The 57,671-nt window shown below is 72.0% G+C and carries 44 protein-coding genes, 1 tRNA gene and 2 rRNA genes (2 of these 47 running past the window's edge); 20 read left to right on the top strand and 27 right to left on the bottom strand.

Features of this window, described 5'->3' with window-relative positions; genetic code table 11:
• The 4 genes from ABZO31_RS25050 to miaA form a co-directional block, all read right to left on the bottom strand.
• A protein-coding gene (locus ABZO31_RS25050; protein ID WP_406863519.1) for a RelA/SpoT family protein crosses the window boundary here: on the bottom strand, window positions 1-832 show its 5' portion. The gene continues 1,271 nt to the left of window position 1, outside the view; 832 of the gene's 2,103 nt are visible here — the first part of the coding sequence; its start codon is at window positions 830-832; the stop codon falls past the left edge of the window.
• A 226-nt stretch (window positions 833-1,058) separates the two neighbouring features.
• Window positions 1,059-1,946, bottom strand: coding sequence for a diaminopimelate epimerase (gene dapF, locus ABZO31_RS25045; protein WP_406863518.1), 888 nt, complete (start codon window positions 1,944-1,946; stop codon window positions 1,059-1,061).
• A gap of 67 nt (window positions 1,947-2,013) precedes the next feature.
• Window positions 2,014-2,508 carry a hypothetical protein gene (locus tag ABZO31_RS25040; RefSeq protein WP_406865470.1) on the bottom strand — a complete coding sequence of 165 codons (495 nt, stop codon included), beginning with the start codon at window positions 2,506-2,508 and terminating at the stop codon, window positions 2,014-2,016.
• Window positions 2,509-2,616: 108 nt separating this feature from the next.
• A complete protein-coding gene (gene miaA / locus ABZO31_RS25035) occupies window positions 2,617-3,555 on the bottom strand; it encodes a tRNA (adenosine(37)-N6)-dimethylallyltransferase MiaA (protein ID WP_406863517.1) in 939 nt (312 codons plus the stop codon).
• Window positions 3,556-3,658: 103 nt separating this feature from the next.
• Here miaA and ABZO31_RS25030 point away from each other — a divergent pair, with 103 nt between their 5' ends.
• Window positions 3,659-3,904 (top strand): antitoxin, encoded by a 246-nt coding sequence (locus ABZO31_RS25030; protein WP_406865469.1) that lies wholly within the window; start codon window positions 3,659-3,661, stop codon window positions 3,902-3,904.
• A 50-nt stretch (window positions 3,905-3,954) separates the two neighbouring features.
• Here the strand turns inward: ABZO31_RS25030 and ABZO31_RS25025 are convergent, their stop codons facing one another.
• Entirely contained in the window at window positions 3,955-4,662 is a 708-nt protein-coding gene (locus tag ABZO31_RS25025) for a class III extradiol dioxygenase subunit B-like domain-containing protein (RefSeq protein WP_406863516.1), read from the bottom strand.
• Window positions 4,663-4,728: 66 nt separating this feature from the next.
• Window positions 4,729-6,258 carry a tRNA (N6-isopentenyl adenosine(37)-C2)-methylthiotransferase MiaB gene (miaB, locus tag ABZO31_RS25020; protein WP_406863515.1) on the bottom strand — a complete coding sequence of 510 codons (1,530 nt, stop codon included), beginning with the start codon at window positions 6,256-6,258 and terminating at the stop codon, window positions 4,729-4,731.
• A gap of 230 nt (window positions 6,259-6,488) precedes the next feature.
• Between miaB and ABZO31_RS25015 the strand changes: the two genes are divergently transcribed.
• Window positions 6,489-7,487, top strand: coding sequence for a TAXI family TRAP transporter solute-binding subunit (locus tag ABZO31_RS25015; protein ID WP_406863514.1), 999 nt, complete (start codon window positions 6,489-6,491; stop codon window positions 7,485-7,487).
• Here the strand turns inward: ABZO31_RS25015 and ABZO31_RS25010 are convergent.
• Entirely contained in the window at window positions 7,466-8,881 is a 1,416-nt protein-coding gene (locus ABZO31_RS25010) for a sensor histidine kinase (RefSeq protein ID WP_406863513.1), read from the bottom strand. The two genes, ABZO31_RS25015 and ABZO31_RS25010, sit on opposite strands and share 22 nt — an antisense overlap.
• A gap of 6 nt (window positions 8,882-8,887) precedes the next feature.
• A complete protein-coding gene (locus tag ABZO31_RS25005; RefSeq protein WP_406863512.1) occupies window positions 8,888-9,592 on the bottom strand; it encodes a response regulator transcription factor in 705 nt (234 codons plus the stop codon).
• A 353-nt stretch (window positions 9,593-9,945) separates the two neighbouring features.
• Between ABZO31_RS25005 and ABZO31_RS25000 the strand changes: the two genes are divergently transcribed.
• From ABZO31_RS25000 to ABZO31_RS24970, 7 genes are all read left to right on the top strand, one after another.
• The gene (locus ABZO31_RS25000) at window positions 9,946-10,731 is read left to right on the top strand and encodes an amino acid ABC transporter ATP-binding protein (RefSeq protein WP_406863511.1); all 786 of its coding nucleotides are present in this window, start codon (window positions 9,946-9,948) and stop codon (window positions 10,729-10,731) included.
• Between the two features lie 50 nt (window positions 10,732-10,781).
• Entirely contained in the window at window positions 10,782-11,705 is a 924-nt protein-coding gene (locus ABZO31_RS24995; RefSeq protein ID WP_406863510.1) for a glutamate ABC transporter substrate-binding protein, read from the top strand.
• A gap of 102 nt (window positions 11,706-11,807) precedes the next feature.
• Complete coding sequence (locus tag ABZO31_RS24990; protein WP_406863509.1) at window positions 11,808-12,455, top strand: amino acid ABC transporter permease; 648 nt, start codon at window positions 11,808-11,810, stop codon at window positions 12,453-12,455.
• Complete coding sequence (locus ABZO31_RS24985; protein ID WP_406863508.1) at window positions 12,452-13,378, top strand: amino acid ABC transporter permease; 927 nt, start codon at window positions 12,452-12,454, stop codon at window positions 13,376-13,378. The genes ABZO31_RS24990 and ABZO31_RS24985 overlap by 4 nt, the downstream gene beginning before the upstream one ends.
• A 163-nt stretch (window positions 13,379-13,541) precedes the next feature.
• Complete coding sequence (locus ABZO31_RS24980; protein ID WP_406863507.1) at window positions 13,542-15,242, top strand: FAD-dependent monooxygenase; 1,701 nt, start codon at window positions 13,542-13,544, stop codon at window positions 15,240-15,242.
• A 217-nt stretch (window positions 15,243-15,459) separates the two neighbouring features.
• Window positions 15,460-15,996 carry a cysteine dioxygenase gene (locus ABZO31_RS24975; RefSeq protein ID WP_406865468.1) on the top strand — a complete coding sequence of 179 codons (537 nt, stop codon included), beginning with the start codon at window positions 15,460-15,462 and terminating at the stop codon, window positions 15,994-15,996.
• The gene (locus tag ABZO31_RS24970) at window positions 15,987-16,391 is read left to right on the top strand and encodes a rhodanese-like domain-containing protein (protein WP_406865467.1); all 405 of its coding nucleotides are present in this window, start codon (window positions 15,987-15,989) and stop codon (window positions 16,389-16,391) included. The genes ABZO31_RS24975 and ABZO31_RS24970 overlap by 10 nt, the downstream gene beginning before the upstream one ends.
• A 59-nt stretch (window positions 16,392-16,450) precedes the next feature.
• On the opposite strand, the gene recX is transcribed toward ABZO31_RS24970, so the two are convergent.
• Entirely contained in the window at window positions 16,451-17,020 is a 570-nt protein-coding gene (gene recX / locus ABZO31_RS24965) for a recombination regulator RecX (protein ID WP_406863506.1), read from the bottom strand.
• Window positions 17,021-17,024: 4 nt separating this feature from the next.
• Window positions 17,025-18,161, bottom strand: coding sequence for a recombinase RecA (gene recA / locus ABZO31_RS24960; RefSeq protein ID WP_406863505.1), 1,137 nt, complete (start codon window positions 18,159-18,161; stop codon window positions 17,025-17,027).
• 667 nt (window positions 18,162-18,828) lie between these two features.
• Here recA and ABZO31_RS24955 point away from each other — a divergent pair.
• From ABZO31_RS24955 to ABZO31_RS24930, 6 genes are all read left to right on the top strand, one after another.
• Window positions 18,829-20,775, top strand: coding sequence for a calcium-binding protein (locus ABZO31_RS24955; protein ID WP_406863504.1), 1,947 nt, complete (start codon window positions 18,829-18,831; stop codon window positions 20,773-20,775).
• An 81-nt stretch (window positions 20,776-20,856) separates the two neighbouring features.
• Entirely contained in the window at window positions 20,857-22,062 is a 1,206-nt protein-coding gene (locus tag ABZO31_RS24950) for a sensor histidine kinase (protein WP_406863503.1), read from the top strand.
• Window positions 22,059-22,724 (top strand): response regulator transcription factor, encoded by a 666-nt coding sequence (locus tag ABZO31_RS24945; protein ID WP_406863502.1) that lies wholly within the window; start codon window positions 22,059-22,061, stop codon window positions 22,722-22,724. The genes ABZO31_RS24950 and ABZO31_RS24945 overlap by 4 nt, the downstream gene beginning before the upstream one ends.
• A 187-nt stretch (window positions 22,725-22,911) precedes the next feature.
• Complete coding sequence (locus ABZO31_RS24940; protein ID WP_406863501.1) at window positions 22,912-24,195, top strand: cytochrome ubiquinol oxidase subunit I; 1,284 nt, start codon at window positions 22,912-22,914, stop codon at window positions 24,193-24,195.
• Between the two features lie 12 nt (window positions 24,196-24,207).
• The gene (locus tag ABZO31_RS24935; protein ID WP_406863500.1) at window positions 24,208-24,987 is read left to right on the top strand and encodes a cytochrome d ubiquinol oxidase subunit II; all 780 of its coding nucleotides are present in this window, start codon (window positions 24,208-24,210) and stop codon (window positions 24,985-24,987) included.
• A gap of 26 nt (window positions 24,988-25,013) precedes the next feature.
• Window positions 25,014-27,170, top strand: coding sequence for an MMPL family transporter (locus ABZO31_RS24930; RefSeq protein WP_406863499.1), 2,157 nt, complete (start codon window positions 25,014-25,016; stop codon window positions 27,168-27,170).
• A gap of 22 nt (window positions 27,171-27,192) precedes the next feature.
• Here the strand turns inward: ABZO31_RS24930 and ABZO31_RS24925 are convergent, their stop codons facing one another.
• Together ABZO31_RS24925 and ABZO31_RS24920 are read right to left on the bottom strand one after the other, a co-directional pair.
• Window positions 27,193-28,356, bottom strand: a complete 1,164-nt coding sequence (locus ABZO31_RS24925) for an AI-2E family transporter (protein WP_406865466.1) — start codon at window positions 28,354-28,356, stop codon at window positions 27,193-27,195.
• A 297-nt stretch (window positions 28,357-28,653) separates the two neighbouring features.
• Window positions 28,654-28,848, bottom strand: coding sequence for a DUF3046 domain-containing protein (locus tag ABZO31_RS24920; protein WP_406863498.1), 195 nt, complete (start codon window positions 28,846-28,848; stop codon window positions 28,654-28,656).
• Window positions 28,849-28,928: 80 nt separating this feature from the next.
• Between ABZO31_RS24920 and ABZO31_RS24915 the strand changes: the two genes are divergently transcribed.
• Window positions 28,929-29,882 carry a hypothetical protein gene (locus tag ABZO31_RS24915; protein ID WP_406863497.1) on the top strand — a complete coding sequence of 318 codons (954 nt, stop codon included), beginning with the start codon at window positions 28,929-28,931 and terminating at the stop codon, window positions 29,880-29,882.
• A 44-nt stretch (window positions 29,883-29,926) separates the two neighbouring features.
• Here ABZO31_RS24915 and ABZO31_RS24910 read toward each other — a convergent pair whose 3' ends face one another.
• From ABZO31_RS24910 to ABZO31_RS24900, 3 genes are read right to left on the bottom strand one after another with little or no spacing between them, the layout of a single operon-like run.
• Complete coding sequence (locus ABZO31_RS24910; protein WP_406863496.1) at window positions 29,927-30,244, bottom strand: AzlD domain-containing protein; 318 nt, start codon at window positions 30,242-30,244, stop codon at window positions 29,927-29,929.
• On the bottom strand, window positions 30,241-31,080 hold the full coding sequence (locus ABZO31_RS24905) for an AzlC family ABC transporter permease (protein ID WP_406863495.1): 840 nt from the start codon (window positions 31,078-31,080) through the stop codon (window positions 30,241-30,243). Before ABZO31_RS24905 ends, ABZO31_RS24910 begins: the two co-directional genes overlap by 4 nt.
• Before the next feature lie 51 nt (window positions 31,081-31,131).
• The gene (locus ABZO31_RS24900) at window positions 31,132-31,962 is read right to left on the bottom strand and encodes an AraC family transcriptional regulator (RefSeq protein ID WP_406865464.1); all 831 of its coding nucleotides are present in this window, start codon (window positions 31,960-31,962) and stop codon (window positions 31,132-31,134) included.
• Between the two features lie 109 nt (window positions 31,963-32,071).
• Between ABZO31_RS24900 and ABZO31_RS24895 the strand changes: the two genes are divergently transcribed.
• From ABZO31_RS24895 to ABZO31_RS24885, 3 genes are read left to right on the top strand one after another with little or no spacing between them, the layout of a single operon-like run.
• The gene (locus ABZO31_RS24895; RefSeq protein ID WP_406863494.1) at window positions 32,072-36,697 is read left to right on the top strand and encodes an ATP-dependent helicase; all 4,626 of its coding nucleotides are present in this window, start codon (window positions 32,072-32,074) and stop codon (window positions 36,695-36,697) included.
• A gap of 35 nt (window positions 36,698-36,732) precedes the next feature.
• Window positions 36,733-37,542 (top strand): Fpg/Nei family DNA glycosylase, encoded by an 810-nt coding sequence (locus ABZO31_RS24890; RefSeq protein ID WP_406863493.1) that lies wholly within the window; start codon window positions 36,733-36,735, stop codon window positions 37,540-37,542.
• A gap of 36 nt (window positions 37,543-37,578) precedes the next feature.
• Window positions 37,579-38,343: an SDR family NAD(P)-dependent oxidoreductase gene (locus ABZO31_RS24885; RefSeq protein ID WP_406863492.1), complete on the top strand. Its 765-nt coding sequence runs from the start codon at window positions 37,579-37,581 to the stop codon at window positions 38,341-38,343.
• Here ABZO31_RS24885 and ABZO31_RS24880 read toward each other — a convergent pair.
• The 9 genes from ABZO31_RS24880 to ABZO31_RS24840 form a co-directional block, all read right to left on the bottom strand.
• Window positions 38,291-38,560: a hypothetical protein gene (locus ABZO31_RS24880; RefSeq protein WP_406863491.1), complete on the bottom strand. Its 270-nt coding sequence runs from the start codon at window positions 38,558-38,560 to the stop codon at window positions 38,291-38,293. The genes ABZO31_RS24885 and ABZO31_RS24880 overlap by 53 nt on opposite strands.
• Before the next feature lie 214 nt (window positions 38,561-38,774).
• A complete protein-coding gene (locus tag ABZO31_RS24875; protein ID WP_318102754.1) occupies window positions 38,775-39,158 on the bottom strand; it encodes a helix-turn-helix domain-containing protein in 384 nt (127 codons plus the stop codon).
• A 109-nt stretch (window positions 39,159-39,267) separates the two neighbouring features.
• Window positions 39,268-39,777 carry a CinA family protein gene (locus ABZO31_RS24870; RefSeq protein WP_406863490.1) on the bottom strand — a complete coding sequence of 170 codons (510 nt, stop codon included), beginning with the start codon at window positions 39,775-39,777 and terminating at the stop codon, window positions 39,268-39,270.
• Window positions 39,774-40,451 carry a CDP-diacylglycerol--glycerol-3-phosphate 3-phosphatidyltransferase gene (gene pgsA, locus ABZO31_RS24865; RefSeq protein ID WP_406863489.1) on the bottom strand — a complete coding sequence of 226 codons (678 nt, stop codon included), beginning with the start codon at window positions 40,449-40,451 and terminating at the stop codon, window positions 39,774-39,776. Before pgsA ends, ABZO31_RS24870 begins: the two co-directional genes overlap by 4 nt.
• Window positions 40,448-41,935 carry a 30S ribosomal protein S12 methylthiotransferase RimO gene (gene rimO, locus ABZO31_RS24860; RefSeq protein WP_406863488.1) on the bottom strand — a complete coding sequence of 496 codons (1,488 nt, stop codon included), beginning with the start codon at window positions 41,933-41,935 and terminating at the stop codon, window positions 40,448-40,450. Before rimO ends, pgsA begins: the two co-directional genes overlap by 4 nt.
• Window positions 41,936-42,030: 95 nt before the next feature.
• A complete protein-coding gene (locus ABZO31_RS24855) occupies window positions 42,031-42,795 on the bottom strand; it encodes a helix-turn-helix domain-containing protein (RefSeq protein ID WP_406865463.1) in 765 nt (254 codons plus the stop codon).
• A 316-nt stretch (window positions 42,796-43,111) separates the two neighbouring features.
• Window positions 43,112-45,889 carry a DNA translocase FtsK gene (locus ABZO31_RS24850; protein ID WP_406863487.1) on the bottom strand — a complete coding sequence of 926 codons (2,778 nt, stop codon included), beginning with the start codon at window positions 45,887-45,889 and terminating at the stop codon, window positions 43,112-43,114.
• A 126-nt stretch (window positions 45,890-46,015) separates the two neighbouring features.
• Window positions 46,016-46,684 carry a response regulator gene (locus ABZO31_RS24845; protein WP_406863486.1) on the bottom strand — a complete coding sequence of 223 codons (669 nt, stop codon included), beginning with the start codon at window positions 46,682-46,684 and terminating at the stop codon, window positions 46,016-46,018.
• Between the two features lie 279 nt (window positions 46,685-46,963).
• Entirely contained in the window at window positions 46,964-52,444 is a 5,481-nt protein-coding gene (locus tag ABZO31_RS24840; protein ID WP_406863485.1) for a HAMP domain-containing protein, read from the bottom strand.
• Between the two features lie 285 nt (window positions 52,445-52,729).
• Between ABZO31_RS24840 and ABZO31_RS24835 the strand changes: the two genes are divergently transcribed.
• Window positions 52,730-55,384 carry a SpoIIE family protein phosphatase gene (locus tag ABZO31_RS24835; RefSeq protein WP_406863484.1) on the top strand — a complete coding sequence of 885 codons (2,655 nt, stop codon included), beginning with the start codon at window positions 52,730-52,732 and terminating at the stop codon, window positions 55,382-55,384.
• 123 nt (window positions 55,385-55,507) lie between these two features.
• On the opposite strand, the gene ABZO31_RS24830 is transcribed toward ABZO31_RS24835, so the two are convergent.
• The 3 genes from ABZO31_RS24830 to ABZO31_RS24820 form a co-directional block, all read right to left on the bottom strand.
• Window positions 55,508-55,580 (bottom strand) — tRNA-Thr (locus ABZO31_RS24830).
• 5 nt (window positions 55,581-55,585) lie between these two features.
• A 5S ribosomal RNA gene (gene rrf / locus ABZO31_RS24825) occupies window positions 55,586-55,702 on the bottom strand.
• Between the two features lie 82 nt (window positions 55,703-55,784).
• Window positions 55,785-57,671, bottom strand: a 23S ribosomal RNA gene (locus ABZO31_RS24820) (it continues 1,229 nt past the right edge of the window).

Genomic DNA, 57,671 nt, shown 5'->3' with positions numbered 1-57,671 from the left:
AGACGAAGTGCCGGGGCCTGACCAGGACTTCGGCGGTGACCCCGGCCTCCCTCAGCACGGTGGTGACCTGGTCGGCGGTGGTGGCGAGGGCGTCGCAGGCGCGGCTGTTGTCGGCGATGAGGGCGCGGGTGGCCTCGTACTCCTCGGGGTGGAGGATGGCGAAGACCAGGTCCTCCAGTTCGGTCTTGAGCGCCTGGACGCCGAGCCGCTCGGCGAGCGGGATGAGGACGTCGCGGGTGACCTTGGCGATGCGGGCCTGCTTCTCGGGGCGCATCACGCCGAGGGTGCGCATGTTGTGCAGGCGGTCGGCGAGTTTGATCGACATCACGCGGACGTCGTTGCCGGTGGCGACGAGCATCTTGCGGAAGGTCTCGGGCTCGGCGGCGGCCCCGTAGTCGACCTTCTCCAGCTTGGTGACGCCGTCGACGAGATAGCAGACCTCGTCGCCGAACTCCTCGCGGACCTGATCCAGCGTCACATCCGTGTCTTCGACGGTGTCGTGGAGCAGGGCGGCGGTCAACGTGGTGGTCTCCGCGCCGAGTTCGGCGAGGATCAGGGTGACGGCGAGCGGGTGCGTGATGTACGGCTCGCCGCTCTTGCGGAACTGGCCGCGGTGCGAGATCTCGGCGAGCACGTACGCCCGGTGGAGCACGGCCAGGTCGGCGTCGGGATGGTGGGCGCGGTGGGCCTCGGCGACGTGCCCGATGGCGTCCGGCAGCCGGTCCCGGGCGGCGGGTCCGAGCAGTGCGGCACGGCCCAGCCTGCGGAGGTCGAGCCGCGGGCGGGCGCGGCGGCGGCTGGGGGCGTCAGGGTTGGTGGCCTCTGCGCTCATGGGGCACCTCCGGCGGCGTCGACCGGCGGTGGGCGGGCAGGGTGTGCCCGTGGGGCCGGTGCTTGATGCTACCGACCCCACCACGTGGCGCAGTCCCGCTCTCGCCGAGCGTGAAACGGATCACCCATTCGAGGGATGGAGCGCGGGGGCGCCGTTTGTTTCCTGTGCGATTCGGAGGCGCGGGCGCCCGAGCGCTCAGGGCCCGGGCCGCGGTGCGCCTGTGGGCTCAGGCCCGGGCGCCGAGCCAGGACGGGTCGACGACGCCCTCGGCGACGATCACCGCGGGGCCGGTCATGTCGACCCGGCCGTCGGGGTGTTCGGTGATGGTCAGCGACCCGCCGAGCACGTCGACGGTGTACGTGACGGGCGTCCCGGTCTCCGCGGGGTCGACGCCGTCCCGGCGGGCGGCGGCAACGGCCACGGCGCACGCGCCGGTCCCGCAGGAGCGGGTCTCGGCGGCGCCGCGCTCGTGGACCCGCATGGCGACATGGCGGGGGCCGCGGTCGACGACGAACTCGATGTTCACACCGTCCGGGTAGACGGAGGCGGGCTCGTACGGGGGCTCCTCGCGCAGCTCTCCGGCGTGGTCGAGGGAGTCGACGAACGCGACGGCGTGCGGGTTGCCCATGTTCACGTTGCGGGCGGGCCAGCTGCGGCCGTCGACGGTGACGGTGGCGCTCTCCTCGGGGAGCACGGCGCGCCCCATGGCGACGGTGACGGAGCCGTCCTTGTCGAGGTGGATGCGCTTGACGCCGGAGCGGGTGGCGACGGCGACCTCGCCGGCGGCGACATGGCCGGCGTGCTCGAGGTAGCGGGCGAAGACGCGGATCCCGTTGCCGCACATCTCGGCGACGGAGCCGTCCGCGTTGCGGTAGTCCATGAACCACTCGGCGTCGCCGGCCTGGTCCTTGGCCTCGGGGTGGGCCGCGCTGCGCACCACGTGCAGCAGTCCGTCGCCGCCGATGCCGGCCCGGCGGTCGCAGAGCCGGGCGACGTCCGCGGCGTCGAGCGACACGGCGTTGTCCGGGTCGGGGACGATCACGAAGTCGTTCTCGGTGCCGTGTCCCTTGAGGAAGGCGAGCGGGGCGTTCTGGGTGCTGGTCACGTGATCCATCGTACGGGTGAGGTACGACGCCCGGCCGGACGCGTGCGCTCACCGCAGCCTGGCCACCTGCGTGCGCTCAGCGCAGCCGGGCCACCCGCCACACCGCCAGGGCCACCAGGACGACGCTGATGCCCACGTACAGGGCGAGGACCCGCCAGTCGGGGCGCTCGCCGGAGCCGCGGGCGGGCAGGCCGGGCCAGGTGTGGCCGACCTTCCGGGCGGCCATCATGCCCCAGCCGGCGGCGCAGCAGCTGATGAGCAGGCCGAGCATGGCGACGACCGGGCCGCCCTCGCCGGAGCCGAAGGCCAGCGGGAAGGCGAACATCAGGGAGCCGAGTGCGGCGAGCCCGACGATGGGGGCGAGCTGCCAGATCCGCAGACGGCGCTGGGGGCGGATCTCGACCTCGACCTCGTCGGGGGCCTCGACCGCGGAGCCCTCCGCGTCGTCCGGGCCGTCCGGGCTCAGGCCCGGTGCGTCGGCGTCACGGGCACCGCCGCGGATCGCGCCCAGGGCGCCCTCCCGGGCGTCCTGTGCCTCGTCCTGTTCTCTGTCGCGAGGGCCGGCCTCCATCGCCACGCGCCCTCCCAACTCGGACTCCACTTGGTCGATCGATGCTCGATGATGGCACGCCCCGGACCCCCGAATTGACGGGCAGTGCGTCCCGATGCCATCACGTGATCAGGCTGTAACCGCTCGTTCGACCAACGTCAGCGCCCGGTGCGGGAGTTCCCCGCGGTCCTCGGCCGCGCCGCTGAGCCAGTGCACGCGCGTGTCGCGGCGGAACCAGGAGTCCTGACGGCGCGCGAAGCGCTTGGTGGCGCGTACGGTCTCGGCGCGCGCCTCCTCCTCGGTGCACTCCCCCGCGAGCGCCGCGAGGACCTGCTGGTAGCCGAGGGCGCGGGAGGCGGTGCGCCCCTCGCGCAGTCCGGCGGCCTCCAGGGCGCGCACCTCGTCGACGAGCCCGGCCTCCCACATCCGGTCGACGCGCACGGTGATCCGCTCGTCGAGCTCGGGGCGGCCGACGTCGACGCCGATCTGCACGGTGTCGTAGACCGAGTCGGGGCCCGGCAGGTTGGCCGTGAACGGCTTGCCGGTGATCTCGATGACCTCCAGGGCGCGGACGATCCGGCGGCCGTTGCTCGGCAGGATCGCGCGGGCGGCCTCGGGGTCGGCGGCGGCCAGCCGGGCGTGCAGCACACCCGGGCCGCACTCCTCCAGCTCGGCCTCCAGACGGGCGCGGACGGCCGGGTCGGTGCCGGGGAACTCCAGGGCGTCGATGGCGCCGCGCACGTACAGGCCGGAGCCGCCGACCAGGACCGGGGTGCGCCCGGCGGCGAGCAGCCGGTCGATCTCGGCGCGGGCGAGCCGCTGGTACTCGGCGACGCTGGCGGCCTCGGTGACGTCCCAGATGTCGAGGAGGTGGTGCGGGATTCCGCCGCGTTCCTCCTCGGTCAGTTTGGCGGTACCGATGTCCATCCCGCGGTAGAGCTGCATGGAGTCCGCGTTGACGACCTCGCCGCCGAGCTGCCGGGCGAGGTGGACGCCCAGATCGGACTTGCCGGCCGCGGTGGGGCCGACGACGGCGATGACCCGCGGGGCGGGAGCTGCGCTTCTCACCGCCCCAGTCTCCCAAACCTCCGACGTCGCATTCTCCGCCCGCACGAGTACGCTGTGTATTCAGCACGATTTGGGCGTTTTCGATACCGAGGACGGTGACCCGATGGGCTTCATGGACTCGCTGAAGGCCAAGCTCGGCCCGGCTCAGGACAAGGTGTCCGACCTGGCCAAGAAGCACGAGAAGAAGATCGACGAGAACCTCGACAAGGCCGCCCGGATGGTCGACGAGAAGACCAAGGGCAAGTACAGCACCAAGATCCACTCCGGTACGGGCAAGGCCAAGGGCACCGTCGGTCGGATCGCCCACAAGGAGCGCGATGGCGACGACAACCCGCCACCGGCCTCCTAGCCGCGGCTCCGGGCCGTGTCAGCTCCAGGCCGGTCCGGGCCCAGGCGGCCTCAGCTCCAGGCCGCCACGAAGTAGCCCACGCCGTACGGCGCGTCCTCGTGGAGCAGCCGGCCGTCCAGGCCCGCGCCCTCGGCCGCGCCGGCGAGCACCTGCCAGGGCGCGCGGCCGGCCGCCTGCAGCTCCCGCGCCAGGTCCACGTCCAGGCCGAGCAGCGCCGCGGTGTCCGCGGCGGCGAGCGCCCCGGCCACGACCGCGTCGAAGGGCGCCGCGCGGTCGTCCAGGTAGCCGGGGGCCTTGAGCGTGCGGCAGGCGCTGCCGTCGCCCATCACCAGGAGCGCCACCCGCTCGGCGGAGCCGGCCAGCTCCCGGCCGTCGGCGGCGCAGGACGCGGCGTCGCGCCGCTCGCCCACGCCCAGACCGGTCAGGGGCGCGGCGGCCCACTGCTCCCGGTCGAGCAGCCAGCCCGCGACGGCCAGGGAGGCGGGCAGTTCTCGCTCCGCCCGCGGACCCTCGCCGAGCCGTACGGAGAGGTCGACGCCGAAGCCCGCGAAGGAGCCGGCCGACCCCTGCGGGAACGCGGTCCGCTCCGCGCCGCCGGCCGGCCCGACCACGTACAGCCGGTCGGGGCGGGACGCGGCGAGCACGCCGACGGCGTCCGCGCAGGCGGTCCGGGCGGCGTCCAGCTCGGGTGCGGCCCCGGACGCGACCTCGGGGACGAGCAGGGGCGGGCAGGGGCACACGGCGGCGGCGACAAGCATGATCCGCAGCCTACTGCGCGAGAGCGGCCCCGGCCGGGCTGGCCGGGGCCACTCAGGACGTACCGGTCAGTGGCTGCCGCAGGCGGGCGCGGAGGCGGCCGGGAGCGGCTCGGGGACGCCGATCTTCGGCAGGCCGAGCAGCACGCCGGCGGGCTTCGCCGCGGCGGCCTCGGTGCGCTTCTGCCAGGCGTCGCCGGCGCGGGTGCGGCGGACCGCGACGACCTGGCCCTCGGCCAGCAGGTGGTGCGGGGCCGCGTAGGTGATCTCGACGGTCACCACGTCGCCGGGGCGCACCTCCTCGTCCGGCTTGGTGAAGTGGACCAGGCGGTTGTCGGGGGCGCGGCCGGAGAGGCGGTGGGTGGCGCCGTCCTTGCGGCCCTCGCCCTCGGCGACCATGACCTCCAGCGTGCGGCCGACCTGCTTCTTGTTCTCGTCCCAGGAGATCTCCTCCTGGAGGGCGACCAGGCGCTCGTAGCGGGCCTGCACGACCTCCTTCGGGACCTGGTTCTCCATCTCGGCGGCCGGGGTGCCGGGGCGCTTGGAGTACTGGAAGGTGAAGGCGTTCGCGAAGCGGGCCTCGCGGACCACGTGCATGGTCTGCTCGAAGTCCTCCTCGGTCTCGCCGGGGAAGCCCACGATGATGTCGGTGGAGATGGCCGCGTGCGGGATGGCGGCGCGGACCTTCTCGATGATCCCGAGGAAGCGCTCCTGCCGGTACGAGCGGCGCATCGCCTTGAGGACCGGGTCGGAGCCGGACTGCAGCGGCATGTGCAGCTGCGGCATCACGTTCGGGGTCTCGGCCATGGCCGCGATCACGTCGTCGGTGAAGTCGCGGGGGTGCGGGGAGGTGAAGCGGACGCGCTCCAGGCCCTCGATGTCGCCGCAGGCGCGCAGCAGCTTGCTGAAGGCCTCGCGGTCGCCGAGGTCGGAGCCGTAGGCGTTGACGTTCTGGCCGAGCAGGGTGATCTCGGAGACGCCCTCGCCGACCAGCGCCTCGATCTCGGCGAGGATGTCGCCGGGACGGCGGTCCTCCTCCTTGCCGCGCAGCGCCGGGACGATACAGAAGGTGCAGGTGTTGTTGCAGCCCACGGAGATGGAGACCCAGGCCGCGTAGGCGGACTCGCGGCGGGTCGGCAGCGTGGAGGGGAACGCCTCGAGCGACTCGGCGATCTCGACCTGCGCCTCCTCCTGGACGCGGGCGCGCTCCAGGAGCACCGGCAGCTTGCCGATGTTGTGGGTGCCGAAGACCACGTCGACCCAGGGGGCCCGCTTGACGATGGTGTCGCGGTCCTTCTGCGCCAGGCAGCCGCCGACGGCGATCTGCATGCCGGGGCGGGCGGCCTTCTTCGGCGCGAGGTGGCCGAGGTTGCCGTACAGCTTGTTGTCGGCGTTCTCGCGGACGGCGCACGTGTTGAAGACCACGACGTCGGCCTCGCCGTCGGCGCCCTCGGGGGCGCGGACGTAGCCGGCGTCCTCAAGCAGACCGGAGAGCCGCTCGGAGTCGTGGACGTTCATCTGGCACCCGTAGGTGCGGATCTCGTAACTCTTGGTGCCGTGAACGTTCACTGCCGGGCTCCGGTCGCTGCTGAGGGTCATGGCTCAAGGGTAGGTGGTCCCGGCGGCTGCCAGACCCGAGGTTCGGCGCCCCGGGCGGCATGAGCAGGCCGGCCACCTCACCGCTCGCGCCCACCTGCCGCCGCCCCGGGCGATCGCCGAGGAACCCGGACCGGCGGGTTGCGCCGGGACTCGGCCAAGCGTGACGCATGCCACTGAGCGGGCTCGGTCCGGTCTGGCCGTCACCGGGAGTGAGATGGCAGGATCGCGGCATGTCCCGCGCACTGTCCCGTTTCGCCCGCCGTCGTGCCGTCCAGGTGTCGGCGGTGCTCGCGGTGGTGTGCGGGCTGCTCGCGTGGTGGCTGCTGCCGCCGGGCAGCCCCGAGCCCAGCGGGCGGGTCACGTTCAGTACGGGCGTGCCCTCGGGTGTGTACCAGCGGTACGGGAAGCTGCTCCAGGGGGCGCTGGCCCGGGATCTGCCGGACGTGTCGATAACGCTGCGCGACAGTGAGGGCTCGCAGCAGAACCTCGCGCGGCTCGCCGCCGGCGAGGCCGACTTCACCATCGCGACGGCGGACGCCGTGGCGCAGTACCAGCACGCCGGGCTGCCCGGCACGAACCGCCTGCGCGGGCTCGCCCGGCTCTACGACGACTACGTCCAGCTGGTCGTGCCGAAGTCGTCGAAGGTGACGTCCGTGGCGGATCTGAAGGGGCTGCGGGTCGGGGTCGGGCAGGAGGGCTCCGGTGTCCGGCTGATCGCCGACCGGGTGCTGTCGGCGGGCGGGCTGCGTCCGGACCGGGACGTCCGGCCGGTCTCGGCCGGCATCGACACCATGCCCGGGCTCCTGGAGCGCGGCGAACTCGACGCCTTCTTCTGGTCGGGCGGTCTGCCCACCCAGGCCGTGCAGGAGCTGTCCGAGCGGCATCCGGTGCGGCTGGTGCCGCTGGCCGCCCGGCTGATCGCCGCGCTGCACGACGAGGGGGGCGCGGCCACCCGGTACTACCGCTCGGCGCTGATCCCGGCGGACGCCTACGCCCGCGCGCAGGAAGGTCCGGTGGAGACGCTGGCGGTGACGAACCTGCTGGTCACCACGGATCTCACGGACCCGGCGATGGCGGAGGGCCTCACCCGGACGGTGATCAGGAGCCGCGACCGGATCGGCAGCCAGGTCCACCCGGCGCAGCTCGTGGACCTGCGGACGGCCATCTACACCGACCCGCTGCCGCTGCACGAGGGCGCGAAGAACTACTACCGGTCCGTGAAGCCCTGATCCACGGGCGGCGCGGTGCGCGGGACCGTGACGGTCACCCGTAGCCCGTGCGGCTCGTTGTGCGCGTACGCGATGGTGCCGCCGCCCGGCGCGAGCAGGGCGCGGGTGATGGACAGGCCGAGGCCGGAGCCCTTGACGTTCTGGTGCCGGCCGCTGCGCCAGAAGCGGTCCCCGACGCGGGTGAGCTCCTCGTCGGTCAGGCCCGGTCCCCGGTCGCTGACGACGACGGTCGTGACCGCGCCCTCGGCGGCGGTGCGGACCGTGGCCTCCTCCCCGCGCGGGGTGAACTTCAGGGCGTTGTCGATCACCGCGTCCAGCGCGCTGGACAGCGCCACCGGGTCGGCCCAGGCCGTCACCGCGCCGCCCTGGAGGACCAGCCGGACGCCCTTCTCGTCGGCCAGCGGCCGCCAGGCCGCCACCCGCTCGGCGGCCAGTTCGCCGATGTCGGTGATCCGCAGGTCGGCGGCGACGTGTTCGGCCAGCGCCAGGTCGAGCAGGTCGTCGAGGACCTGCGCGAGCCGCTTGCCCTCGGTGCGGACGGAGGCGATCTCCTCGTTGCCCTCGGGCAGTTCCAGGGCCAGCAGCTCGATCCGCAGCAGCAGCGCGGCGAGCGGGTTGCGCAACTGGTGGGAGGCGTCGGCGACGAAGGCCCGCTGCTGCTCCAGGACGTCCTCGACGTTGTCGGCCATCTCGTTGAACGACTTGGCGAGGCGCCGCAGTTCGGGCGGTCCGCCGGCGGCGGCGACCCGCGAGTTCAGCCTGCCGGTGGCGATGTCGTGGGTGGCCGCGTCCAGCACCCGTACCGGCCGCAGCACCCAGCCGGTGAGCCGGAAGGCCGCGCCGACGGCGACCAGCATGGCCGCCACCTCGCCGGCCGCGATCAGCAGCCAGCCGTGCAGGATCCGCGAACGCAGCTGCCCGGTGGGCGAGTCGGTGACGACGACGGCGATGACGTCGCCGTCCCGGACGACGGGTGAGGCGATGGAGAGCCGGGCCTGCGACTGCCAGGGCCAAACCTGCGGCGGGTCGTGGCTGCGGCGGCCGAGCAGCGCCTCCTGGAAGGCGCGCCGGCCCTCCCCCTCGGCCGGGACGGACCAGCCCTCCGGGGCCACCGCCATGGCGCGGTTGTCGCGGTAGAAAACGCCGGCCCGGATGTCGTACACGTCGTGGTAGCTGCTCAACTCGCCGATGAGCGTGGCGCGTCGCTCGTCGATGCCGGGGTCGTCCCCGGTCACGAACTGGGCCAGCGCGGCGAACCGTGCCCCGTCGTCGAGCCGGTCGACGACCACCCGCTGCTGCTCGGCCGCGGCCAGGCTGCCGGCCAGCGGGAAGCCGAGGGCCAGCAGCACACCGGCCATGAGCACGATGAGCAGCGGAAGAAGACGGGTGCGCACGGAGGACTACGCGGCCGGCACGACGAGTCGGTAGCCGACACCCCGCACGGTCTCGATCAGGGCGGGCATCCGCAGCTTGGACCGCAGGGAGGCGACGTGCACCTCCAGGGTGCGGCCGGTCCCCTCCCAGCTGGTGCGCCAGACCTCGCTGATGATCTGCTCCCGGCGGAAGACCACACCGGGCCGCTGGGCGAGCAGCGCGAGCAGGTCGAACTCCTTGCGGGTGAGCGGCACCGGAGCGCCGTCGACGCTGACCCGGCGGGTGGGCAGCTCGATGGTGACCGCGCCCAGGCGCAGCGCGGTCTCCTCGCCGGCCGGCCCGCCGTCGTCGCCGCCGGAGGAGCGCCGGCTGACCGCGTGGATACGGGCCAGCAGCTCACCGGTGTCGTACGGCTTCACCACGTAGTCGTCGGCGCCCAGGTTGAGCCCGTGTATGCGGGAGCGGACGTCCGAGCGGGCGGTCACCATGATCACGGGGGTGGCGGTGAGCTTCCGGATCTTGCCGCAGACCTGATAGCCGTCCTGGTCCGGCAGGCCCAGGTCGAGCAGGATCACCCCGAAGGAGGGCCGCTCGCCGTGCGTGGCGGGCAGTACCGCCTGCAGCGCCTCCTCGCCGTTGCGCGCATGGGTCACGGAGAACCCGTGCCGGGCGAGCACCGCGGACAGGGCGGCGGCAACGTGATCGTCGTCCTCGACGAGCAGCAGTCTCATGGCCCCCCTCCGGTGGCAAGGCAGTGGTCGGTGATCAGCATCGGTGATCAACATCGTCGATCACCGGTCGGTGATCAGAGGTCCATGATCAGCGGTCGATGATCAGGAAGTGCATCGCTGGATGCATACCTATGTATCAGGCATGAACGCCGATCGTCGGTGCCACAGTCAAGTGTCCCCCTGTCAACCCCGTGTTTCTGTTATCCACCCGGTACGCCGCAGCCCGTGCGGTTCACGCAGTGTGTCCGGTTGCGGCCGGATCGTTATGCTCAATTTCCGCTCAGATGTGATGACGCTCATCCCACCGGGTCTCTAGTGTCCTCCCCAACCGAGGAGGACGGAGCAAAAAGCCGATGAGCGGAGTGTCAGTGACGAAGGGTTCGGCGGACGCCGCGCCGGCGGCCGACGATCTGGTCGTACTGTCCGACGTGAACAAGCACTTCGGCGCGCTGCATGTGCTCCAGGACATCGACCTGACCATCGCCCGTGGCGAGGTCGTGGTCGTGATCGGGCCCTCCGGGTCCGGCAAGTCCACGCTGTGCCGCACCATCAACCGCCTGGAGACCATCGACTCCGGTGCCATCACGATCGACGGAAAGCCGCTGCCCCAGGAGGGCAAGGAGCTGGCCCGGCTGCGTGCCGACGTCGGCATGGTGTTCCAGTCGTTCAACCTGTTCGCGCACAAGACGGTGCTCGAGAACGTGATGCTGGGTCAGGTCAAGGTTCGCAAGGCCGACAAGAAGGCCGCCGAGACCAAGGCCCGCGCCCTGCTCGACCGGGTGGGCGTCGGTACCCAGGCGGACAAGTACCCGGCGCAGCTTTCCGGCGGACAGCAGCAACGCGTCGCGATCGCACGGGCGTTGGCGATGGACCCGAAGGTCATGCTGTTCGACGAGCCGACCTCGGCCCTCGACCCCGAGATGATCAACGAGGTGCTCGAGGTGATGCAGCAGCTGGCGCGCGACGGGATGACGATGGTCGTCGTCACCCACGAGATGGGCTTCGCCCGCTCCGCCGCCAACCGCGTCGTGTTCATGGCCGACGGCAAGATCGTCGAGCAGGCGACGCCGGACGAGTTCTTCAGCAACCCGCGCAGCGACCGGGCCAAGGACTTCCTGTCGAAGATCCTGCACCACTGACGACGGTCCCCGAGAATGACCAACGACCTACGACACAAGGGATGTTCACCATGAAGCTCCGCAAGACCGCGGCCGTCGCCGCCGTCGCCGTGCTCGCGCTCACCGCGACCGCCTGTGGTGGCAAGGAAGGTTCGGCCGGCGACAAGCCGACCAACGTCAAGCCGGGCGAGTCGGGCGCCCCGCAGCTGCCGACCTACACGGTCGCCAAGGACGTGAAGATCGACTCGGCCGTCCTCAAGGAGGCCCAGAAGCGCGGCAAGCTGATCATCGGCTCCAAGGCCGACCAGCCGTACCTCGGCTTCGAGGACCAGGCCACCAAGAAGCGCTCGGGCTTCGACATCGAGCTCGCCAAGATGATCGCCGCCGACCTGGGCTTCTCCGAGGACCAGATCGAGTGGAAGACCGTCGACTCCAAGCTCCGTGAGACCGCGATCTCCACGGGCCAGGTCGACTACTACGTCGGCACCTACACGATCAACGACAAGCGCAAGGCGCAGGTCGGCTTCGCGGGCCCGTACTACAAGGCCGGCGCCGACCTCCTGGTCCGCAAGGACGAGACCGCGATCACCGGCCCGGAGACCCTGAAGGGCAAGAAGGTCTGCTCCATCACGGGCTCCACCCCGCTGCAGGAGATCAAGAAGCCGCAGTACGGCGCCCAGACCACCGAGCTGGCGAAGTACTCGGACTGCGTGCAGCAGCTGCTGACCAAGCAGGTCGACGCGGTCACCACCGACGACGCGATCCTCAAGGGCTACGCCGCCGCCAACGCCGGCAAGCTGAAGGTCGTCGGCAAGCCGTTCACCGAGGAGCCCTACGGCGTCGGCATGAACAAGGACGACAAGGCGCTCCGCGACGCGATCAGCACCTCGCTGGAGAACCACGTCAAGGACGGCACGTACAAGAAGATCTACGAGGCGACCCTGGGTCTGTCCGGCTCTTCCTACGTCGAGCCGCCGGCGCTCGTCCGCTACTGATCACCGCCCTTCCGTGGAGCGCCCCGTACGACGGTACGGGGCGCCCCTCCCCCTGCCCGCAAGCGTTGCCCGTAGGCCGCTGACCGTCGACGCGGAGTCCTCATGAACGTACTGCTCGACCATTTCCCGGAGTTCGTCGACGGGTTCATAGGAACCGTGTCGATCACGGCCGTCAGTACGGTCATCGCACTGGTCCTCGGCGTCGTCGTGGCCGGTTTCCGGGTCTCGCCCGTCCCGCCGCTGCGCTGGTTCGGCACCGCGTGGGTGACGCTGCTGCGCAACACCCCGCTGACGCTGCTCTTCCTGGTGGCGATGTTCGTCGTCCCGGAGATCCTCTTCCCGGGCATGAGCGCGTTCGTGCTCGGCTCGCTCGCGCTCGGCTTCTACACCTCCTCGTTCATCTGCGAGGCGGTCCGCTCCGGCATCAACACGGTGCCGCTCGGGCAGGCCGAGGCCGCCCGCTCGCTCGGTATGACGTTCTCGCAGACGCTGCGCCTGATCGTGCTGCCCCAGGCGACCCGGACCGTGCTGCCGCCGCTGAGCTCGATCCTCATCGCGCTCACCAAGAACTCGGCCATCGCGGGTGCGTTCAGCGTCGCCGAACTCTTCGGCTGGCAGACGCTGATGAGCGAGCAGGGCTACGCGATCGCCCCGATCTTCCTCTGGGTGGCCGCCGCCTACCTGGTCATCACCTTCACCATCAGCGGCGTGTTCCGCCTGCTGGAGCGCCGCATGGAGGTCGCCCGATGAGCGCCAGCGTTCTCTACGACGCACCCGGCCCCAAGGCCCGGGTCCGCAACCGCATCTTCGCCGTGGCCGGCTCCGGCATCATCCTCGCGCTGATCGCCGTCAGCATCATGCGCCTGGAGGAGAAGGGCCATCTCGCCTACGAGATGTGGGACATCTTCAACTACGCGGGCATCCGGCAGAACATCGCCGACGCCATCCTCGCGACGCTGAAGGCGTTCGGCATCGCCGCGGTCGGCTCGCTGGTGCTCGGCGTGCTGCTGTGCGTCGGCCGGCTCTCCGACCACAGGGCGATCAGCTGGCTGGCCACCGGCTTCATCGAGCTGTTCCGCTCGATCCCGCTGCTCATCACGATCTACGCGGTGTGGGTCGGCTTCCTCACCGACTACTCGATGTGGGCGCTGGCCATCGGCCTGTCGATCTACAACGGCTGTGTGCAGGCCGAGGTGCTGCGCGCCGGTATCAACTCCGTGCCCAAGGGGCAGCGCGAGGCGGCGTACGCGCTCGGCATGAGCAAGACGCAGGTGATGACCCACGTCCTGATGCCGCAGGCGATCCGGGCCATGCTGCCGACGATCATCAGCCAGCTGGTGGTGACCCTCAAGGACACCTCGCTCGGCTTCATCATCCTGTACCCCGAGCTGCTCCAGACCGCGCGTCTGATCGCCTCCAACACGCAGGTCAACGGCCAGTACCCGTACGTCTCGACGATCGTGGTCATCGGCACCATCTACATCGCGATGTGCCTGGCGCTGTCGGGCCTGGCGACGTGGATCGAGAAGCGGGGACGGCGGGCGAAGACCGGGATCAAGTCGCCGGAGGGCGACACCACCGTGGTGACCGCCGATGCCACGCAGGCCGTCCTCAACACCCCGGTCATCGGCGGTGCCGATGCGGGCACCGGGGGCGGCGGCGCCGGGAACTGACAGCATGTGACATCATCCGGGGGCAGTGGCGACCGCGCCGCTGCCCCCGTCGCTTGACGCATGCTTCCGCACTCGGTTGCATACGTTCTGTGACCAGACACCGGGCTCGCGCCACTCGCCTTCGTGCATTCCGCCTGACCGTACGGGCTTCTGGAGCAGCGCCGTGGACCCGGTGATCATCGTCGGCGCAGGGGCCGTGGGCCTTGCGCTCTCTCTTTCCCTGGCCGCCCAGGGCGTACCGACCGTCGTCCTCGACGAGGGCGACGGCACGGAGGAGGTACGTCCGGCGCGCACGGTCGTCCTGCGTCCCGACACGGCCGCCCTGGTGGAGCGCCTCGGCTGCGCCACCGTGCGTGACGAAGGGGTCAGGTGGGCCGGCTGGCGCTCTCTGCGACGCAAGCAGCAGATGCGGCGGATCGAGTTCGCCGGGGACGGCGGCCTGCGCGGCCCGCTGCACCTTCCGCAGCACGCCCTCGCGCGCGGGCTGCGCTCCGCGATCGCGGAGCAGGAGCTGGTCCGGCTCGTCACCGGCGCGCGGCTGGACGCGATCGAGCAGGACGGCGGCGGGGTGATCGCGCACACCCGGGAGCCCGGCGCGACCTGGTGGCGCGGCAGCCATCTGGTGGGCTGCGACGGCGCCCGCTCGACGGTGCGCAAGCTGCTCGGCATCCGGTTCCCGGGACGTACGGCGGTGGAGCGGTACGCGGTCGCCGCGCTCCGCACCGAACTGCCGTGGCACGGCGAGGCCCTGTTGCACCGTCAGCCGCCGTGGCGGGGCAGCGGGGAGGAGATCACCGCCCGTCCGCTGCCGGACGGGGTGTGGCGGATCGACTGGCTGCTGCCGCCGCGCGGCGAGCTGGTGACCCCGGAGACCCTGGTGTCGCGGGTCCGGGACACGCTGTCCGGCTGGTGCGACGACGCGACGCCGCTGTACGAGCTCCTCGACACGGGCGTGCACACGCTGCACCACCGGCTGGCCCGGCGCTGGCGGGTGGACCGGGTGTTCCTCGCCGGCGACGCGGCGCATCTGCTGGGCGCGGTCGGCACGCAAGGGGTCGACGAGGGGCTGCGGGACGTGGACAACCTGGCCTGGAAGCTGGCGCTGGCCTGGCACCAGGGCGGTTCGGAGATCCTGCTCGACAGCTACCAGAGCGAGCGGCGCACGGCGGTGGCGTCGCGGCTGCGGGCGGCGGACCAGTCGCTGCCGGTGCTGCGGGGCGGCGGCGGGCTGCGCACGTATCTGCCGGGCAGTGCGCGCGGGCACGACAGTCTGCTGACGGACGGCCATCTGGGGCGCGGCCCTCTCGGGGCGCCCCCCGCGTACCCGCACTCCCCTCTCGCGCCCGAGGGCGCCCTGGAGGGGCGGATCGCGGTCGGCACGGCCGACGGAGCACCGGTGGACGACGTCCGGGTGACGGCGCCGGACGGCACGACGGTACGGCTCAGGGACCGGCTGGGGCACGGGCGACTGCTCGTGGTGCTGGTCGCGCCGGGGACGGCGGTGTGGGACCGGCGGCACTGGCAGTCCGCGGGGGTGATGCCGCAGCTGGCGGCGGCGGTGGACGCGCTGCCGGCGCGGGCGGAACTGCTGGTGACCGAGGCGTACCCGGGGGCCGCGGCGCACAGTGTGCTGCTGGTGCGGCCGGACGGGCATCTGGTCGCGGCGTTCTCGGGGGTACGACCCGAGGGGCTGCACGCGGCGGCGGACGCGGCGCGGGGCGGTCCGGCGCCGGGCCGCCCGGAGGCGTCCGGGCGGGCTCAGGCGCCCGGGCGGGCGCCGCGGGCGCTGGAGGCGGCGAAGGGGGATACGCCGGAGCGGGCGGGGGTGCGGCGGGACAGCGACCGTACGGCGGACGTCAATTGACCGTCGCGGGGACGCGTGGTGTACTCCGGACCATGACCGACACCGATGTGCGCCTGTGGCGGAGGGTCCATATGGACCTCGTCCGTTTCGCGGGCTGCGTGTGTCGCCCTTCCTGCTGATTCGCCTCTTCCCTGCGTGCGCGCCCGGCCGTCGGCCGCTGCTGTCGCGCGCGTTCCCGCGAACTCCAGGACGGTCCTCCGTGTCCCAGCGCACCTCCGTGCCCCCGCACGCCTCCGTGTCGCACGGCGTCTCCGTGACGCCGAGCGTCTCCCCCACCGAGCTCCTCGACTTCGTCCGCCGCACGGCCGCGGACTCCGCACTGATCGACTCGCTGCCCCTCGATCCGGAGGGCCGTACCTGGGTGCGGCTGGACGGGCCCGGCGGCAGCGAGGCGTGGCTGATCGGCTGGCCGCCCGGGACGGGCACCGGCTGGCACGACCACGCCGAGTCGCAGGGGGCGTTCGCCACGGCGCGCGGCGCCCTGCGCGAGAACGCCCTCGCGGCGCGGCTGCCGGCGAGCGGCTGGAAGACCCTGGAACTGGCCGAAGGACTCGACCGGGAACGTGAGTTGACGGCAGGTCAGGGCCGTGCGTTCGGACGGCACCATGTGCACGAGGTGTACAACGCGTCCGAGACGGAGCACGCGGTGTCGGTGCACGCGTACCACCCGCCGCTGCCGCTGCTGCGGCGTTTCAGCCGGACGGGCGCGGTGCTCCGGCTGGAGCAGATCGAGCGACCGGAGGACTGGCAGTGACGGGCATCGACGAGCGGCTGGAGCGGGTGCGGGCGGGCCTGGACCGGATCGCACCGCAGGAGGCGTACGAGGCGTACGAGGCGGGTGACGCGCTGCTTGTCGACACCCGGTACGCGGCGCAGCGCGAGCGCGACGGGCTGATCCCCGGCGCCCTGCTCGTCGAGCGCAACGAGCTGGAGTGGCGGCTCGACCCGCTGGGCAGCCACCGCCTCCCGGAGGCGGTGGATCACGACGTACGGGTCGTGGTGTTCTGCAACGAGGGCTTCGCCTCGTCCCTGGCGGCGGAGTCCCTCCAGCGGCTGGGCCTGCACCGCGCGACCGACCTGATCGGCGGCTACCAGGGCTGGCGGGCGGCGGGGCTCCCGGTCCGGCTGCCGCAGGGCACGGCGGACTGAGCCCGCGGGGCCGTACGGAGCGGGGCGCGCCGGACTCGGCGGGTCCGGCCGCGTCCGCCTCACCCGTACGGCTCGTCCAGGCCCTCCGTGTCCTCGCCCTCGGCCTCCAGGGCCTGGCGGACCACCCGCAGGGCCAGGCCCTCGGGGTAGCCCTTGCGGGCGAGCATGCCGGCGAGGCGGCGGAGGCGGCGGTCCCGCTCGAGGCCGCGGGTGGCGCGGAGCTTGCGGGCGACGAGCTCGCGCGCGGTGGCCTCCTCCTGCTCGGAGTCGAGCTGCCCCACCGCCTCGTCGATCAGCGCCGCGTCGACGCCCTTGGTGCGCAGCTCCCGGGCGAGGGCCCGGCGGGCCAGACCGCGGCCGTGGTGCCGGGACTCCACCCAGGCGTCCGCGAACGCGGCGTCGTCGATCAGGCCCACGTCCTCGAAGCGGGACAGGACCTCCTCGGCGACCTCGTCCGGGATCTCGCGCTTGCGCAGGGCGTCGGCGAGCTGCTTGCGGGTGCGCGGGGTCCCGGTGAGCAGGCGCAGGCAGATCGCCCGCGCCCGCTCAGCCGGATCCTGGGGCGACAGCTCCTTCTCGGCCCTCGACGAGTCGGGGCTGTCACCCGGCCATTCGGTGCGACCGGTCACCGCGTCAGCTCTTGGCGGCGGTGGCCTTGGTCGCCTTGGCGGCCTTGGTCGCCGGGGCCGGGACGGACTTGGCCGCCTCGTCCGTGCCCGCGGCGGCCGGCGTGCCGGCGTCCGCGGCGGCGGTCTCGGCCGCGGGGGTCTCCGGACGGACGCCGACGCCGAGCTTCTCCTTGATCTTCTTCTCGATCTCGTTGGCGAGGTCGGGATTGTCCTTCAGGAAGTTGCGCGCGTTCTCCTTGCCCTGGCCGAGCTGGTCGCCCTCGTAGGTGTACCAGGCGCCGGCCTTGCGCACGAAGCCGTGCTCGACGCCCATGTCGATCAGGCCGCCCTCGCGGCTGATGCCCTGGCCGTAGAGGATGTCGAACTCGGCCTGCTTGAAGGGCGGCGCGACCTTGTTCTTGACGACCTTGCAGCGGGTGCGGTTGCCGACCGCGTCCGTGCCGTCCTTCAGGGTCTCGATGCGGCGGATGTCGATACGCACCGAGGCGTAGAACTTCAGCGCCCGGCCACCGGTCGTGGTCTCCGGCGAGCCGAACATCACACCGATCTTCTCGCGGAGCTGGTTGATGAAGATCGCGGTGGTCTTCGACTGGTTGAGCGCGCTGGTGATCTTCCGGAGCGCCTGGCTCATGAGGCGGGCCTGGAGACCGACGTGCGAGTCGCCCATCTCGCCCTCGATCTCCGCGCGCGGGACGAGCGCGGCGACGGAGTCGATGACGATGAGGTCGAGGGCACCGGAGCGGACGAGCATGTCGACGATCTCGAGCGCCTGCTCGCCGTTGTCCGGCTGGGAGAGGATGAGGTTGTCGATGTCGACGCCCAGCTTGCGCGCGTACTCGGGGTCGAGGGCGTGCTCGGCGTCCACGAAGGCGACCTGGCCGCCGGCCTTCTGCGCGTTCGCCACGGCGTGCAGGGTCAGGGTCGTCTTGCCGGAGGACTCCGGTCCGTAGATCTCCACCACACGGCCGCGCGGCAGACCGCCGACGCCGAGGGCGACGTCGAGCGCGGTGGATCCGGTCGGGATGACCTCGATCGGCTCCTGGGTGCGGTCGCCCATGCGCATCACGGCACCCTTGCCGAATTGCCGTTCAATCTGTGCGAGCGCGGCGTCGAGCGCCTTCTCGCGGTCGGTTCCTGCCATGGGTTCCACCCGGTTTGCTTGAGTCGATCGCTTCATGGGAAAGACGCTAACCCCTGCCACTGACAATGGGCCCCGACGTCTCTCCGGCCTGTGGACAACGCGGCGTCGAGCCCGTGTTTCCAGGGCCGGCATCCCACCGGAAATCCCATGAGAATGGATGTTCGATTTTGGTGTCAAGCGCGCCACGCGTGCCGCCGGAACCGGGCTCGGTGGCCCCTGGGCCGCCACCCCGCGTGCCGGACGAAGATGCCGCTGAAGGTCCCGGGCTCGCGCTAGCCGATGTCCGCGGCGCCGCGAACGCGACGATCTCGTCACGGCCCGCACGGTCGGGTGACCGTCCTGGTCGACGAGAGCGGACACTGCTGCGCCGCTTCGGCGAGGAGGGCCGGCGAGACGTCGCTCGCGTACCGGCAGGCGGCCCGGGTCGACCGAGCGGCTCGTCATCCCGCCGGAGCCGGGCTCACTCGCCTGAGTGGGAGATCTCGCCCAGTAGGTGCAGCACCGCGAGCCGAACCCGTGCCTTCGCAGACGACGACCCGAAGCTGTGCTCCGTCACTGACAGTGGCCGGATTTCGGCGACCAGATGCGGAGAGTGAGCGTTATGTCCACCATCCATGCCGGCCGCGGAGGCCCACTCGGGGCCGCGCTGGTCACAGGAGTCGCCAGCGTGGCCCTGTCCCTCGTCCTGGGCCTGCCGGGCGTCGCGACGGCGGCACCGGGCGACCTCGACCCGGACTTCGGCGGAGACGGCAAGGTCACCGTCGACATCGCCAACGCCGAGGGGAACTCGGACGTGCTCGTCCAGGCGGACGGCAAGATCGTCACGCTCGCCAGCGGCTCCGACTTCGAGCAGCCGTACGACTTCGTCCTCGTGCGGCACAACGCCGACGGCAGCCGTGACACGACGTTCGGCGGCGGCGACGGCGTCGTCTTCACGGACCTGGGCGCGGGCACGCACGACGACGCCCGGGCGCTGATGCAGGACGGCTCCGGAAGGATCGTCGCGGTGGGCAGCGCCACGACGCTCGACGCCGGCCCGCAGCAGGTCGCGCTGGCCCGCTACAACGCGGACGGCTCCCTGGACACCACCTTCAGCGACGACGGCAAGCTCGTCACCGGGCTCGGGGAGACCGGCGCGAGCGTCGCCAACACGGTGATCGGGGGAACCGACGGCCGGATCATCATCGGCGGCGCCCTGGGCGGCAACGCGATGGTGGCCGCCTTCACCTCCGCCGGTGTCCCCGAGGCCCCGTGGGGCGACGACAACTCGGGGAAGACCGTCTTCACGTACCCCGGCGGCAACTCGGCCGTCCACGACCTGACCCCGGCGGGCGGCGAGACGTACCTCGCGGCCGGATCCAGCCCCTCGGGCTTCGGACTCATGCGCTTCTACCAGGAGTTCGGAGGCACGGACCTGTCGTTCGGCGACAACGGCAGGGTCGCCACCCCCTTCGGCAACGAGATCGTGAGCGTGGAACAGGTCGTCGGCGGGTTCGTCGCCGCCGGATCCAGCGGCAGCGGGACGAACTCCCGCTTCGCCGTGGCCCGCTACAACGACGACGGAACCCTGGACCCGGCGTTCGGCGGCGGCGACGGAACCGTGACCACCGCCTTCGGCGCGAACAGTGCGATCGCGCACGACATGGCCGTCCAGGAGGACGGAAAGATCGTCGTCGTGGGCGGCGCCGCCCTCGACTTCGCGCTCGCCCGCTACACCACCGACGGCTCCCTGGACACCGGATTCAGCGGCGACGGCCTGGTGACCACCGACATCTCGACCTTCTTCGACGAGGCCTACGGCGTGGCGCTGCAGTCCGACGGCAAGATCGTCGTGTCCGGCCAGGACGGCGACAACCAGGCCATCGCCCGCTACCAGGTCAGCGGCACGCCGCCCCCGCCGGTCACCGTGGACCTCTCCGTCGCCAAGACCGGTTCGGCCACCGTCAGTCTCGGTGACCAGGCCACGTACACGATCACGGTGACCAACACCAGCGCCACGACCACCGCCACCGGCGTCGTGGTGTCCGACAGCATCACCGGCGGGTCCGGCACCATGATCGCGGCCACGCCGAGCCAGGGCGGTGCCTGCACCCTCACCGCCACCACCGCCACCTGCCCCCTCGGGACCATCCCCCCGAACGCCTCGGCTTCCTTCACGCTGAGGGTCGAGCCGCGGGCCACCGGCACCCTCTGGGACGGGGCCGCGATCGCCGCCGTGGACCAGGACGACACCGACCCCACCGACGACAGCAAGGTCTACGCCACCACCGTCAACAACGCCCGGGGCTGCACCATCGTCGGCACCAGCGGCGCCGAGACGGTCAACGGCACCTTCGGCAACGACGTCATCTGCGCCCTCAGCGGCCACGACACCATCAACGCCGGCGGCGGCAGCGACACCGTGTACGCCGGACCCGGCAACGACCTCGTCAACGGCGGCAGCGGCAACGACCGGCTGATCGGCCAGTCCGGCAACGACCGGCTCAACGGCGACTCCGGCAACGACAACCTCGACACCCGCGACTCCGTCACGTTCAACGACGCCGCGTACGGCGGCCTCGGCTTCGACACCTGCTCCACCGACACGGGCGACATCCGCAACAGCTGCCCGTGACCCCTCCCCGCGCGTGAGCGCCGTGGCCCGCCCGGGTCACGGCGCTCACCCGCGTCGGCGGCCCGGCCTATCCTTCGTGGCATGGCCCTCCCCTCCCGTCCCCGCGGCGGCCGTGTGTCCCCGCGGGCGGCCGACGCCGCCGTGGCGCTCGTCGTGGCGCTGGTCGTGGTGGTCTGGACGCTGGTCCAGATGCGGTACGAGACCGAGTCGACGGCCCGCACCGTGCTCGGCTGGGGCCTGAACGCGGTCGGCTGCGGGGCCCTGTACTTCCGCCGCCGGGCGCCCGTCACGGTCGCCGTCGTGACGCTCCTGGCCTGCGCGGTCTACTACCCGCTGAGCGCGTACGACGGACCGCTGATGATCACCTTCGCGATCGCGCTGTACACCACGGCCGCCGAGGGCCGGTTCGCCGCGGCCGTGGCGCTGGCCGCCGTGACCCTGCTGGCCGTCGGCCTCGGCGAGATCCGGCAGCAGCCCGGCCACCGGCAGATCGACGACACCTCCCTCGCGATGCTGGCGGGCTGGCTGATCAGCCTGGTCGCGATCGGCCGCGCGCAGCGGACCCGGACCGCCTATCTCCACGAGGTGGCGCAGCGGGCGCTCGCCGCCGAGCGGGAGCAGGAGGCGCGGGCCCGGCAGAGCGCGACGGAGGAGCGGCTGCGGATCGCCCGCGAGGTCCACGACGTGCTCGGACACAGCATCAGCCTGATCAACGTCCAGTCGGGCGCGGTGCTGCACCGGCTGAGCAAGAAGCCGGACCCGCAGGTGGCCCTCGCCGCGGCCGAGGAGGCGCTGCAGGCGGTCAAGGCGACCAGCAAGGACGCGCTGCGCGAACTGCGGGCCACGCTCGGGGTGCTGCGGCAGGCCGACGAGGCCGCGCCGACCGCGCCCGCGTCCGGCCTCGGACTGCTCGGCGAGCTGACGGCACGGGCCGGGGCGGCCGGCATCGACGTCCGCACGGAGGTGGCGGGCACGCCCGTACCGCTGCCGCCGCCGCTGGACCTGGCCGCGTACCGGATCGTGCAGGAGTCGCTGACGAACGTCGCCCGGCACTCCGGGGCCCGTACGGCGCGGGTGACGGTCGACTGGGGTCCGGACGAGCTGCGGCTGCGGATCGAGGACGACGGCGAGGGCGCGCCGGAGGACGAGCCGCTGGGCAGCGGCATCCGGGGCATGGCCGAGCGGGCCCGTGCCTTCGGCGGCGAACTGACCGCCGCGAACACCGACGGCGGCTTCCGGGTGGATGCCCGGCTGCCGCTCACCGTTTCCGAGGGGGACCTTCGATGATCCGTGTCGTGCTCGCCGACGACCAGACGCTCGTCCGGGCGGGCTTCCGTTCCATCCTGGCCGACGAGGAGGACATCGAGGTGGTCGGCGAGGCCGCGGACGGCGAGCAGGCCGTCGCGCTGGCCCGCGAACTGCGTCCGGACGTCGTCCTGATGGACATCCGGATGCCTGGTCTGGACGGCCTGGAGGCGACCCGCCGGATCACCGGCGACGAGCGGCTCGAAGGGGTCCGGGTGGTCATCCTGACCACCTTCGACGTGGACGACTACGTGTACGGCGCGCTGCGCGCGGGCGCGTCCGGCTTCCTGGTGAAGGACACCGAGCCGATGGAACTGCTGCACGGCGTACGGGTGGTGGCGCGCGGCGACGCGCTGATCGCGCCGGGCGTGACGCGCCGTCTGATCGCGGAGTTCGCCGGCCGCTCGAAGCAGCCCGACCCGAGCCCGCGGCTGAACGCGCTGACGGACCGGGAGCGCGAGGTGATGGGCCTGGTGGGGGCGGGTCTGTCCAACGACGAGATCGCGCAGCGCCTCGTGCTGTCCCCGGCGACCGCGAAGACGCATGTCAGCCGGATCATGACGAAGCTGGACGTGCGCGACCGGGCGCAGCTGGTGATCCTGGCGTACGAGTCGGGGATGATCACGCCGGGCTGGCTGGCCTGAGTCCGGGGGCGGGTGCCGGGGCAGCCCGTCCGGACCCCGAGTCTGCTGCCCCGGGCCCGTAGGGGTCCGGAGGCCCGTGCCGCAACTCCCGGAGTACGTCCGGCGCCTCCGTCGCAACCGCCGGGGTAGGCCCGCTGACCACCCCGGGCCGACGCGGCGCCCGTAGCCGTACGCCGACGCTGGCAGCGTGAATGACGACGTCCTCGATCTCGCGCGGCTCCAGTTCGCCCTCACCGCGGGCGGCCACTTCCTCTTCGTCGCCCTGACCCTGGGGCTCGCGACGGTGGTCGCCGTCCTCCAGACCCGGGCCACCTTCGGCGGCTCGGCGCTCCACACACGCCTGGTGCGCTTCTGGGGCGGGCTGTATGTGATCAACTACGCGGTCGGCATCGTCACGGGCATCGTGATGGAGTTCCAGTTCGGGATGAGCTGGAGCGGGCTGACGCACTACGCGGGCAATGTCTTCGGCGCCTCGCTCGCGGTGGAGACGATCGTCGCCTTCTTCGTCGAGTCGACGTTCCTGGGGCTGTGGATCTTCGGCTGGCACCGCTTCAACAGATGGGTGCACCTGGCGATGATCTGGGTGGTCACGCTGACCGCGTACCTCTCCGCGTACTGGATCCTCGTCTCCAACGGCTTCCTCAACCACCCGGTGGGATACCGGACCGAGGGCGGCGTGCTGGTCCTGGACGACCCGGTCGCGGTGCTCACCAACCCGTCCGCGCTGCTCGCCTTCGGCCACATCCTGGGCGGCGCGCTGCTGACGGCGGGCTTCTTCATGGCCGGGGTCAGCGCGTACCACCTGTTCCGGCGCTCCGCCGAGTGGGAGTTCTTCGGGCGCAGTCTGCGGATCGGGGTGTGGCTGTCGGCGCCGGCGCTGATGGTGACGGCGACCCTGGGCGGGCTGCAGTTCTCGCTGCTCGGGGACCTCCAGCCCATGAAGGCGGCCATGTTCAGTCAGAAGACGGCCGAAATAGCGCAGATCCAGGCGGACATGGTCGCCCGCTTCGGCCCCGGGGACTACGTGCCCTCCGAGGTGTGGACCCGCGGCGGCGGTCTGGTGATGCTGATCGCGTTCGCGCTGATGATGTACCTCACCCTCGGTGGCGCCGTCCTGGCCTGCTTCAGGAAGGTCGTGTACCGCTTCCGTCTCTGGCATCTGCTGCTGATGGCCGCGGTGCCGCTGCCCTACCTCGCCATGATCGGCGGCTGGGTGTTCCGGGAGGCCGGCCGGCAGCCCTGGGTGGTGTACGGGCTGCTGCGCACCGAGGACGCCGTCTCCGACCTCTCCCCCGGCACCATGCGCGTCTCGCTGATCGTCTTCACCACGCTCTTCGCCCTGCTCGCCGTGCTCAACGCCTGGCTGCTCGCCCGGCACGCCCGACGCGGCCCCGTCGACGCCGGTCTCGGCCACGACGACCGGGCCGAGGACGACGACCCCGCCGACGCCCTGCCCGCCGCGCGCTACTGAGGAGCGACCACCGTGGAGATTCCTGCCCTCGCCCTGCTCGCCTTCTTCGCCACCGGCTACTTCGTGCTCGCCGGCGCGGACCTCGGCACCGGGATGCTCCTGCCGTACCTCGGCCGGGACGACCGCGAACGGCGGCTGGTCATCGCCTCGTTCGCGCCCTTCTTCCTCGGCAACGAGGTGTGGCTGATCGCCACGGCCGGCGTCCTCGCCGGCTGCTTCCCCGCCCTGGAGGGCGAGTTGCTGACCGGACAGTTCCCGGTCCTGGTCCCGCTGCTGACCGGCTGGATCGTCCGGGACGCCGGCCTGTGGTCCCGCGGCCGCGGACCGGGCCGGCGCTGGCGGGCGGCCTGCGACGGGGCGGTGGTGTGCGGCAGCTGGACCGTGGTCCTGTCCTGGGGATGGCTGCTCGCCGGGCCGCTCACCGGGACGCCGTACGCCCCCGCCGGCGGGCTCGCCGCCGTCCTCACCGCTCTCGCCACGGCCGCGCTGTTCGCCGCGCACGGCCTCGGGTTCGCCGCGCTGCGGCTGACCGGGACCCCGTACGGGCGGGCCCGCCGGCTCGTCGGCCGCACCGCGGGCTCCTGGCAGTCCTTCGCCTTCACCGGCGCGCTGCTCGCCGTCCTGCCCCTGCTCGCCGGGGCGGCCCTCTCCCCCGCCGGCGCGACGGCCGACGGGGCGACCCTCGCCCTGCTCGTGCCCGCGCTGCTCGTCGTGACGCCGCTGCTGGTCGCCGCCCAGGCGTGGACCTGGTGGACGTTCCGGCACCGGGTCACCCGCCCCTCGTACCTGTAACCCCCTACTGCCGAAGGAGTACCGAAATGACCGTCACACGGGAAACGGGCCGCGCGCCCGCAGCGGACGCACGGCGCGGCAGCGTCTTCGAACGCCTGGCGGCGTTCTCGTACCGCCGGCGCTGGGGCGCGCTGCTGCTGTGGATCGTGGTGGTGGCCGGGATCACGGCCGCCTCCATGGGCGTAGGCAGCGCGTACCACAACGACTTCTCGCTGCCCGGCACCGATTCCCAGGCGGCGATGAGCGTGCTCGAGCGGCACGGCTCGGAGCAGGCGAACGCGACCCTCCAGATCGTCGTCAAGGGCGAGGACGGGGTGCGCAGCGCGCCGGTACGGGAGCGGGTCGAGGGCCTCCTCGACGACGTGGCCGGCCTCCCCGGCGTCACCGGGGTGCGCAGCCCGTACGAGGACGGCGCCGCGGTCTCCGCGGACGGCTCCGTCGGCTACGCCACCGTCACCCTCGACGGGCAGGCCGAGGACGTCCCCCGCGAGGACGTCCTGAAGATCAACGAGACCGTGCGGGACGGGCAGGGCGACGGGCTGACCGCGGCCGTCGGCGGCGACGCGGCCCGCGGCGCCGAGGAGGGCGGGGGCGGGGCCGCCGAGGGCGCGGGCATGCTCGGCGCGCTGGTGATCCTGGTCTTCCTGTTCGGCTCGCTGGTCGCGGCGAGTCTGCCGCTGGTCACGGCGGTGTTCGCGGTCGCCGGCTCCATCGGCCTGATCGCGCTGGCCTCGCGCCTCGCGGACGTCGCCGACTTCACGCCGCCGATCATGATGCTGGTCGGGCTGGGCGTCGGCATCGACTACGCGCTGCTGATCTTCTCCCGCTACCGCGGCGAGCTGCTGGGCGGGGCGGAACCCGAGCGGGCCGCGCGGACCGCGCTCGACGCGGCGGGCCGGACGGTCTTCTTCGCCGGCTGCACGGTGATCATCGCGCTGATGGGCCTGGTGGCGCTCGGCCTCGGCTCGCTGCAGGGCGTGGCGCTGGCCGTCGCCCTGACCGTCCTGGTCACGATGGCCGCCTCGCTGACGCTGCTCCCGGCGCTGCTGGCCCTCTTCGGGCGGCGGATCCAGCGGCAGGTGACCCGGCGAGCGGCACGGTCCGGCCGGGTGGAGGGCGCGCGCTGGCGGCACTGGGCGACCGGTGTGCAGCGGCGGCCCTGGGCGGCGCTGCTGGTGTCCGTGGTGGCGCTCGGCGCGCTCGCGGCCCCGGCGCTCGACATGCGGCTCGGCTTCGCGGACGCCGGCAACGACGCGCCGGCCAAGTCCAGCCGGCAGGCGTACGACCTGCTCGCCGAGGGCTTCGGACCGGGCTTCAACGGCCCGCTGATCGTGGTCGTGGACGGGGCGTCCGCGCAGACGGCGGGCAAGGTCCGGGCGACGCTGGAGGCCACCGACGGCATCGCCGCCGCGAGCGGACCGATCCCCACGAAGGACCCCTCCGTCGCCACCGTGATCGCCTTCCCCGAGTCCGCCCCGCAGGCCGAGGCGACCTCCGGACTCGTCGACCGGCTGCGCGACGGCGTGCTGCCGCCGCTGGAGCGGGAGACCGGGGCGGAACTGCTGGTCGGCGGTCCGACGGCGGCCACCGAGGACTTCGCCGCGACCGTCTCCGACCGGATGCCGCTGTTCGTGGCGATCGTGGTCGGGCTGTCCGCCCTGCTGCTGCTCCTGGTGTTCCGCTCGGTGCTGATCCCGCTGAAGGCGGCGCTGCTCAACCTGGTCAGCATCGGCGCGGCGCTCGGCGTGATCACGCTGGTGTTCCAGCACGGCTGGTTCGGTGTGCAACCCGGCCCCGTCGAGGCGTTCATCCCGGTGATGATCTTCGCGATCGTCTTCGGGCTGTCGATGGACTACGAGGTCTTCCTGCTCTCCCGGATCCACGAGGAGTGGGAGGCGACGAAGGACCCGCAGGGCGCGGTGCGCGAGGGGCTCGCGGCGACCGGCAAGGTGATCACGGCGGCCGCGGCGATCATGATCGTGGTGTTCGCGGCCTTCGTGCTCAGCCCGGACCGGATGCTCCAGCAGTTCGGCCTCGGCCTCGCGGTGGCGATCCTGCTGGACGCGCTGGTGATCCGCTGCCTGATCGTGCCCGCGGTGATGCAGTTGCTCGGCCGGCGGGCGTGGTGGCTCCCGGCCCCGCTGGCCCGGCTGCTGCCGGCCGTCCGCCTCGAGAAGCACTGAGCGGACGGTCGTGCGGCAGGGATCAGGCGTCGTCCGCCACGGCCGGCGCCCGGTCCGTCCGGTCGTCCGCCGACGCCTGGCTCCGGCTGTTCAGCGCCCGCTGGAGCCGGGCCACGACCGCCTCGCCGTAGCGCCGGTGGCCGTGCACCCGGGGATCGTCCGTCACGTCGTACCGCTTCACGTACGCGCCCAGGAACGCCTGCAGCGTGGCCACCGCGGGGATCGCGATCAGCGCGCCGACGGCGCCCAGCAGGGCCGTGCCGGCGACCACCGAGCCGAACGCCACCGCCGGGTGGATGTCGACGGTCCTGGCGGTGAGCTTGGGCTGCAGGACGTAGTTCTCGAACTGCTGGTACACCACGACGAAGGCCAGCACCCACAGCGCGTACCAGGGGTTGACGGTGAACGCGATCAGCATCGGCAGCGCGCCCGCCAGGTACGTGCCGATGGTCGGGATGAACTGCGAGACCAGACCGACCCAGACGGCCAGGGCGGGCGCGTACGGCACGCCGAGGATCTCCAGGAGCACGTAGTGCGAGACGCCGGAGATCAGCGCCATCAGTCCGCGCGAGTAGAGGTAGCCGCCGGTCTTGTCGACCGCGATCTCCCAGGCCCGCAGCACCTCCGCCTGGCGGGCCGGCGGCAGCACGGAGCAGAGCGCGCGGCGCAGCCGGGGCCCGTCGGCGGCGAAGTAGAACGAGAACAGGAAGATCGTCAGCAGCCGGAACAGCCCGCCGAGCACGGTCGCGGAGACGTCGAGGACGCCGGTCGCGCTGTTCTGGACGTACTTCCGCAGCCAGTCCGAGCGCAGCAGGCTGTCCTGCACCTCGACCCGGGACAGCTCGGTGTGGAAGGTCTGGTTGATCCAGTTGATCAGCGAGTCGAGGTACTGCGGGAAGTCCTCGACCATCTCGACGATCTGGCCCGCCAGCATCGAGCCGAGCAGCACGACGAAGCCGATGCCGACGACCGCGACGCCGAGGAAGACCAGGAAGGTCGCGAGGCCCCGCCGCATGCCGCGGGCGGCCATCCGGCCGACCGCCGGCTCTATGGCCAGGGCCAGGAAGAACGCGATCAGGATGTTGACGAGCAGCCCGACGAGCTGGTGGAAGGCCCAGCTGCCGAGCTGGAAGCAGGCGTAGAGCGCGAGCGCGAGGAGCATGGCCCGGGGCAGCCAGCGCGGCATCCGCGCGGACACGCCGGCGGCCGGCGCCGGGGTCTGCCCCGCGGCGGGCCCAGAGGCCGGCGCCGGGGTCGCGGTGTCGGCCGCGGCCGGCTGCCCGGCCTGCGGCGCGGGTGCGGGCGCCGTCGCGGGTCTCGCGCTGCCGTCGACGACGGCGGGCGCGATCACGCCCGCGTCGGCGCCGGTGGGGTTCTCGGGGGTCTGCCGTTCGTTCCGGTCGGTCTCGTCAGTCGGGGCCACCACGCCAGTCTCGCGTACCGCGCGGACAATCGGCCGCCACCCCCCGGGACCGGCCCGGGATCAGCGCTTGTCGGCGGGCACGTCCACAGCGGCGCAGACCGCCCGCCAGACGTCCTTCGTCTCCCAGCCGGCGTCCAGCGCCTCGCGCACCGTACGGCCGCCCAGCTCCGTCATCACATGGTCCCGTGCGAAGGAGTCGGCGTACGACTCACCGAAGTGGTCGGCCATCCGCTCCCAGAAAATCGTCAACCGCATGCCACCAGTATCCCGCTCCTGAGAGTGCAGCCTGCGGCGCAAGGGGTTCGCCGGGGACGGATCGGTCCTACCGTCGGACCATGGCTGGAAATCCCTCCGCGGCTCCGCTCGGCACTCCGCCCGGCGTCCCCCTCGGCACCCCGCTCGCCCGCGCCGAGCAGTTCGTCTGGCTGACCGCCCGCGTGCTCGAACAGCGGCGGTTCGCCTACCACTTCCTGCGCGGCGGCGCCGAACCGGTCGAGGCCGCGCTCAACGCGTACCTCAACGAGGACGGCGGCTTCGGCCACGCCCTCGAACCCGATCTGCGCGGCCCGGTCAGCCAGCCGCTGCACACCGCGCACGCCCTGCGCGTCCTGGACTCCGTCGGACGCTGCGGCGGACTGCGGGTGGAGCGCATCTGCCGGTACCTGACCGACGTGTCCACCCACGACGGGGCGCTGCCCGCCGTCCACCCGTCCCAGCGCGGCTATCCGGCCGCGCCGTTCGTTCCCGTGACCGAGCATCCGCCGAGCTCGCTGCTCGCCACCGGGCCGGTGGTCGGACTGCTGCACCGCAACCAGGTCTGGCACGCCTGGCTGTTCCGCGCCACGGACTTCTGCTGGGCCGCCGTCGAGAACCTCCGGTCCTCCCATCCTTACGAGGTACAGGCCGCCGTCGCCTTCCTGGACGGCGTCCCGGACCGTTCCCGCGCCGAGCGGGCGGCCGACCGGCTGGGCCGGCTGGTCCGCGAGCAGCGCCTGGCCGTGCTCGACCCGGAGCGCCCGGAGGCGTACCCGGTGGCGCCGGGCTACGCGCCGGGCGAGCATCACTACCCCCACGACTACGCGCGGGTGCCGGACTCGCTGGCCCGGCGCTGGTTCACCGACGAGGAGCTGGGCCGCTCCCTGGACTTCCTGGAGTCGGCCCAGCGGGACGACGGCGGCTGGCCGCTGCTCTGGCGGGAGTGGGCGCCGGGCTCGGCGCTGGAGTGGCGTCCGGTGGTCACGATCGAGGCGCTGCGCACCCTGCGGGCGCACGGCAGGAAGGTGGACTGAGGCGGTTTGAAGGCGGTTCGGCCGCAGAGGGCGCGCGCCGCGGCTCAGCCGCCCAGGGCGCGCACCGCGGCCGTCACGGCGACGGCCGCGGCGACCACGACCAGGAACGGTGCCCGCAGTACCAGTGCCACGGCCGCCGCGCCCACGCCGGCGGCCCGGGCGTCGATCACCAGGGCGCCCTGGGCGCTGAAGGTCTGCTGCGCGGTGAGGGCGGCGAGCAGGGCGACCGGCATCAGGGCGGCCAGCCGGCGCACGAGCGGGCGCTCCAGGGTGTGGGCGGGGACGAGCAGGCCGAGGAGCTTCACGAGGTAGCAGCCGACGACGGTCAGGCCGATCGCGATCCAGACGGTCGTGGGGTTCATCGCGCGTCCTTCCGCTTCTCCGTGGTCGCCTTCTCCGTGGCCTTCTCCGCGGCCGCCTTCTCCTTGGCCGCCGCGCGGCGGCCCTGTGCCCACAGCACGGCCGGCGCGGCCAGTGCCGCGACCAGGACCGGCACGCCGGCCGGCAGGACGGGCAGCAGCCCGAGGCCGAGCAGGACGGCGAGCCCGGCGGTGGCCCGCTCCGTGGTGCTGCGCAGCATGGGCGCGAGCAGCGCCAGGAAGACGGCCGGTCCTGCGGCGTCCAGGCCCCAGGCGGCGGTGTCGCCGATCGCCTCCGCGCCGAGGGCGCCGAGCAGGGTGGTGAGGTTCCACAGCACGTACAGGGCGAGGCCGGTGACGGTGAACCCGAGGCGGACCGCGCGCCGGTTCGGCTGGGCGAGGGCGACGGCGGTGGTCTCGTCGATGACCCAGTGCGCGGCGAAGGGCTTCACGGCGCGCGGCAGGGCGAGCAGCTGGGAGAGCCGGAGCCCGTAGAAGGCGTTGCGGGTGCCGAGGAAGAAGGCCCCGGCGGCCGCGGTGAACGGGTTGCCGCCCGCGGCGAGCGCGCCGACCAGCGCGAACTGGGACGCCCCGGTGAAGACCAGGAGGCTGAGCACACAGGTCTGGAGCAGGGTGAGTCCCGCGCCGGCCGAGGTCACGCCGAAGGCGAAGCCGGAGAGCCCGACGGCCACGCCGACGCCGAGGGCGTCGCGGACGACCGCGGAGTCCGGCTTGGCCGGCCCGGACTGACCGGACTGACCGGACTGACCGGACTGACCGGACGGCCCGGACGGACCGGTCCGCTCCGGTATGACGGGGGGTGCTGTCTGTTCTGCCACGTCGGCGACGTTACGGAGAGGTCCCGCCCGTGGTCTTGTACGTTCTTGCGCCTACGCTCTCGCGCCGCGCTCCCGCTGGTACGCCCCCGGCGGGACGCCGACGCTGCGCGTGAAGTGCCGGTTCAGGTGCGGCTGGTCCGTGAAGCCGACGGCCACGGCCGCCTCCGCCGGGGGCGTGCCCGCGTCGAGGAGCCGCCGGGCCCGCCGTACCCGGGCGTCGGTGAGCCAGGTGTGCGGTGGCATGCCGTACGTCTCGCGGAAGGCCCGCAGCAGCGCGAAGGGGCTGGTGCCGAGTTCGGCGGCGAGCCGTTCCAGGGTCGGCGGCTCGGTCATCCGCTCCTCCAGGAGCGCCCGGGCGCGGGCCGCGTCGCGGGCCCCGGCGGAGCGCGGCGGGCGCAGCGGCTGCGCCAGGCCGCCGTGGCTGCGCAGCATCCGGGCGGTGACGAGGCGCAGCAGGCTGTCGGCGGCGAGCGCGTTGCCCTCCTCGGCGGCCCGGTGGACGCCGATGACCAGCTGGGCGGCGTACGGGTCGTCGACGACGGGCTGGGTGAAGCCGACCGCGCCGCGCACGGGCAGGATGTCGGCGGCGATCGACTGGACGAGGCCGGCGTCCGGGTAGATCGTCCGGTACGTCCAGCCCTCGGGGACGCCGGCGTGGCCGGTGTGCGGGGTGTCGGGGTTGACCAGGGCGAGCTGGCCGGGACCGGCGCTGACCAGTTGGTCGCGGTAGTGGAAGTCCTCCACGCCCTCGGTGATCGCCGCGTAGACGAAGGTCTCGTGGGTGTGGCGGGAGAACGTCTTGCGGATGTAGTGGGCGTGCAGCAGGTCGACGCCCGGCAGCTCGGCGTACTGCCAGTACCGTGCCCGTTCGCGTGCCGCCATGCCTCCATTCTGCGCCACGGGCCGGTCGGCGGGCCGGTCGGCGGGCCGGTCGGCCGGGTGTTTGCGCAGGTCCGGGCGGTTGTCAGTGGCCGGGTGCAGGATGGGGGGCATGGCCGGCTCTGCGCTCGACTCGTTCTCGCCCGCGACCCGTGGTTGGTTCACGGGGGCGTTCCACGCGCCCACCGCGGCGCAGGAGGGTGCCTGGAAGGCGATCGGCGAGGGCTCGGACGTGCTGGTCGTCGCGCCGACCGGTTCGGGCAAGACGCTGGCCGCGTTCCTGGCCGCGCTGGACCGGCTGGCGTCCACGCCGCCGCCGGCGGAGACGAAGAAGCGCTGCCGGGTGCTGTACGTGTCGCCGCTGAAGGCCCTCGCGGTCGACGTGGAGCGCAATCTGCGCTCGCCGCTGACCGGGATCCGGCAGGAGGCGGTGCGGCTGGGGCTGCCGGAGCCGGAGGTCCGGGTCGGGATCCGGTCCGGGGACACGCCTGCGGCGGAGCGGCGGGCGCTGGCGACGCGGCCACCGGACATCCTGATCACCACGCCCGAGTCGCTGTTCCTGATGCTGACGTCGGCGACGCGGGAGGCGCTGTCCGGGATCGAGACGGTGATCCTGGACGAGGTGCACGCGGTCGCCGGGACGAAGCGGGGCGCGCATCTGGCCCTGTCCCTGGAGCGGCTCGACGAGCTGCTGCCGCGCCCGGCCCGCCGGATCGGCCTGTCGGCGACGGTCCGGCCGGTCGACGAGGTGGCCCGCTATCTGTCGCCGCAGCGCCGGGTGGAGATCGTCCAGCCGCCGTCCGGCAAGGAGTTCGACCTCTCGGTGGTCGTCCCGGTGGAGGACCTGGGCGAGATGGGCGGCTCGCCGGCCACCGAGGAGCGGGAGGGCGGCGACAAGCCGTCGATCTGGCCGCACGTCGAGGAGCGGATCGCCGATCTGGTGCAGGCGCACCGCTCGACCATCGTCTTCGCCAACTCGCGCCGGCTCGCCGAGCGCCTGTGCAACCGGCTCAACGAGATCGCGTACGAGCGGGCCGTCGGCGAGGCTCTTCCCGAGGGCAGGCCGCCCGCCGAGATCATGGCGCAGTCCGGGGCGGCGCAGGGCGCTCCGCCGCTGCTGGCCCGGGCGCACCACGGTTCGGTGTCCAAGGAGCAGCGGGCCCTGGTCGAGGAGGACCTGAAGGCGGGCCGGCTGCCCGCGGTGGTCGCCACGTCCAGCCTGGAGCTGGGCATCGACATGGGCGCGGTGGACCTGGTGGTCCAGGTCGAGTCGCCGCCGTCGGTGGCCTCGGGCCTGCAGCGGGTGGGCCGGGCCGGGCACCAGGTGGGCGCGGTGTCGACGGGCGTGGTCTTCCCCAAGTACCGGGGCGATCTGGTGCAGGCGGCCGTGGTGACCGAGCGGATGCGGATCGGCGCGATCGAGTCGCTGCGGATCCCCGCCAATCCGCTGGACGTGCTGGCGCAGCAGCTGGTGGCGATGGTCGCGCTGGACTCCTGGCAGGTCGACGACCTGCTGGCGCTGGTGCGGCGGGCCGCGCCGTTCGCGTCGCTGCCGGAGTCGGCGTTCACGGCGGTGCTCGACATGCTGGCCGGCCGCTATCCGTCGGACGCGTTCGCGGAGCTGCGGCCGCGGGTCGTGTGGGACCGGGTCGCGGGGACGGTCACGGGGCGGCCGGGCGCGCAGCGCCTTGCGGTGACCTCGGGCGGCACGATCCCGGACCGCGGACTGTTCGGGGTGTTCCTGGCCGGGGCCGATCCGAAGAAGGGCGGCGGCCGGGTCGGGGAGCTCGACGAGGAGATGGTGTACGAGTCCCGGGTCGGGGACGTGTTCACCCTGGGCACCACCTCGTGGCGGATCGAGGACATCACGCGCGACCGGGTCCTGGTCTCGCCCGCGCCGGGGGTGCCGGGCCGGCTGCCGTTCTGGAAGGGCGACCAGCTGGGCCGGCCGCTCGAACTGGGCCGTGCGCTGGGCGCGTTCCTGCGCGAGGTCGGCTCCCTGAGCCAGGAGGACGCGCGGCTGCGGCTGCTCGCCGCGGGCCTGGACGCCTGGGCGGCGGACAACGTGATCGCGTACCTGGACGAGCAGCGCCGCGCCTGCGGCCACGTCCCCGACGACCGCACGATCCTGGTGGAGCGGTTCCGGGACGAGCTGGGCGACTGGCGGGTCGTCATCCACTCGCCGTTCGGGGCGCAGGTGCACGCCCCGTGGGCGCTGGCGCTCGGCGCCCGGCTCGCGGAGCGGTACGGCATGGACGCGCAGGTCATGCACGCCGACGACGGCATCGTGCTGCGCCTGCCGGACGCGGATCTGATGGGCCTGGACCTCCTCGACCAGGACCCGGTGCACGTGGACTCCATGTACGACTCCGAGCAGGCCCCGGTGGGCGCCGCGGACACGGTCTTCGACAAGGGCGAGGTCGCGCAGATCGTCACCGACCAGGTCGGCGGCTCCGCCCTGTTCGCCGCGCGCTTCCGCGAGTGCGCGGCGCGCGCCCTGCTGCTGCCCAAGCGGAACCCGGGGAAGCGGACGCCGCTGTGGCAGCAGCGCCAGCGGGCCGCCCAACTGCTGCAGGTGGCGAGCGAGTTCGGTTCGTTCCCGATCGTCCTGGAGGCGGTGCGCGAATGCCTCCAGGACGTCTTCGACGTGCCCGGACTGACCGAGCTGATGGGTGATCTGGAGTCGCGGCGGGTCCGCCTGGTCGAGGTCACCACCCCGGAGCCCTCCCCGTTCGCCCGCTCTCTGCTCTTCGGCTACGTCGCCCAGTTCCTGTACGAGGGCGACTCGCCGCTCGCCGAGCGGCGGGCGGCGGCCCTGTCCCTGGACTCGCGGCTGCTCGCGGAGCTGCTCGGCCAGGCCGAGCTGCGCGAGCTGCTCGACGCGGACGTGCTGGCCGAGCTGGAGCAGGAACTGCAGTGGCGCACGGACGACCGCCGGGTCAAGGACGTGGAGGGCGTCGCGGACCTGCTGCGGGTCCTCGGCCCGCTGACCGACGCCGAACTGGCCGAGCGGGGCGCGGAGTCCGGCTGGGCGGAGGAGCTGTCCCGGGCCCGCCGGGCGATCCGGGTGCGGATCGCGGGCGGGGAGCACTGGGCGGCGATCGAGGACGCGGGCCGGCTGCGGGACGCGCTGGGCACGGCGCTGCCGGTGGGCGTGCCGGAGGCGTTCACGGAGCCGGTGAAGGACCCGCTGGGCGACCTCCTCGCGCGGTACGCCCGGACGCACGGCCCGTTCACCTCCGCCGAGGCCGCGGCCCGCTTCGGTCTGGGCGCGGCGGTCACCGACGGGGCGCTGCAGCGCCTGGCCGGCTCCGGGCGGGTGGTGCAGGGCGAGTTCCATCCGGCCGGGATCGGCCAGGAGTGGTGCGACGCGGCCGTACTGCGTCGGCTGCGCCGCCGCTCGCTCGCGGCGCTGCGGCACGAGCTGGAGCCCGTGCCGCCGGCCGCGCTCGCCACGTTCCTGCCACAGTGGCAGCATCTGGGCGGCGGCGGGCTGCGCGGGATCGACGGGCTGGCCCGCGCGATCGAGCAGTTGCAGGGCGCGCCGGTACCGGCGTCCGCCCTGGAGAAGCTGATCCTGCCGTCCCGGGTGACGAACTACGACCCGGGGATGCTGGACGAACTGACCACCACCGGCGAGGTGGTGTGGGCGGGCGCGGGCGCACTGCCCGGCAAGGACGGCTGGGTCTCCCTGTATCTCGCGGACGCGGCCCCGCTGTTGCTGCCCCCGCCGCATCCGCTGGAGCTCACCGGGCTTCACGAGTCGGTGCTCACCGCGCTGGCCGGCGGCTACGGCCTGTTCTTCCGCCAGATCGCCGACCAGGTGCGGATCACCACGCACCCGGACGCCACCGACCCGCAGCTGGCCGACGCCCTGTGGGACCTGGCCTGGTCGGGCCGGCTCACCAACGACACACTGGCGCCGCTGCGTTCGGTGCTCGGCTCCGGGCGCACGGCCGGCTCGACGGCGCACCGCGCCCGCCGCACGGTGCCGCGCGGCCGGTACGGCAGCCTGACCGCGGCCGCCCGCCCGGCCTCCCGCTCGGGCCCGCCGACGGTCAGCGGCCGCTGGTCCCTGCTGCCGCCCGCCGAGCCCGATCCGACGCACCGCGCCCACGCTCTCGCCCGTACCCTGCTCGACCGGCACGGCGTGGTCACCCGGGGCGCGGTGGCGGCCGAGGGCGTCGAGGGCGGGTTCTCGGCGGTGTACCGCATCCTGTCCGCCTTCGAGGACAGCGGCCAGGCCCGCCGCGGCTATGTGGTGGAGGGCCTGGGCGCGGCCCAGTTCGCGATGGACGGCGCGGTGGACCGGCTGCGGGCCGCCGCGACGGCGCGGGACCGCGGCGCGGAGGCCGGCGACGGACCGCGCGCGATGGTCCTCGCCGCCGCGGACCCGGCGAACGCGTACGGGGCGGCCCTGTCCTGGCCGGAGCCGCCGACCGGCGCGGGTCACAAGCCGGGCCGGAAGGCCGGTTCGATGGTGGTCCTGGTGGACGGGGAGCTCACGCTCTACATGGAGCGCGGCGGCAAGACCCTGCTGTCCTGGCCCGCGGACCCGGACGACCCGGCGCTGACGGCGGCCGCCCAGGCGCTGGCCGCCTCGGCGCGCGGCGGGCAGCTCGGCACGGTCACGGTGGAGCGGATCAACGGCACGGCGGCCCTGACCTCGCCGCTCTCCCGCACGCTGGAGGCGGCGGGCTTCCACGCCACCCCGCGCGGCCTCCGCCTCCGCCCGTAACGGCCGGTGGCGGGTCCCGCGGGCATGATGGTGCCATGCCCGAAGGAGACACCGTCTGGCAGACCGCCCATCGCCTGCACTCCGCGTTGGCCGGGCGCGTCCTGACCCGGTCCGACCTGCGCGTTCCCCGGTTCGCGACGGCCGACCTCACCGGGCGCGCGGTCCTCGACGTGACCCCGCGCGGCAAGCACCTGCTCACCCGGATCGACGGCGGCCTGACCCTCCACTCGCATCTGCGGATGGACGGCGCCTGGCAGGTGTACGCCCCGGAGGAGCACTGGCGGGGCGGCCCGGCCCACCAGATCCGCGCGATCCTCGGCAACGCCGAGGCGGTCGCGGTCGGCTACCGGCTGCCCGTGCTCGCGCTGCTCCGCACCGCCGACGAGCCGGAGGTCGTCGGCCATCTCGGCCCCGATCTGCTCGGCCCGGACTGGGACGCGCAGGAGGCCGTGCGCAGGCTCACCGCCGACCCGGCGCGCCCGCTCGGCGAGGCCCTGCTCGACCAGCGGAACCTCGCCGGGATCGGCAACGTGTACAAGTCGGAGCTGGCGTTCCTGGCCGCCGTCACCCCGTGGCTCCCGGTCGGCGCACTCGGCCCGGACGTCCCGGAGCGGCTGGTCGCCACCGCCCGCCGGCTCCTGGAGGCGAACAAGGACCGCTTCGACCGGCGCACCACGACGACCCGTTCCCCGCGCGACGTCCCGCTGTACGTGTACGGCCGCGAGGGCCGCCCCTGCCTGCGCTGCGGCAGGGCCGTCCGCAAGGACGCGCTGGGCGACCGCGTCACGTACTGGTGCCCCGGCTGCCAGCAGGGCCCGCCACCGACGGGGCCCGCCACCCACTGATTGACGCACCGTCAGATCCGGTCGTACGGTCCGCACATGCCTCTCACCGCGTACGACCTCACCGGCCGCACCGCGTTCGTCACCGGCGCCGCGAGCGGCATCGGCCGCGCCACCGCCGTCCTGCTCGCCGAGGCCGGGGCGGCGGTGCACTGCGCGGACCTCGACGAGGTCGGCCTGCAGAAGACCGCCGCGCTGGTCTCCGAAGGCGGCGGCACGGCCGTCGTGCACCACCTCGACGTGACCGACGCCGCCGCCGTGGACGCGGCGGTGCGCGCCGCGGGAACGCTGCACGTCATGGCCGCGATCGCGGGCGTCATGCACACCAGCACGGTCCTCGAGACCCGCGAGGAGGACCTCGACCGGGTGCTCGCGGTGAACTTCAAGGGCGTCTTCCACGCCGCCCGCTCCGCCGCCGCCTCGATGATCGACGGGGGCGTCCGCGGCTCCGTCGTCACCATGGCCTCGGGGGCCATGGACACCGCGAGCCCGGGCCTGCTCTGCTACAGCGTCGCCAAGGCGGCCGTGGTCCAGCTGACGAAGACCCTGGCGGCCGAGGTCGGCCGGCACGGCGTCCGCGTCAACGCGATCGCGCCGGGCTGGATCCGCACCCCCATGACCGACCGTCACGAACCGGCGGCGCAGGAACAGGCCGAGGCGGCCATGGTCCGGGTCTCCCCCCTGGGCCGGGTCGGCGAACCGGAGGACATCGCCCACGCGGTCCTCCACCTCGCCTCCGACGCGTCGTCGTTCACGACGGGTCAGATCCTCCGCCCCAACGGCGGCGTCGCGATGCCGTGGTGACCCGCCCCCGCACGGCCCGTCCCCCCGGCCGCGCACGCTCCGCAGGCATTCCCGCCACATGCACCGGCAGCAGACTCAGCCCCCAGCCGCCGGCCGCGACAGCCCCCTCCACGAGCCCCGTCTGACCGGGCGCCAGCAGCAGCCGCAGGACCGCCCAGAACCACAGGCAGGCCAGCGTCACCGCAAGCACCGTCAGCGGGACCCGTCGCCGTACCATGGCCGCCTCCTCCGGACGACGCTAAACCGCCCCGCCCACCTCGGGGCAGGGCGCACCGGAAGCACCCACGGGCGCACTACCGGCACACTGCGGGCTCCTCATGGCCAGTCTCGCCCGGCTCCGCGCAGCTCGCACCTCCGTCACCGGCACGCACAGAAAAGCCCCGGCCGCAGCCCTTGTCGGGCGGCGACCGGGGCGAATCCCCTGTCACGGATCAGGCGGCGACGACGTCCACCGCCTCGGCGGGCGCCTTGATGGTCACCCGCTCGGTCGGCACACCTGTCACCGACGTCACCGACACGGAGTTGAGCATGGGGCGGACCGGTGCGGGCACCGGCTCGCTCGACGCCGCAGACTCGGCCAGTTCGGCCAGCGACAATTCGTCGCTCACTTCCCGCATGAGCTCGGACATCCGTACGTCAAGCGCGTCGCAGATCGCGGAGAGCAGTTCGGAGGAAGCCTCCTTCTGCCCCCGCTCCACCTCGGAGAGATAGCCGAGCGATACTCGGGCGGACGAGGAGACTTCGCGCAGAGTACGGCCCTGGCGCTGGCGCTGCCGACGCAGCACGTCACCCAGCAGGCGACGGAGCAGAATCATCGGTGGCTCCCTCCTCGGACCGCGTAGCCGCATCCTTCACGCCCCACCGTACCGCCTTGCGCCGCGGCCGTGCGGGGAGCGATGTCGTGTTCACTCAGGGCTGCAAACATCAATTCCCCCCGTTGTGTTCCGTATCCTGTGCCCGCGCATTTCCTGAGAGTTCGCCGTCGAGCAGTTCCAGCACGCTCCGTACACTCTCTCTACGGATTTCCGCACGATCGCCGTTCAACCGCAACGAGGCCACTTTCCCCGCCCCGGACGGGCCGGCGACGGCCACGTGCACGGTGCCGACGGGCTGTCCGTCCTGCGGATCGGGGCCCGCGACACCCGTGGTCGCGATGCCCCAGTCGGCGCCGAGGCGGACCCGCACACCGGCCGCCATCTGCAGCGCGACCTCGGGATCGACCGCGCCGCGCTCCGCCAGAAGGGTGCCGTCGACGCCCAGCAATTGCTCCTTCAGGGCCGTGGCGTACGCCGTGACGGACCCGCGGAACGTCTTGGACGCCCCAGGTACTCCGGTGAGCTCCGCGGCCACCAGACCGCCCGTGAGGGACTCGGCGACGGCCAGCGTGCCGCCACGCTCCGCGAGCAGCGCCAGGACCCTCGCGGCCTCGCTCACGCCCGCTGCCCCGCCTTCGCGGCGGCGTCGGCGCGCTCCGCGGCCAGTCCCCTGCGGCGCAGCACCACCGCCTGGCGCACGTAATCCAGACCGGTGACGACCGTCAGCACGACGGCCACCGTCATCACCCAGAAGCGGAACGTGGCCAGTGGCCCGGTCAGCACCAGGACGTACATCCCGACCGCCGTGCCCTGCGCGAGGGTCTTCATCTTGCCGCCGCGGCTGGCCGGAATCACGCCGTGCCGGATCACCCAGAACCGCATCAGCGTGATCCCGAGCTCCCGGAAGAGGATCACTCCGGTCACCCACCAGGGCAGGTCGCCCAGGGACGACAGACAGATCAGCCCGGCCGCCATGATCGCCTTGTCGGCGATCGGGTCGGCGATCTTCCCGAAGTCCGTGACCAGGTTGTACGCCCGGGCCAGGTGCCCGTCGAAGACGTCCGTGATCATCGCGACGGCGAAGGCCGCCCACGCCCAGGCGCGCCAGACCGGGTCGTGCCCGCCGTCCTGGAGCAGCAGCACCACGAAGGCCGGCACGAGGACCAGCCGCACCATGGTGAGGATGTTGGCGATGTTCCACAGGCTGGCCTGATTGACGGCCGCAGTGCCCAGCTTGCCGCGGGGCACCGTCCTACCGGTCCCGCCCGCCGCGGATGCCGGCACTCCGGTCATCTGCCCGCCTCCTCGTCCAGACACTCTGCGATCAGGTCGACGCCCTCGGTTCCGACGACCTTGGCCCTGACCATACGGCCGGGAACCAGGTCCTCGTCAGTGAGCGCGCCTGTGGTGAGAACCACCTGCCCGTCGGTCTCGGGCGCCTGGTGGGCGGCCCGGCCGAGCCGGCCGTCCTCCTCGTCGAAGGACTCCACCAGTACCTCCAGGGTCTCTCCCAGACGCTCCTCCGCGCGCTGCGCGGTGAGCTCCTCGGCGAGCCGGGACAGGTGGGCGAGCCGCTCGTCGACGACCTCCTGGTCGAGCTTGTGCTCGTAGGAGGCGGCCTCGGTGCCGTCCTCGTCGGAGTAGCCGAAGACGCCGATGGCGTCGAGCCGGGCGTGCGTGACGAAGCGTTCCAGCTCGGCGAAGTCCGCCTCGGTCTCGCCGGGGAAGCCGACGATGAAGTTGGACCGGGCACCGGCCGTCGGCGCCTTGGAGCGGATGGTCTCCAGGAGCTCCAGGAAGCGGTCGGTGTCGCCGAAGCGGCGCATCGCCCGCAGCACGTCGGGCGCGCTGTGCTGGAAGGACAGGTCGAAGTACGGGGCGACCTTCTCGGTCGAGGTGAGCACGTCGATCAGGCCCGGGCGCATCTCGGCGGGCTGCAGGTAGCTGACCCGGATCCGCTCGATCCCGTCGACGGCTGCCAGCTCGGGCAGCAGCGTCTCGAGGAGGCGGATGTCACCGAGGTCCTTGCCGTACGAGGTGTTGTTCTCGGAGACCAGCATGATCTCCTTCACGCCCTGCTCGGCGAGCCAGCGCGTCTCGCCCAGCACGTCCGAGGGACGGCGCGAGACGAAGGAGCCGCGGAAGGACGGGATGGCGCAGAACGAGCAGCGGCGGTCGCAGCCGGAGGCCAGCTTCACGGAGGCGACGGGGCTGGTGTCGAGCCGGCGGCGCAGCGGGGCGCGGGGGCCGGAGGCCGGGGCCACGCCCTCGGGCAGGTCCGCCGGGGCGGCCTCGGGGGCGGCGGCGCCGTGGCCGGGAAGGGCCACGTCGGCGGCGGCCTGCTGGCGCTCCACGGGGGACAGCGGCAGCAGCTTGCGGCGGTCGCGCGGGGCGTGGGCCTCGACGCTGCCGCCGCTGAGGATGGTCTGGAGCCGGCCGCTGATGTCGGCGTAGTCGTCGAAGCCGAGCACACCGTCGGCCTCGGGCAGCGCGTCGGCGAGCTCCTTGCCGTAGCGCTCGGCCATGCAGCCGACGGCGACGACGGCCTGGGTCTTGCCGTGATCCTTCAGATCGTTGGCTTCGAGCAGGGCGTCGACGGAGTCCTTCTTGGCGGCTTCGACGAAGCCACAGGTGTTGACGACGGCGACGTCCGCGTCCTCGGCGTTCTCGACGAGCTCCCAGCCGTCCGCTGCCAAGCGGCCTGCGAGCTCCTCCGAGTCCACCTCGTTACGGGCGCAGCCAAGAGTGACAAGGGCGACGGTACGGCGTTCGGGCATGGACTCAAGACTACTTCGTCCCGGCCGCTCCCCCGCCGCGCAGGGTTCACCCGCGCGACGGGTCGGGACGGCCCGCCGGCCACCCCGGGCCGGAATCAGCCGGCCTCGGGGTCGCCCTTGCTGTAGGACAGGCGCTCGACCGCGCCCTCCTCGAACTTCTCGTCGATCTTCTTCCCGTTGACCCAGAGCTCGATCGGCCCGGCGTTGCCGAGGACCAGGTCGATGCGCTCGTCGTCCTGGAAGGTCTTCTTCTCGTCCTGGTCGAGGAAGCCGGCGAAGAGCGTCTTGCCGTCCTTGCCCTTGGCCGAGATCCAGCTCTTGTCGGCGGCGACCAGGATCACGGTGACCTTGTCCGCCGGGATGGCGGCGATGGCGCTCTCGGACGGGACCGGCTTGGGGTCGACGGCGGGCTTGGTCGGGGTGGGCTTGGGGCTGGTGGACTTCTTCTCCGGGGCCGGGCCCTCGGCGACGTTGCCGGGGGACTGGTTGTCGCCGCCGTTGACCAGGGTGAAGCCGACGAAGCCGGTGACGGCGACGATGGCGGCGACCATGGCGGCGGTCCAGTTGGGCCGGCGCGGTTCGGGACGGATCCGCTCCGCCTCGAACAGCGGGGCGGCGGGCGTCGGCGCCGGCCGGCCGCCGTGCCCGGCGTCGTACCGGTCGACCAGCGGGGCGGGATCGAGACCGACGGCGCGGGCGAGCGTGCGGATGTGACCGCGCGCGTACACGTCGCCGCCGCAGCGGGAGAAGTCGTCCTCCTCGATCGCGTGCACGATCGGGATCCGGACGCGCGTCGACGAGCTGACCTCGTCGACGGTGAGCCCCGCGGCGACGCGGGCCTGCTGCAGCACACGACCGATCGATGGCTGGTCGTCGACCGCCGCGTTCGAGTCGTCGACCGCCGGGTTCGGCTCGGCGGCCGGCGTGTTCCGGTCTTCTTCGGGGGAGTTGCCGATGGACACGAGAGCGCCTTTCGAGCGTGTAGCCACCTGCTGGACGTTCAGTCTATGGGTGGTACGAAAGGGTGGGGCAACCGGGCGGCCGCGATCTGTACGCCATCGGAATGGCCGAGCGCGCCCGCCTGAACGGTGGTGGGACGGGGGGAGGTGGGGTGACGGTTCCGTCCACCCCACCAACTGGACGTACGGGCAAGGGAAACGGTTGCTCTGAAAACCCTTACGAGTGAGACTCCCCGCGGATCTCGGCCAGCACTCCGTCCAGCTCGTCCGGTTTGACAAGTACGTCCCGCGCCTTGGAGCCCTCGCTGGGTCCCACGATGTTGCGGGACTCCATCAGGTCCATCAGCCGGCCGGCCTTGGCGAAGCCGACGCGCAGCTTGCGCTGGAGCATCGACGTGGAGCCGAACTGCGTGGAGACGACCAGTTCGGCCGCCTGGCACAGCAGATCGAGGTCGTCGCCGATCTCCTCGTCGATCTCCTTCTTCTGCTTGGAGCCGACGGTGACGTCGTCCCGGAAGACCGGCGCCATCTGGTCCTTGCAGTGCTGGACGACGGCATGGATCTCGTCCTCGGTGACGAACGCGCCCTGCATACGGGTCGGCTTGTTCGCGCCCATCGGCAGGAACAGGCCGTCGCCCTTGCCGATCAGCTTCTCCGCGCCGGGCTGGTCGAGGATGACCCGGCTGTCGGCGAGCGAGGAGGTCGCGAACGCGAGCCGGGAGGGCACGTTGGCCTTGATCAGACCGGTGACGACGTCGACCGACGGCCGCTGGGTGGCGAGCACGAGATGGATGCCGGCGGCCCGGGCGAGCTGGGTGATGCGGACGATCGCGTCCTCGACGTCGCGCGGGGCGACCATCATCAGGTCGGCCAGCTCGTCGACGATGACCAGCAGGTACGGGTACGGCTGGAGGTCACGCTCGCTGCCCTCGGGCAGCTTCACCTTGCCGTTGCGGATGGCCTCGTTGAAGTCGTCGATGTGCCGGAAGCCGAAGGCGGCGAGGTCGTCGTAGCGCAGGTCCATCTCGCGCACCACCCACTGCAGGGCCTCGGCGGCCCGCTTGGGGTTGGTGATGATCGGCGTGATCAGGTGCGGGATGCCCTCGTAGGCGGTGAGCTCGACCCGCTTGGGGTCGATCAGCACCATCCGGACGTCCTCGGGGGTCGCTCTTATCATGACCGACGTGATCAGGCAGTTGATGCAGGAGGACTTGCCGGAGCCGGTGGCGCCGGCGACCAGCACGTGCGGCATCTTCGCCAGGTTGGCCATCACGTAGCCGCCCTCGACGTCCTTGCCGAGCGCCACCAGCATCGGGTGCTCGTCGCCGGCCGCGTCCGCGAGGCGCAGCACGTCGCCGACGTTGACCATCTCCCGGTCGCTGTTCGGGATCTCGATGCCGACCGCGGACTTGCCGGGGATCGGCGAGATGATCCGCACGTCCGGGGAGGCGACCGCATAGGCGATGTTCTTGGTCAGCGCCGTGATCTTCTCGACCTTCACGGCGGGGCCGAGTTCGACCTCGTACCGGGTGACCGTCGGGCCGCGGGTGAAGCCGGTGACGGCCGCGTCGACCTTGAACTCGGTGAAGACGTTGGTGAGCGAGTCCACGACGGCGTCGTTGGCGGCGCTGCGGGTCTTGCCCGGCCCGCCGCGCTCCAGCAGGTCGAGCGACGGCAGGGCGTACGTGATGTCGCCGGAGAGCTGGAGCTGCTCGGCGCGCGGCGGCAGGTCGGTGGGCTCGGGGGCGGCCTTGGTGAGGTCGGGTACGGCGCCGGGGCGCTCGGATCCGCGGGCCGGCGGCACGCCGGGCTCGGCGCGGGCCTCGTCGTCGGCCGCCGCCCTGGCCTCCGCTGCCATCGCCGCGGCGCGTTCCCGGTCGGCGGTGACGTCGCGGGTGAGGCCGGCGACCAGCGGGGACGGGGGCATGCCGTTGAGCACGGCGCCGTCGAGCGCGGCGGCCGCGGCGGCGGCGACGTCCACCGCGTCCATGGGCCGGTCGAAGTCGGGCTGCACGGAGCCGCGGCGCGGGCGCCTGCGGCTGCTGAGCGCCTCCTCCTCGGCCCGGTCGGCGTCGGCCGCGCCGTCGGTCTCCGCGCCGCGGCGGCGGGCGGGACGGGCACGCCGAGCCTCGGACGCGCGCCAGGCGTCGTCGTCGTACGCCTTCGCGTCCTCGGGGTCCGGCTCGCGTTCGACCAGGCCGAGCCGCTCGCCCAGGGCGCGCAGCCGCTGCGGGATGGCGTTGACGGGGGTGGCGGTGACGACGAGCAGCCCGAAGACGGTGAGCAGGACGAGCAGGGGGACGGCGAGGACCTCGCCCGTCATGAAGATCAGTGGCTTGGACGCGGCCCAGCCGATCAGGCCGCCGGCGTCCTGTATCGCGTCGCTGCCCTCGCCGCGGCCGGGCGAGCCGCAGGCGATGTGGACCTGGCCGAGCACGCCGATGACCAGCGCGGACAGTCCGATGACGATGCGCCCGTTGGCCTCGGGCTTCTCCGGGTAGAGGATCAGCCGGATCCCGATGGCGCCGACGAGGAGCGGTACGAGCAGGTCGAGCCGCCCGAAGGCGCCGGTGACCAGCATCTCGACCAGGTCGCCGACGGGCCCGCGCAGATTGGACCAGGTGCCGGCGGCGACGATCAGCGCGAGGCCGAGCAGCAGCAGCGCCAGACCGTCCTTGCGGTGCGCCGGGTCGAGGCCCTTCGCGCCGCGCCCTATGCCCCGGAACATCGCGCCGACCGCGTGCGCGAGGCCGAGCCAGACGCCGCGGGCCAGCCGGTACACGCCCCCGGTCGGGGACGGGGCGGGCTTGGGTGCGGCCTTCTTCGCCGCGGGTTTGCGGGCGGGGGCCTTCTTGGCCGCGGTCTTCTTCGCGGCGGGCTTGGCGGGGGGCTTGGCGGGTGCCGCCTTCTTCGCGGCGCCCGTCGTACGGCCGGCACGCGGCTTCGCGGTGCCCGCCGTGCCCTGGGAACCTTTGCCGGACGTACGTGAGGCCATGATGCTGAGGTTACCGGTGGAGACGGCGGTGAACACTCCTGCCCACCGCTTCACCCGTCCGTGTCGCCCTTCAGCGGGCCGGAAACTGACGCCCGTTCATCACGGGCGCCTCCGCGTGACGGTACGTCAGGTCTGGGCCGGGAGGCTGGGCGCTCCGCCCGTGCCCGGCTCCAGCGCGTCGAGCGCCCGGCGCAACCCCGTGAGCTTGCGCTCCAGATGGGCCGCCGTGGCGACGGCGGCCGCGTCCGCGGAGTCGTCGTCGAGCTGCTTGGACAGCGCCTCTGCCTGCTCCTCGACGGCGGCCAGCCGGGCGGACAGCTCGGCGAGCAGTCCGGCGGACTCCCTGGCGGGTCCGGCACCGCCCTCCAACTGCAGCCGCAGCAGCGCGGCCTGCTCGCGGAGCTGGCAGTTCTTCATGTACAGCTCGACGAACACCGAGACCTTGGCGCGCAGCACCCAGGGGTCGAACGGCTTGGAGATGTAGTCGACCGCGCCGGCCGCGTACCCGCGGAAGGTGTGGTGCGGGCCGTGGTTGATGGCGGTGAGGAAGATGATCGGGATGTCCCGCGTCCGCTCCCGCCGCTTGATGTGCGCCGCGGTCTCGAACCCGTCCATGCCGGGCATCTGGACGTCCAGCAGAATGACCGCGAAGTCGTCCGTCAGCAGCGCCTTGAGCGCTTCCTCCCCGGACGATGCCCGCACCAGCGTCTGATCGAGCGCGGAGAGGATGGCCTCCAGCGCCAGCAGATTCTCCGGCCGGTCATCGACCAGGAGGATCTTGGCTTTCTGCACCATGCCCCGTCCTCCTCGCCCCGGCGTGGGCTCTCCCCGGCCGGTCGTGCCGGGGGACGCACCGAGGGCCGCCCCAGAAGACGACTCCCATGCGCCGTCCGTCCTTGTGCCGGTCATCGTAGCCGCACCCCGCCTGTCGCCACACCCAGTCACCGTGATGTCACTGTGCACATAGCAGAAACGCTGTGAGAGACGAGAAGGTTCCCCGTACACCACCGTCCCACACGCTTCCGGGCACATTCGATCCGCATAGTCCGGCGGTCCGTCCGCCGGCGGGTCCGCTCACTCCCCGCGCATCCAGTGCTCCATCACCGCCAGCAGGTGATCCGGGTCGACCGGCTTCGTCACGTAGTCGGAGGCCCCGGACTCGATCGCCTTCTCCCGGTCGCCCTTCATCGCCTTCGCGGTGAGGGCGATGATCGGCAGCCCGGCGAACTGCGGCATCCGCCGGATCGCCGTCGTCGTCGCGTAACCGTCCATCTCGGGCATCATGATGTCCATCAGCACGACCGTCACGTCGTCGTGCTGCTCCAGGACTTCGATGCCCTCCCGGCCGTTCTCCGCGTACAGCACCGCCAGACCGTGCTGCTCCAGGACGCTGGTGAGCGCGAAGACGTTGCGGATGTCGTCGTCGACGATGAGCACCTTCTCGCCGCCGAAGGAGAAGGTGCGGCGCGGCGCCTCCTCCTCCTCGGCCTCCGCGTACGCCTCCTGCCCGGGTACGGCCCCGGCCGGCAGCCCGGCCGCCTGGCCGCCCGCGCCCCACCCGGCCGCCTTGCGGCGGTGCCGGAACAGCGCCCCGGCGCCCGACCGTGCCTCCACCGGAGCCAGGGTCGGCGTCCGCGGGGCGGCCTCCAGGGCCGGCGGCGCGGCCTCGTCGGCGACCGCGTCGACGCCGTCGGGGTGCAGGTCGCCGGGCTGCGGGTAGCCGTTGGGCGGCAGCTCGATGGGGTGCAGCGGCAGGTACAGCGTGAACGTCGAGCCGCGGCCGGGCTCGCTGGCCGCGTAGATCTCTCCGCCGAGCAGCCGGGCGATCTCCCGGCTGATCGACAGGCCGAGGCCGGTGCCGCCGTACTTGCGGCTGGTCGTGCCGTCGGCCTGCTTGAACGCCTCGAAGATCACCCGCATCTTGCCCGCCGCGATGCCGATGCCGGTGTCGGTCACCGAGAACGCGATCAGGTCGGCGTCCGCCTCGCGCAGCGTGCCGGCCTCCAGGAGCTGCTCCCGGATCGACTGCGGCACGTCGGTGCCGGCCGGCCGGATCACCAGCTCCACCGCGCCGGTGTCGGTGAACTTCACCGCGTTCGACAGCAGGTTGCGCAGCACCTGCAGCAGCCGCTGCTCGTCGGTGTGCAGGGTGGCGGGCAGTTCGGGCGAGACCCGGACGGAGAAGTCCAGGCCCTTCTCCGCGGTCAGCGGGCGGAACGTGGCCTCCACGTAGTCCACCAGCTGGACCAGCGCGATCCGGGTCGGGGAGACGTCCATCTTGCCCGCCTCGACCTTCGACAGGTCGAGGATGTCGTTGATGAGCTGCAGCAGATCGGAACCGGCGCCGTGGATGGTCTCGGCGAACTCGACCTGCTTGGGCGTCAGGTTGGTCTCGGCGTTGTCGGCGAGCAGCTTGGCCAGGATCAGCAGCGAGTTGAGCGGGGTGCGCAGCTCGTGCGACATGTTGGCCAGGAACTCGGACTTGTACCGCATGGAGACGGCGAGCTGCTCGGCGCGCTCCTCCAGGACCTGCCGGGCCTCCTCGATCTCGGTGTTCTTCACCTCGATGTCGCGGTTCTGCTGGGCCAGCAGCTCGGCCTTGTCCTCCAACTCCGCGTTGGTGGTCTGCAGTTCCTTCTGCCGGTGCTCCAGCTCGGCGGACCGCTCGCGCAGCTGCTCGGTCAGCTCCTGCGACTGCTGGAGCAGCACCTCGGTCTTGGTGTTGACGCTGATGGTGTTGACCGTCGTCGCGATCATCTCGGCGAGCTGGTTGAGGAAGTCCCGCTGGATCTGCGTGAACGGCTGGAAGGACGCCAGCTCGATCACACCGAGCACCTTCCCCTCGAACAGCACCGGCAGCACGATCACATGGGCCGGCGACGCCTCGCCGAGCCCGGAGGAGATCTTCAGGTACCCCGGCGGCACGTTGACCTGGATGGTCCGCTTCTCCTCGGCCGCCGTCCCGATCAGCGTCTCGCCCGGCCGGAACGAGGTGGGCATCGAGCCGGCGGAGTAGCCGTAACTGCCGCGCATCCGCAGCTCGTACCGGCCCTCCTCCCGCTCCCCCACGTCGGCCGCGCCGGACGCCCCGGCCGGCATCGCCACGAAGAAGGCGCCATGCTGCGCGGAGACCACCGGCGTCAGCTCGCTCATGATCAGCCCCGCCACGTCGTCGAGGTCGCGGCGGCCCTGCATGAGGCCGGAGATACGGGCCAGGTTGCCCTTGAGCCAGTCCTGCTCCTCGTTGGCGAGGGTGGTGTCGCGCAGGTTGACGATCATCGTGTTGATGTTGTCCTGCAGGGCCTGGATCTCGCCGGCCGCGTCCACGCCGTCGATCTTCAGGTTGAGGTCGCCGCGGGTCACCGCGGTGGCGACGGCGGCGATCGCGCGCACCTGCCGGGTCAGGTTCCCGGCCATCTCGTTCACGGACTCGGTCAGGTCGCGCCAGGTGCCGTCGACGTCCCGGACCCGCGCCTGGCCGCCCAGCTGGCCGTACGTGCCCACCTCGCGGGCGACGCGGGTGACCTCCTCGGCGAAGTTGGACAGCTGGTCGACCATCGTGTTGATGGTGTTCTTCAGCTCCTGGATCTCGCCCCGGGCGTCGATGTCGATCTTCCGGGTGAGATCGCCCTTGGCGATCGCGGTGGTGACGGTGGCGATCTGCCGCACCTGACCGGTGAGGTTGTCGGCCATGCCGTTCACCGAGTCGGTGAGGTCCTTCCACGTACCGGAGACGCCGGGGACGCGGGCCTGGCCGCCGAGGATGCCGTCGGTGCCCACCTCGCGGGCCACCCGGGTCACCTCGTCGGCGAACGACGACAGGGTCTTCACCATGGTGTTCACCGTGTCGGCCAGCTCGGCGACCTCGCCGCGGGCCTCGACGGTGACCTTCTTCGACAGGTCGCCGTTGGCGACCGCCGCCGACACGCGCGAGATGTTCCGCACCTGACTGGTCAGGTTGTTGGCCATCAGGTTCACGTTGTCGGAGAGGTCCTTCCAGGTGCCGGTCACGCCGCGCACCCGGGCCTGGCCGCCGAGGATGCCCTCGGTGCCCACCTCGCGGGCCACCCGGGTCACCTCGTCGGCGAAGTTGGACAGCTGGTCGACCATCGTGTTGACGGTGGTGACCAGCTCGAGGATCTCGCCCTTGGCGTCGACGGTGATCTTCTTCGACAGGTCGCCGCGGGCCACGGCGGTGGTGACCTCAGCGATGTTGCGCACCTGACTGGTCAGGTTGTTCGCCATGAAGTTCACCGACTGGGTGAGGTCCTTCCAGGTGCCGGAGACCCCCTGCACCTCGGCCTGGCCGCCCAGGATGCCCTCGGTGCCCACCTCGCGGGCCACCCGCGTCACCTGCTCCGCGAAGTTCGACAGCTGGTCGACCATCGTGTTCAGGGTGTTCTTGAGCTCCAGGATCTCGCCGCGGGCGTCCACGTCGATCTTCTGGGAGAGGTCGCCGCGGGCCACCGCGGTGGCGACCTGGGCGATGTTGCGCACCTGGGCGGTGAGGTTGCCGGCCATGCCGTTCACCGAGTCCGTCAGGTCACGCCACACGCCTGCCACACCGGGTACCTGCGCCTGGCCGCCGAGGCGGCCGTCGGTGCCCACCTCACGGGCCACCCGGGTGACCTGCTCGGCGAAGGCGCTGAGCTGGTCCACCATCGTGTTGATGGTGTTCTTCAGCTCCAGGATCTCGCCGCGGGCGTCCACGTCGATCTTCTGCGACAGGTCACCGCGGGCCACGGCCGTCGTCACCTGGGCGATCTGCCGCACCTGCGAGGTCAGGTTGCCGGCCATGAAGTTGACGGAGTCGGTGAGCTCCTTCCACGTGCCCGACACACCCTCGACGCGGGCCTGACCGCCGAGGCGACCCTCCGTACCCACGTCGCGCGCCATCCGGGTCACCTGGTCGGCGAAGTTCGACAGCTGCGACACCATCGTGTTGACGGTGTTCTTCAGCTCCAGCATCTCGCCCGCGACGTCGACCGTGACCTTCTGCGTCAGATCGCCGTTCGCCACCGCCGTCGTCACCTGGGCGATGTCGCGCACCTGGCCGGTGAGGTTGCGGAAGGCGGTGTTCACCGAGTCGGTGAGGTCCTTCCAGGTGCCGGCCGCACCGGGTACGTGCGCCTGACCGCCGAGCAGACCCTCGACGCCGACCTCCCGGGCCACCCGGGTCACCTCGGAACCGAAGGCGGAGAGCTGGTCCACCATCGTGTTGACGGTGTTCTTCAGCTCCAGCATCTCGCCGTTGACGTCGACGGTGACCTTCTGCGACAGGTCGCCGTTCGCCACCGCCGTCGTCACCTGCGCGATGTCCCTCACCTGTGTGGTGATGTTCCGGAACACCGTGTTGACCGAGTCGGTCAGGTCCTTCCAGGTACCGGCCGCGCCGGGCACCTGCGCCTGTCCGCCGAGCACACCGCCGGCGCCGACCTCGCTCGCCACGCGGGTCACCTCGTCGGCGAACACCGCGAGGGTCTCGGTCATCTGGTTGATGGTGTCGGCGAGTTGGGCCACCTCGCCGCGCGCGCTCACCCGGACCTTCTGCGACAGGTCGCCGTTGGCGACGGCCGTCGTCACCTCGGCGATCCCGCGCACCTGACTGGTCAGGTTGCCCGCCATGGTGTTGACGGAGTCCGTGAGGTCCTTCCACACACCCGCCGCGCCCGGTACTTCGGCCTGGCCGCCGAGCTCGCCCTCGGTGCCCACCTCGCGGGCCACGCGGGTCACCTCGGAACCGAAGGCCGAGAGCTGGTCCACCATCGTGTTGACGGTGTTCTTCAGCTCCAGCATCTCGCCGTCCACATGGACGGTGACCTTCCGCGACAGATCGCCCTTGGCGACCGCCGTCGTCACCATGGCGATGTCGCGCACCTGCGCGGTGAGCCGGTACGCCATCGTGTTGACGGAGTCCGTCAGGTCCTTCCACGAACCCGACATACCGCGCACCTGGGCCTGACCGCCCAGCTTGCCCTCGGTACCGACCTCCAGCGCGACCCGCGTCACCTCGTCGGTGAACGCCGAGAGCTGGTCGACCAGGTTGTTCACCGTACGGGCGACCTTCAGGAACTCCCCGCGCAGCGGCCGCACCGAGCCCTCGGGCCCCTCCGAGCGCAGCTCCATCCGCTGCTCCAGGTCGCCCTCCGCCACCGCGGAGAGCACCCGGCCCACCTCGGAGACCGGCCGCGTCAGATCGTCGACCAGCTGGTTCGCCGCCTCGACCGCGGCCGCCCAGGTGCCCTCGCTCGGCCCGACCTCGAGCCGTTCCGAGAGCTTCCCCTCGCGGCCCACCATGCGGCGCACCCGGGACAGCTCCCCGGTCAGATGCAGCTGCCGGTCGGCGACCTCGTTGAAGACGGCGGCGACCTCCGACATCACGCCGTCGCCGTTCACGGTCAGCCGGCGGCGGAAGTTCCCGTCCCGCATCGCCACCAGGGCCCCGAGCAGCCGCTCCAGCGCGGCCGCGTCGACCTGCACCGTCCCACTGCTCCGGGACCGTCCGCCTTTCGCGCGCGAACCGCTGCCGCGTCGCGCCGTCACGCCAGACTCCACCGTGTCCCTCCCGCAGGGGTCGACCCGTGCCGCTCCGCGCAGCACCGCTTCCGCAGTCCCGGGAAGCCTTCCCAGTGTTTCACCGCAGCCGAACCAGGCCATAACAGTTCGGCGACTTCGCATAGCGTCCCCGACTCCGGGGGACGGAAACAGTGACGACCGGCACCCGCCCGGACAGCGAAGGTAAGTAACCTGGCATCCGACTGTCCAACCGCCCCGTGCTGCCCGGCCGGGGGCGGTGTGACGCGCAGCACGACCACCGGGCACCGGGAGGGGCAGCCGACCATGGCAGAGCCGGGCGTCGAGACGCGTACGAGGAGTTCTGTGATCACCGCGCGGGCCGCCGCCAGTTTCGACCCAGTCGGCCGGTCGGTCGCGACCGCCCGCGCCTTTGTGAGGGACACCCTGCAGGGCTGGGGCCATGGCGACGTCGTCGACGACGCCGTCGTCCTCACCAGCGAACTCGTCACCAACGCGGTCGTCCACGCGGGCACCGCCGCCGATGTGCTGTGCCTGCGCACCGAGCACGGCGTACGGGTCGAGGTCTCCGACCACTACCCCGAACGGGAGATCCCGGTCCAGGGCGGCCGGACACTGGCCCACCCCGACCGAGAGAACGGCCGCGGCCTGCTGCTCTGCGCCGCGCTCGCCGCCCGCTGGGGCGTCGAGTACACCGCGACCCGCAAGAAGGTCTGGTTCCAACTCGACCTGCCCGCACGCACCGTGGGCACCCGCACGGCCGGCCCGGCGCTCCCCGTCGACCTGCTGCCGGCGACCGAGGACCGGGTCCGGGTGGCCGTCGTCCAGATCGACGGCAACGGGTCCATCACCGCCTGGAACGAAGACTCCGAACATCTCTTCGGATATTCACCCGAACAGGTACTGGGGAAGCCCCTCGCCGACCTCGCCGCCTGGCCCCACACCCCCGGCATCGGCACCGGCCTCGCCGAGGCCCTCCAGCTCTCCCGCTGGGAGGGCAGCTACGGGCTCCGCGGCGACGACGGCCGCGTCGTCCCCGTGTACGCCTCCCATCTCCGCGTCCGCGACACCCACGGCGACCCGTCCACGGTCTGCCTCCTCGTCCGCGACCACGAGCGCGCCGTCCTCCAGACGCCGCTGCGCCCGCCGGTCGCCGAATCCGGCGCCGAGAGCCGGGCCGCCGACCCCTTCGAGGTCTTCATCGGCTCCCCCGCCCCCGACGACCTCGACGGACTGCTCCAGCGCACCGTCGAACGCGCCCGCGACATGCTCGACGGCGACTCCGCCTTCCTGCTGCTCGCCACCGACGACGAGACCGAACTCGAGGTACGGGCCACCACGGGCCTGCCCTCCGCCCGCCAGCGCTTCGCCCGCGTGCCCGTCGAGGCCGGCGCCGGCCGGTACGGCTCCGCCCGGATGCCCGCCGTCCACGAGGACCTGGCCGCCGTCCCCGGAGCCGCACCGCTCCTCGACGGCACCGGCATGCGCTCCGTCGTCACCGTGCCGCTCAAGGTCGAGGGCCGCCTCACCGGATCGCTCGGCGTCGCCGCCGAGGGGGCCGGGCGATACTCCAACGAGGAGGCGCTGCGCCTGCAGTTCGCCGCCGACCGGATCGCCCTGGCCGTCGAGTCGGCCCGCCTCGGCGAACTGGAACGGCTGCGCCGCGGCTCGCTCAGCTTCCTCGTCGAGGCCTCCGACCTCCTGGCCGGCACCCTCGACCGCGACCAGACCCTGGCCCTGATGGCCCAGATGACCGTGCCGACGCTCGCCACCTGGTGCGCCGTCTACACGATCGCCGACCAGACGTCCGAGCCCAGCCTCTCGTACGTCCTGCACGAGGACGAAGACCGTATCGACGGCCTCAAGGAACTGCTCTCCTCCATCGCCCCGCCGGACGCGGTGCCGACCCCCGGCGCCCGCGTCTGGCACGCCCCGGCCGACGCCGCGCACCGCGCCGCGCTCGCCACCTCCATGGCGGAGCTCGGCCAGGACCACACCGGACCGCTGTCCTCGGGCATCAGCACCACGCTGGCCACCGCGGCCGCCGTCGGCGGCGAGACGGTCGTCCTGCCGCTGTTCGCCCGCAACCGCGTCATCGGCATGCTCACGTTGGGCAAGCCGTCGGACGACCACTTCCGCCAGGAGATCCTGGAGCTCGCGGAGGACCTCTCCCGCCGGGCGGCCCTCGCCCTCGACAACGCACGCCTGTACTCGGAGCGCATGGCCATCAGCCGCTCCCTGCAGCGCAGTCTGCTGCCGCCGGGCCTGCCGCAGATCCCCGGCGTCGAGGTGGAGGTCATCTACCGCGCCGCCGGCGAGGGCAACGAGGTCGGCGGCGACTTCTACGACCTCTTCCCCATCCGTGACGGCGCGTACGGCTTCGCCATCGGCGACGTCTGCGGCACGGGCCCGGAGGCCGCCGCGGTGACCGGCCTCGCCCGGCACGCGCTGCGCCTCCTCGCCCGCGAGGGCTTCGGCGGCCCGGCGGTCCTGGAGCGCCTGAACGCGGCGATCCTCGACGAGGGCGCCCGCAGCCGCTTCCTCACGCTCCTGTACGGGGAGCTGTGGCCGCAAGAGGACGGCTCCGCGGTACTGAAGGTCGTCTGCGCCGGCCATCCTCTGCCGCTCCGGCTCCGCCAGGACGGCACTGTCGAACCGGCCGCGGATCCGCAGCCGTTGCTCGGTGTCATGGACGATCTGGAGCTGTACGAGCAGACGATCACGCTGGATCCCGGCGACGTGCTCCTGTGCGTCACGGACGGCGTGACCGAACGCCGCGAGGGCACGCGGATGTTGGGCGACGACGGCCTGACGGAGGTCCTGACGACGTGTACGGGCCTGACCGCCGGTGCGGTCGCGGCGCGAGTACTGCGGGCGGTGGAACGCTTCGCTGTGGAGCCGGCGTCGGACGACATGGCGATCCTGGCGATGCGCCTGCCGGAGCCGCTGAAGGGCGAGTGAAACGCGAGAAGGCCGGCGCCCGAGAGGGCGCCGGCCTTCCTCATGAAGTCGCTTGCTGGTCCCGGTACCCCGGTTCCTGAAAACGAAAAAGGCCCCCGCCTGTTGGCGGGGGCCTTCTTTCTGAGCCCTTTAACGGAATCGAACCGTTGACCTTCTCCTTACCATGGAGACGCTCTACCGACTGAGCTAAAAGGGCGGGTTGTTCGGCGGCGTCCTACTCTCCCACAGGGTCCCCCCTGCAGTACCATCGGCGCTGAAAGGCTTAGCTTCCGGGTTCGGAATGTAACCGGGCGTTTCCCTAACGCTATGACCACCGAAACACTATGAAGTTGAACCGCCGCACCACCCGTAGGGGGGCGTGTTCGTTACTTCAGAACTAACACAGTGGACGCGAGCAACTGAGGACAAGCCCTCGGCCTATTAGTACCGGTCAGCTCCACCCATTACTGGGCTTCCACATCCGGCCTATCAACCCAGTCGTCTACTGGGAGCCTTACCCTCTCAAGGAGGTGGGAATACTCATCTCGAAGCAGGCTTCCCGCTTAGATGCTTTCAGCGGTTATCCCTCCCGAACGTAGCCAACCAGCCATGCCCTTGGCAGAACAACTGGCACACCAGAGGTTCGTCCGTCCCGGTCCTCTCGTACTAGGGACAGCCCTTCTAATATTCCTGCGCGCACAGAGGATAGGGACCGAACTGTCTCACGACGTTCTAAACCCAGCTCGCGTACCGCTTTAATGGGCGAACAGCCCAACCCTTGGGACCGACTCCAGCCCCAGGATGCGACGAGCCGACATCGAGGTGCCAAACCATCCCGTCGATATGGACTCTTGGGGAAGATCAGCCTGTTATCCCCGGGGTACCTTTTATCCGTTGAGCGACGGCGCTTCCACAAGCCACCGCCGGATCACTAGTCCCGACTTTCGTCCCTGCTCGACCCGTCGGTCTCACAGTCAAGCTCCCTTGTGCACTTACACTCAACACCTGATTGCCAACCAGGCTGAGGGAACCTTTGGGCGCCTCCGTTACCCTTTGGGAGGCAACCGCCCCAGTTAAACTACCCATCAGACACTGTCCCTGATCCGGATCACGGACCGAGGTTAGACATCCAGCACGACCAGAGTGGTATTTCAACGGCGACTCCACAACCACTGGCGTGGCCGCTTCAAAGTCTCCCACCTATCCTACACAAGCCGAACCGAACACCAATATCAAACTGTAGTAAAGGTCCCGGGGTCTTTCCGTCCTTCTGCGCGAAACGAGCATCTTTACTCGTAGTGCAATTTCACCGGGCCTATGGTTGAGACAGTCGAGAAGTCGTTACGCCATTCGTGCAGGTCGGAACTTACCCGACAAGGAATTTCGCTACCTTAGGATGGTTATAGTTACCACCGCCGTTTACTGGCGCTTAAGTTCTCAGCTTCGCCCTGTCGAAACAGAGCTAACCGGTCCCCTTAACGTTCCAGCACCGGGCAGGCGTCAGTCCGTATACATCGCCTTACGGCTTCGCACGGACCTGTGTTTTTAGTAAACAGTCGCTTCTCGCTGGTCTCTGCGGCCACCCCCAGCTCAGAGTGCAAGACTCATCACCGGTGATGGCCCCCCTTCTCCCGAAGTTACGGGGGCATTTTGCCGAGTTCCTTAACCATAGTTCACCCGAACGCCTCGGTATTCTCTACCTGACCACCTGAGTCGGTTTAGGGTACGGGCCGCCATGAAACTCGCTAGAGGCTTTTCTCGACAGCATAGGATCATCCACTTCACCACAATCGGCTCGGCATCAGGTCTCAGGCTATGTGCTGTCCGGATTTGCCTAGACAGCGCCCTACACCCTTACCCCGGGACAACCACCGCCCGGGCTGGACTACCTTCCTGCGTCACCCCATCGCTTACCTACTACCACCTTGGGTCGGCGGCTCCACCACTCCCCTTTGCCCGAAGGCTCCGGGGCGGCTTCACGGCCTTAGCATTAATGGGCTCGATATTGGGCGTTTCAAAGCGGGTACCGGAATATCAACCGGTTGTCCATCGACTACGCCTGTCGGCCTCGCCTTAGGTCCCGACTTACCCTGGGCAGATCAGCTTGACCCAGGAACCCTTAGTCAATCGGCGCACACGTTTCTCACGTGTGTATCGCTACTCATGCCTGCATTCTCACTCGTGAACCGTCCACAACTCGCTTCCGCGGCTGCTTCACCCGGCACACGACGCTCCCCTACCCATCACAGTCCCCGTTGGGGGTATGTACTGCAATGACACGACTTCGGCGGTACGCTTGAGCCCCGCT

It is taken from the genome of Streptomyces solicamelliae, from assembly GCF_045348655.1.
GTDB classification, from domain to species: domain Bacteria; phylum Actinomycetota; class Actinomycetes; order Streptomycetales; family Streptomycetaceae; genus Streptomyces; species Streptomyces solicamelliae.
This window is presented reverse-complemented; position numbering and strand designations above follow the sequence as displayed.

Excerpts from the sequence above, each read along its gene's own strand:
- ABZO31_RS24835 (WP_406863484.1), top strand. The coding sequence starts at position 52,730 with ATGGCAGAGCCGGGCGTCGAGACGCGTACGAGGAGTTCTGTGATCACC.
- ABZO31_RS24880 (WP_406863491.1), bottom strand. The coding sequence starts at position 38,560 with ATGGTACGGCGACGGGTCCCGCTGACGGTGCTTGCGGTGACGCTGGCC.
- ABZO31_RS25005 (WP_406863512.1), bottom strand. The coding sequence starts at position 9,592 with ATGAGACTGCTGCTCGTCGAGGACGACGATCACGTTGCCGCCGCCCTG.
- ABZO31_RS24925 (WP_406865466.1), bottom strand. The coding sequence starts at position 28,356 with ATGCCGCGCTGGCTGCCCCGGGCCATGCTCCTCGCGCTCGCGCTCTAC.
- ABZO31_RS24950 (WP_406863503.1), top strand. The coding sequence starts at position 20,857 with ATGGCCCTCCCCTCCCGTCCCCGCGGCGGCCGTGTGTCCCCGCGGGCG.
- ABZO31_RS24885 (WP_406863492.1), top strand. The coding sequence starts at position 37,579 with ATGCCTCTCACCGCGTACGACCTCACCGGCCGCACCGCGTTCGTCACC.
- rimO (WP_406863488.1), bottom strand. The coding sequence starts at position 41,935 with ATGCCCGAACGCCGTACCGTCGCCCTTGTCACTCTTGGCTGCGCCCGT.
- ABZO31_RS24850 (WP_406863487.1), bottom strand. The coding sequence starts at position 45,889 with ATGGCCTCACGTACGTCCGGCAAAGGTTCCCAGGGCACGGCGGGCACC.
- ABZO31_RS25000 (WP_406863511.1), top strand. The coding sequence starts at position 9,946 with ATGAGCGGAGTGTCAGTGACGAAGGGTTCGGCGGACGCCGCGCCGGCG.
- pgsA (WP_406863489.1), bottom strand. The coding sequence starts at position 40,451 with ATGACCGGAGTGCCGGCATCCGCGGCGGGCGGGACCGGTAGGACGGTG.
- ABZO31_RS24895 (WP_406863494.1), top strand. The coding sequence starts at position 32,072 with ATGGCCGGCTCTGCGCTCGACTCGTTCTCGCCCGCGACCCGTGGTTGG.
- ABZO31_RS25015 (WP_406863514.1), top strand. The coding sequence starts at position 6,489 with ATGTCCCGCGCACTGTCCCGTTTCGCCCGCCGTCGTGCCGTCCAGGTG.
- dapF (WP_406863518.1), bottom strand. The coding sequence starts at position 1,946 with ATGGATCACGTGACCAGCACCCAGAACGCCCCGCTCGCCTTCCTCAAG.
- ABZO31_RS24875 (WP_318102754.1), bottom strand. The coding sequence starts at position 39,158 with ATGATTCTGCTCCGTCGCCTGCTGGGTGACGTGCTGCGTCGGCAGCGC.
- ABZO31_RS24910 (WP_406863496.1), bottom strand. The coding sequence starts at position 30,244 with ATGAACCCCACGACCGTCTGGATCGCGATCGGCCTGACCGTCGTCGGC.
- miaB (WP_406863515.1), bottom strand. The coding sequence starts at position 6,258 with ATGACCCTCAGCAGCGACCGGAGCCCGGCAGTGAACGTTCACGGCACC.
- recA (WP_406863505.1), bottom strand. The coding sequence starts at position 18,161 with ATGGCAGGAACCGACCGCGAGAAGGCGCTCGACGCCGCGCTCGCACAG.
- ABZO31_RS24890 (WP_406863493.1), top strand. The coding sequence starts at position 36,733 with ATGCCCGAAGGAGACACCGTCTGGCAGACCGCCCATCGCCTGCACTCC.
- ABZO31_RS24930 (WP_406863499.1), top strand. The coding sequence starts at position 25,014 with ATGACCGTCACACGGGAAACGGGCCGCGCGCCCGCAGCGGACGCACGG.
- ABZO31_RS24845 (WP_406863486.1), bottom strand. The coding sequence starts at position 46,684 with ATGGTGCAGAAAGCCAAGATCCTCCTGGTCGATGACCGGCCGGAGAAT.
- ABZO31_RS25025 (WP_406863516.1), bottom strand. The coding sequence starts at position 4,662 with ATGCTTGTCGCCGCCGCCGTGTGCCCCTGCCCGCCCCTGCTCGTCCCC.
- ABZO31_RS25040 (WP_406865470.1), bottom strand. The coding sequence starts at position 2,508 with ATGGAGGCCGGCCCTCGCGACAGAGAACAGGACGAGGCACAGGACGCC.
- ABZO31_RS24995 (WP_406863510.1), top strand. The coding sequence starts at position 10,782 with ATGAAGCTCCGCAAGACCGCGGCCGTCGCCGCCGTCGCCGTGCTCGCG.
- ABZO31_RS24900 (WP_406865464.1), bottom strand. The coding sequence starts at position 31,962 with ATGGCGGCACGCGAACGGGCACGGTACTGGCAGTACGCCGAGCTGCCG.
- ABZO31_RS24985 (WP_406863508.1), top strand. The coding sequence starts at position 12,452 with ATGAGCGCCAGCGTTCTCTACGACGCACCCGGCCCCAAGGCCCGGGTC.
- ABZO31_RS24945 (WP_406863502.1), top strand. The coding sequence starts at position 22,059 with ATGATCCGTGTCGTGCTCGCCGACGACCAGACGCTCGTCCGGGCGGGC.
- ABZO31_RS24920 (WP_406863498.1), bottom strand. The coding sequence starts at position 28,848 with ATGCGGTTGACGATTTTCTGGGAGCGGATGGCCGACCACTTCGGTGAG.
- ABZO31_RS25030 (WP_406865469.1), top strand. The coding sequence starts at position 3,659 with ATGGGCTTCATGGACTCGCTGAAGGCCAAGCTCGGCCCGGCTCAGGAC.
- ABZO31_RS24990 (WP_406863509.1), top strand. The coding sequence starts at position 11,808 with ATGAACGTACTGCTCGACCATTTCCCGGAGTTCGTCGACGGGTTCATA.
- ABZO31_RS24915 (WP_406863497.1), top strand. The coding sequence starts at position 28,929 with ATGGCTGGAAATCCCTCCGCGGCTCCGCTCGGCACTCCGCCCGGCGTC.